The sequence below is a fragment of the Anabaena sp. UHCC 0451 genome (assembly GCF_034931405.1).
Taxonomy (GTDB): Bacteria; Cyanobacteriota; Cyanobacteriia; order Cyanobacteriales; family Nostocaceae; genus RDYJ01.
The window spans coordinates 72,503-120,370 of record NZ_JAYGHA010000018.1; the positions used below are offsets into that span (position 1 = coordinate 72,503).

The following is a 47,868-nucleotide window of genomic DNA, read 5'->3' on the forward strand; positions in this document are numbered from 1 at the left end:
ACTCCTGACTCCTAACTCCTGTTAAAACCAACCTTCTTGTTCTAGAGTTTCAATTAATTGTAAACCACGGGGATCACCGACTCCTAAAAGCGAGGCTTTGGCATCTTCTCTGACTCCCAAATCTTTATCTTCGGCAAAGGCTTGAATTAATGCGTCGATGGCTGTGGCATAAACTACATTAGAGGGTAATTCTTTACACAGTTGACCAATTGCCCAAGCGGAGTTACTACGAACTGCTGCGGTAGGGTCTTGAACTAGGGATTCAATTAATGGAGGTATTGCGCCAATAATAACTTCATAGGCGACTCCTGCCATTTGTGCTAGGGCGCTGGCAGACCAGAGACGGACGGCGGAAATGTCTGTTCTGAGGGCATTAGTGAGGGGGATTAAAGAACGGCGATCGCGACAGTTTCCTAAAGCCCAAACTACGCCTTTTCGCACATAGCCATTAAAATCACGGTTGAGTTGATTAATCAATGGCTCAACAGCATCTGCACTGGGGTTGCGACCAATGGCATAGGCGGCACTGACTCGCACTAGGGGACAATTATCAGTTAATAGGTGAATCAAATGGGGTATTGCCCGTTGATCTTGAATATCACAGAAGGCACGGGCAGCTAACATCCGTTGCTGGGACAGAGGATTTTCCAGGAGTTGCAGCATTAAGTCTGGATCAGGTTTGGCTACTTCTGATTCAGCGGTAATTGGTTCTATGTGGTCTAGGGGGCTTTCTAAATCCGCCTCAGTCTCAAGTAGTTTTATATCGTCTTCGTCGTACATAATATTTTTTTTATAAAGATGAATTATATGGCTGGAGTCAGGAGTCAGGAGTCAGGAGTCAGGAGTAAAAGCCGTTTTATACTTTGTTTGTGATGAAAATTTTGTACTGCATTTACCTGTAATCTGCTGTAACTCTAATAGAGTAATAGTTTATTGTTCTGGATGAAGTAATTTTATCATCCAGAGGGATTGTGTTTGATAACCCAGTTGTTGATAAAGATTTAATGCGGGTGTGTTAGACGCAAATACTTGTAATCCGAGTTGGCGATCGCCTCGTTGTTTTGCCCAATTTTCTATATATTGCATTAAAGCTGTACCGATTCCTCGACGGCGATGTGAAGGTACGACGTAAAGTAAAAAGATGTGAGCATGACGACAGCCTGTAACTTGATCGATGGCGTTACCTGCCCAGAGACAGGCTATGGGGTTTGGGGATTGGGTTTTTTCTTCCCTATTTCCTGTTCCCTGTTCCCCGTTCCCTGTTCCCTCAGTTTCATATACCCACCATAAAGGGGTATCAATGGAGAAGTATTGCTCAATTGTACGGGATAGGTGGGAAAAATCCTGATCAGGAAATAGTTCCTGGTAAGTTCGCTGGATGAACTTAACCAAGAGTGCTTTGTCTACGGTAGAGCCTCGGCGAATAGAATAGCCTGGCTGGGGAAAGTCAAAAGTCAAAAGTCAAAAGTCAAAATTAAGGACTGGGGCGGGGAAAAAGATTTTTCCCAATTAAGAATTAAGAATTACGAATTATGAATTACAGCAGATTGCAGATCACTGAGGTACAGAACAAAAATTGAAACCTATACACAAAGGCAGTTTCACTCCTGACTCCTGACTCCTGACTCCTGACTCCTGCTGTATCAAACCGATGGGTGCGGGTGCTGCCATGTCGGAAGGTAAGAAGATGCGGGCGCTGACTGCGACTAGGGCAATCAAAAATACTAAGACGACGAGTAGGGGGGCGATGTATTGACGAAAAATAGCCATATTCGGGATTGTAAATAACTAGGAAGTTGTGGGAAAAACCAGTTAATGTAAATTTTTCTTAATTTATTGTAGCGATTTTGCGGACCGGGAAAAACAAGGTTAACGATCATCCCGATCTAAATCATCAAGAACTCGTTCACAATACCAATTTTCTGGCATTCCGGGATAATTTTGCTTGGCTTGCTCAATTAACCGTTCAGCTGCGGCTACATCACCGGATAATCTGGCGATGAGTCGGTTTTTCAAGTAGTTTCCAGTTATTTCCTCGTCTACTTGGGTGGGTGGAGTGCGATTGACTGGCTGTAACTGCTCTCGTCGCAGTTGCCAAAATAAGACGTAGTAAAGGGTACCAAAAATTAAGACGAGACTGATTGTTCCCAGGAGGGTGAGGAGGTTAAACGCTAAAAATCCGAGAACTAATTGTGAGAGTACGTAGCCCAGTAATAACCCTGTGACAACGAGGACAAATGTACCGACAAGAATAACTACTTGGTTCCCCATAAATCCTCTTCTTCTTCAAGTCCTGGTCTGGTTGCTGTGACTGGTTTGGGATTCCACGGGGCAAATAATGGTAATAGGAGTAGTCCCGGTATAGCAGCAACGATGCTAATGACAAAAAATAAAGGCCAACCTGTGCTTTTTGCTAAAGAACCTGCTGGCGCAACTAGAATATCACGACTTACGGCCATAAAACTAGAAAGTAAAGCATATTGAGTGGCTGAATAACGTTGATTACACATATTCATTAAAAAGGCAACAAAAGCTGCTGTTCCTAAACCAGCACAAAAGTTTTCGATGTTAATTGTCAGGATGAGAACCTGATAATTTTTCCCTACTTGTGCAAGTAAAAGGTAAGCTAAGTTGCTGACGGCTTGCAATGCACCAAATACCCAAAGTGAACGATTCAGTCCAATTTTACTCAAAAATGCGCCTCCTGCCAGTGTACCAACAATTGTGGCTATCAGTCCCATTCCACCTTGAATTGCACCAATATCGGTTTGAGTGAAGCCAGTTTGTAGTAAAAACGGCGTGGACATATTATTGACAAAGGAATCGCCGAGTTTATAGAGGACGATAAACAGCAGAGTTAGTGAGGCGTAAACTATGCCTTGGCGTTGAAAAAATTCGCCAAAGGGCATGATCACGGCGGCGGTTAAGGATTCTGGGGGGGTGGTTTCTTTGGGTTCTGGTGCAAATAGGGTGGCGATTATGCCTATTGCCATACCAACTGCCATGAATAAGTATACTGATGACCAGGGTATTCTGTCGGCGAGGATTAGGGCTAAGGAGCCTGTGAGTAATAGGGCGATGCGATAACCTAAGACGAATACTGCTGCACCTGCGCCCATTTCTAGTTGTTCGAGAACGTCGGTACGGTAAGCATCTGCGGCGATGTCTTGGGTGGCGCTAAGGAAGGAGATGGCGACGGCGTTGATGGCTAATAGTTGTAGGGCTTGTTTGGGTTGTTGTAAGGCCATGCAGGCGATCGCTATTAATAATCCTATTTGCAGGACAATTAACCAACCCCTGCGTCTTCCCAAAAAAGGCAGCTTGAACCAGTCTAATAAGGGCGACCAGAGAAATTTTAAGGAGTAGGGCAGCCCGACCAGGCTAAATAAGCCGATAGCGGTTAAATCGACTTTTTCAACGGTCATCCAGGCTTGTAGGGTCTTGCTGGTCAAAAATAAGGGCAACCCGGAGGAAAAACCGAGTAATATCAGGGCTGCCATTTTACGGCTACCGAAGACTTGTATGAGCGAGCGCACTGGATTCATCGGTTCAAATTTCCTTCTCTGATGGGAGAGTTGCAGTTATCTTGCCATAGCAGGGGGAAACTGCAAAATCAAGATTTTACTTTCTTTGTGGCTAGTTCGATTAGATCTTCAATTCTCTTCATGTTGGGATCGCCGGCTAGATAACCAATACCCCGATGTAAGTGTAGGCGAAATTGGGTGATGAGGGTTTCTTTGTCTGTATCTAAGCCGTCGTTGTGACACCGTTGTTTTAAGGCTAAAAGCAAGATATCGGCCATTTCTCCACCAAAGACGCGCCAAGTTAGTTCTACGTTGCTATCTTGGGGTATGGGTACGGGGGTGGGTGCGGCGGGTTCTGCTAGGGAACGACAAAACGCCCAACGACATAGTATATTCCATTGTTCTATTTTTGTGTGGCGTTTGAGTTTGATCAGTTGTTCTTTGGCTGTTTGGGAGATTTTAATCCGTTCTATTGGTGATTCCATAATTTTTGATTAACTAACCGCAGAGGCGCAGAGTACACAGAGGAAAGAAGGAAGAGGTGGAAAAATTTGGCGTAGTTTTATGAAGAAATTGGATCTTCTGGAGGTGGATGGCGGTTAATAGTTTTATCGGCTGCACGAATATTAATGATTCTTTCTCTGTTTAAATCTAGTTTGTCTATGGTTGCTTTTCCTGTGGGTGTGATACCTATTATTTTTAGTCCATCTTTTGACCAAATAAAATGTTCACTCCATAAATTTGTTCGCTGGCGTACTTGTTGCTGAATTGAATTGTTAATTTTTCTACTGGACACTTTTATATTGTTTTAGTATTTTGATCTTGGGCAATATTGCGGACTATACGATTAAGGAAACTGAGATAATCATCTATTTCTTCGTAACTATCTAATTCTTGTTCTTCTTCTGTTGTGAGTTGAGAATCTTGTTGTTTTAAGAGTAATATTTCAATACGATTTTGTACGCTACTGGAAGCGCGAAAGATAGGTGTTCCTGTTCCTTCTTGTAGTTCAATTGTGATTGCACCTTCTAGGGGTAGAGTAGCAGGTAAGGTGTGCAGTGTTGGTAACAGTGGTATTGTCATAGTCAAGGTTATAAGGTGCTATTGATGATTTTATATTGACATGAAACTAATTACCAAAAATAACCGGGTTTGATGGTGGTTTCGCGTTTGCTGGAGTCATATTTAAGCAGATATTCGCGGGCGATCGCTTCGGTTTCTTGGAGGGTTTGATATTCTTTTTTAGCTATTTCGGTGTCTGTGGAAAGGAGAATTACTTGATGACTTGCTGAGGGAAAGTATCTTTCTACTAGGTTGTTTCTATGGGATGAGTCGAGTCTTCCCAGGGGGGTATCTATAGCAACTGGTAAGCGTTTTCCTGATACTTTTGCTAAACCCCAAAGGAAGGCGATCGCTAATAGTTGTTTTTCTCCGGCTGAAAGTCGATGTTTGGCTACTGGTTTACCGTTGAAATCGTATAATGATAAGCTGAATGTTTTAGCATCAATAGCAATACGATGGACTAAATCGGATTTATGTAATAAATAAAGAAAGCAATTTTTTACTTCTTCTTCTAATTTATTTAATTTCCGCAAAGTTAATCTTTCTCTAAAGATTTTTAATGTATTCTGTACTTGAGTAGCTGCATTAATCAAATGTTCATTACTTTGATATTTGAGATTGTCGCTCGTATAATTATTTAGCTCTTTTTTAGTTTGATTAATTACTGTTTCTAATTCTATTAAATTACGGCTGGTTATTTCTCTTTGAGTTTGTACTTTATTCAGTTCTGTTTGCGCTTTATGCAAATCATTTTTTAGTTTTGTATATTCTTCTGGTTCTGCGGCTGTTTGCATTTGTCTTTCTAGGGTGAGAATTTCCTCCTCATAATTATTCAACTCAATTAACTGCTTTTGGGCAGTATCTTGGTTAATTTGCAGACGATATATGAAGTTATCAAGTAGCGTTAAAGTTTCTTCATCAGCGTTTAACCAATTGATTTCTGTAAATGAATTAGCTGCATATAGTTTATTTATATCTTCAGCTAAGAAAGATTGAATATTATTCAGTTTATCTAATTCCATATTTAACTGATTTAACCAATTAATTAATCTTTGATCTCTAGCAATTAATATATCTTTAGCTAATTGAATTTGTTGAGTACGAAATTCTCTTTCACATTGGATTTGTACTTGAGATAATAAATTAGGAATTAAAGCCAAAGGTAAAACATCAGCCGCAATTTCACATAAAGATTGACGGATATTTTCTGTAATCTTGGTTTTATCTTGCGTTTGTGTTTCCAATTGACTACGTTCAGCAGCAATTTTACCACCTTCAGAAACAAACTTATTTAAAGCTTCTTCGTGCTTGGTTTCTAATTCTTCTAGCTTAATATTTAATGCTTCTAATTCTTTTTTCGTAGTTTCTTCATCTTGCAGTTTTTGACTAAGACGGTTTTCAATTTCTTCTAACTTAGCTAAATCTTGATTATCAGCAGTTTCCTTTTTTTTACGATTGACTAATATTTCTAAATCAACTGCTAATTTATCGGCTAATTCTAAACCTAAAAGTCCATTAATGGCATCAACTACAATAGGTGGTGGTGTTTCTTGTTCTGCTAATTCCTTGACTTGTTCACCGTCAAATAGAAATAAATTAGAAATACCTAATGGTAAAATATTTTCTATATATTCATCCCAGATATTCGCCAAAGATTGAACAGGCCAGGTTTCATCATCACCTAAAATACCTAAAGAGTCTTTACCATCTTTAGGATTTTTTTCCCAGGTTCTGACAACACGATATTTAACAGGTTTATCATCTTCAATATGTTCAAAAACTAACTCAATTCTGGTTTTATCAATGGGGTTAGCTTTGCTATTAACGCATTGATTTAAAAAATCACTATAACTGAGATTACCACGAGTTGAACATTGAGCGCGATGTCCATATAAAGCCAGACGAATAGCATCCATTAAGGTGGTTTTTCCACCTCCATTCATTCCACCTAAAAGAATGATAGGGCGGATATTATCATCATCTATTTTAGGGTTGAGGTTGATAACTTGTCTCCCGGCGTAGGGACCAAAATTTTGCAGTACGAGTTCGAGGAATATCATGATTATTTGGGGTTTATTACAGAATAAAGGGGCGAATGTAATAGAGCCTTCGGCACGCTTCGCGAACGCATCTACACAGGCAAAACCCACCTTCGTGGGTTTCATTTATTTGATTTTCCATTAGTCCACGCAGGTGGACTTTGTTTGTGTAGCCACGATTTCTAATCGTTGGGACTATTACAGAATAAAGGGGCGAATAGAATTCACGTCTACACAGGCAAAACCCACCTGCGTGGGTTTCATTTATTTGATTTTCCATTAGTCCACGCAGGTGGACTTTGTTTGTGTAGCCACGATTTCTAATCGTTGGGCATTCTTTGGCAAAATTATCATCACCCTTCCTTTTTCTTAAACTTCCTACCTGCAAAACTATCGGGTTTATTCTCTTCCTTTGCTGGCGTTTCACCTATATTTAATTGTTTGAATGTTTCCCGAATTGTCGCCACATCACCTTTACTAGCGGCTTCTCTTAAATCCCGTTTTAAATGGGCATTTTTAATAGCTTCCTCTTGAGAACGGGAACTTGTATCAAAGCATTTTTCTAAACTTTCATAAATTCCCACACGGCGCGTTTTTTTCCTAAATTGGCGTTCTGTATCTAACAGTTTGGACATTAGTTCTAATTGCATTCCATCACCATCACATATTTCTTCTAATACTTCCCATTCATCACTACCAAGTAGGCTATAATCTGAACCAGGACGGGGATCTTTAAATGCTTCTCCTGTGACTTCTTGATAGATACGGGGTAAACTATCATCAAATTCGTGTTTTTCTTCTAACCAGATGCGGCGAATTTCGCTGAGTTCTTCCATAGAAATTAAGGTAATGTCGCGCATATTTTCTGGGGCAGTTTGCCTCATTTGGGTTTGCGCGGTTAATAGTTTTCTTAACCAATACTCACGCCAATCTTTTGTGTATGGTCCGTGAATTGGTTCAATTGATTTTTCACCATCTACATTACGTTCAAATAATTGAACTTCTCCCCGTAAACGGCGAAAATCTCTTTTATTTCTGTCATCTCTAATATCTAGTTCATTACGCATATCTAATAGAGGCTGCATCCATTCTTTTTCTTCATCATTTTGAATCATTGCCTCCATTGATTTATCTTTACTAACAATTGTACAAACCCAGCAACCAAAACGGGAATCTCCACAACTAGGAGTAGAGGTATCAACCACTAAAGGACATTCATTATCTGCGGTTGCACCTCGGTACATATTAAATAAATCTTTGTTACTGTATCCCCAAGGATTTTCCCACTGATTTAAATAAATCCAAACTTCTTCAGTACGCCAATCTTCTATAGGACTGTAAATTAAAGCATTAGGCAAGCTGGAACTATAGTATAGTAATGAGTTAATTTGATTAGAATTGACATCATAATTAAGTCGATCTTTTGTACTACTTATGCGATGTTTTTCCATTGAGATAGCACGTTTAATACTTTCAGCTTTGCGTGTACCCAAAATAAGAATAACTTCTCCCTGGACTCTAAGTATATCACGTATAAAACGATTAGAAGGGTGAATTTTAAGACGATCTGTACACCATCGAAATTTTCCGCGTGGTGCTGGATAACCTTTACCAATTAAGCTTACCCAAAAAGTTTCTTTTATCTCTGGTTGTAGTAAATTAGGTTCAATTGGTATTCCTTGTTCTTTAGAAGCAACTTTCATCTGTTCTAGAGATTTACGTACCCAAGTTGCAACAATAGGATTTTCTACTAATGTATCTGTTGTAATGACATGAATAGTTTTAGTTCTTTTTTCTGGTGGTAATTGAGAAATTGCATTCCAAATAAGTTGTAAAGTTGCTGTACTGTCTTTTCCACCGGAATAACCGACAACCCAAGGGATAGCATCTAAACAATACAATTCTTGAATTTCTGTAGTGAGAACTTGAATATACTCTACTAATTCTGCTACAGTACGATTTTGCTGAGTTTTACTGTCTGGTTGTTGTGCTGTAGTCATGACTTTATACCTGTAAATATAGAGATGTAACCTGATTTTGCCCGTAGATGTAGATGCAAGCGAAGGAAACTAATTATACTAAGTTAGTTTACATTAATTTCCCAAAATAGTTTTCAAAAACTATAATCCTAGTATCCATTTTTTTGGAACAATAAGCTATCTACTCCGGGAATAAGTTTTTAAAAACTACTATGATTGATACCACATCTGAACCAAATCGTAATATTTCTCAACAATATCTAGAAAACGATAATCAGAACCAACAGACGTTATCTGTATTACTAGAGCAGTTTTTAGGTAAAAAAGACCAAATTCTTGTACAGCAAACCCAGATGGGTGGTATTGAAGCTTATGTAGGTTCTGTTACATTGGAATGGTTTGCAAACAGAGTTCAGTTTGCTTCAGCTTTACCTTTGTTGCAAAAAAAGTACAACCCGGAGACAGAGAATATTGAAATTGATGCGGATAGTATTGATGAAGTTCAACAACGTCCTCTCGATTGGTCACGTCAAGCACCGTTAGTACAATATTTAGCAGCGAGAAAAAATCATAAGTTCCCACCAGTATTAGTTGTAATTAATCAACCTTGGGTTGATAACCCTCAAGCGGATGAGTGGGATAGTCAGGGAATTGCTAAAAAAGCTACTACTGTTTTTACACCTTTAGATGAAAATGGCACAGTTGGTTTGTTGAATATTGCTGAAGAACATATCAGCATTTATGCGTTAGATGGTCAACATAGATTGATGGGAGTTAAGGGTTTATTAGAATTAATTAAAACTGGAAAATTGAGACGTTGTAAAAAGGATAAAACGCCTAATGATAGTTTTATTACTTTATCAGATTTACTAGAACATTATCAAGTAAATGAAGATTATTTACAAAAAATACCACAAGAAAAAATTGGTATTGAGTTTATTTGTGCGGTTAATGCTGGGGAAACTTACACAGAAGCAAAACGGCGGGTAAGGTCGATTTTTGTTCATGTAAATTTAATGGCTGCACCTTTAACTAAGGGTCAGTTAACACAATTAAATGAGGATGATGGTTTTGCTATTGTTGCGCGAAAAATTGCGGTAACACATCCACTTTTAGAAGATAAAGAGAATCGGAAAGAACGCATAAATTGGAATAGTGCAACAGTAGCAACTAATTCTACTGTGTTAACGACGCTGCAAGCTTTACAGGATATGTCTGAACGATATTTAGGGCAAAAATTTCCCCATTGGAAACCTTTGGAAAAAGGGCTAATTCCTATGCGTCCAGATGATGAAGAATTACAAGAGGGAATTGCAGATTTTAAGGAGTTATTTGATTATTTAGCGAGTCTTCCTAGTTATAAGATTTTAGAACACGAAGATACGCCAGTTTTGCGAAGATTTAGTTTTGAAAAAGGTGGTGGTGAAGGAAATATGTTATTTCGTCCAGTTGCTCAAGTTGCTTTAGCGCAAGCTTTGGGAATTTTAGTTTTTAAAAAAAGTTTTACTTTAGAAGCTATTTTTAAGAAGTTGCGAAAATTTGACCGTCAAGGTGGTTTTAGTGAGATGGAATTTCCCCATTCTTTATGGTATGGGGTTTTATATGACCCCAATAAAAAGCGGGTACAGGTAGCAGGAAAAGATTTAGCGGTGAAGTTATTAGTTTATATTGTGGGGGGAATGACTGAAAAGATGGAAGTTGCTGCTTTGCGTAAGGCTTTAGCTGATGCTAGAACTATGGAAGATAATACTATTGGTTTTGATGGGAAGTTGGTTGAACAGCAGGATGTAGGTTTACCAGCAGTTTTATAGTTAAAAACAGTTATTTGTTTGCTGACATACCCGCCCGGAAATTAATTTCCGGGCTAATAGCTAAAGTACGTTAAAACGTACTATATTTTGATATCTAATTAAACCAAAATACAATTAAAATTTATTTTTTCTATTTGAAAAATAAAGGTTAAATAGTCGGTTTTAACCGACTTTAGCTTTGAGACAGGGAATTTATTCCCTGGCTGATGTGTGAAGATACTTTAATAATTATGGTTGAAAAATGTTTTGACGATGCCATTCTAAAGCTTCAATATCTGGAAAATATTTCTCTATTATAGGAAGTATGATTTTTTCACCATGAAAATCTTTTATCGGTTTAGCGTGAGGAGATATTTCTTCTAATTCTTTACTAACTATAATTTTGTATTTATCATCAACAGCAAACCAACCTCTATCAAATGCCCAATGATGATTTTTACATAGGGCTATGCCGTTATCTATTCTACTGTCATAAAATTGGGCAAATGGTTTTATATGTGCGCCATCAACTATATTTTGAGTAATGGTTTTGTTAACTATTAAGCCACAAAAAGCACATTGACAACCATAGACAGAAACAACTGCTTTTCTAAAGAAAGCATTTCTAATTATTGTTTTTTTCAAAGTATACTTAGGTTTGCTTTCAGTATACTCAGCAAGTATTTTTTCATCTTCAAAATTCTGATTAATTTGTAAAATGCTATCTATTTGGTTATCTCTATCAGGAAAGAAAGCCGCTATCAGTGCATCTAGTAATTCTTGTCTAGAGAGTTCATTTTGCAACAATTCAAATAATGCACTATCTAAATAAGCATACTCAACTGCTTTTTTCAATGTATTAGTTGTTTTTGGTTGTAAGCCATTAAAATCTGGATTAAATTCTAAATGCCAAAAACCTTCACTTTGTAAATGGAAAAAAGGATAATGTAAACCTCCTGTATAAGAATGTGAACCTATTATCTGCCAATATTTTTCAAATGTTTCAATTAATTCATCTGATACTCTAATTTCATTATTTTCAATAATATCTCTACTAATTAAATCTATAACGGATAACACTAATATAGGTTTATGTAGAGCAGTACCACGTTTTTTACTGCTACTTACATTCAGTTTAGATAATTTCTGACAGTATAATGTTAAAGTGTCCATATTTTAGGAAATTGATTGAATGTAATTACATTGCAAATTTTTAATTTAGAAATTTTCTTAAATCAAACTCTCCAGTATCTTCATTTTTAGCCTCTTTATCGGAGATTAAAAATAATAAAATTGTGTCTGAATAATCAATTGAACCTCTAAGTTCACCTTGCAAAATTTCTAAACCACCATTAGCGTATTCTTCAAAAATTTCATGACGTTGGTTTTCGTATGCTTCCTCATTAGGGGATAAAATTTGAATATTTTGAGTTTCTGTAAATCCCAGCAATTTAATTAAAATATCATATCCCATTGATATAAAAGTTTCCAACCTAATTGGTGCTGGTTCACGTTTAGAAACCTCCTCAAAAGGAACACGCTTTTTATTCTTTATCCCCAAAGCAGCAGCAAAAACAATGACATCAGCGAAAGTCTGAAAAGGACCATATCCCCCATCAGAAGAAATTAAAGCCTTAACCAAATCAGCCTTATCTTTTGCAACCCTGATTCTACCAGATTCAGCCATAATATTAAAATCTAAACTCTTGCTATCTTACAGCAAATCGCATTAACTAAAACCAACCCTTTGCGTTCTTCTCTCTGCGACTCTGCGACTCTGCGTGAGAAAAAAATCTAAATTTACCCCTGAGTTTTCACCGTCAAAACCTGCGGAGGAGTAGAATCAGGAGGATACAAAAAATCTACCTGAACCTGTCTTTTTTCCCCTGGTGCTAACTTTAAATTTACCAAAGCATCTCCCGGTTGTCCACGACGCTGCACCAAATGAACATAGCGCGTTTGTTCACCTCCCCTATCATCGCGATAACGTACCCGCACCGTACCCCGGAAAAATACTTGTTCCACAGGTGGTTTTAAAAACAATAATCTATCTGTACCACCCTCATCCTTCACAGGTGTTTGCATAGACACCGTTACATTTCTAACTTGACTGCTAGAATTGAATAAAGGCAAAGTTAAATTATACTCAACACCGTAATTACTATGGGCAAAATACGCTGTATCCGCATAACGTTTTAACATTTTTGCACTCTGTATTTGTCCGGTGCTGAGAGTGATTAAATGTACAGTTCCCAAAGGATAAGAAAACGATCTTCCTGGTTGGGGCAAAGTTAAATTATTTACACTGGGATCATCTGTAATATTTGCTTCCCATCTTGTCCCTTCCGAAACCCCAGCAACGCGACTAAATACTGTGGGTTCTCTGGGAGGGTCTAAAGGTGTGGGGATAGGGTCACGCTTTCCTGCTAAACTGCCAGTATTGAGAAGCTTTTCCCATGCTGCGACAGTGGGGGGAGTTTGACTACTCATAGCTAAGTTTGCCATAAAAAGCGGGCGATCGCTATTCAACCGCATCATCACCGTGCGACCATTGGAAGCAGGTGCTTGGACAGAAATCGGTAAATTAGCTAAAATTTGTGTTTTTCCTGGTGCAATTACCAACCTTTCAGAAAATATCCCCTGTCTAATTCCGCGTAAAACATCACTCATAGTTCTACTTCCAGGACCAGCATAAACCGTTCCTTGGGAATTATCCACCATATTCGGTAAATTAATAAAAGGAGCTTCTCTAGTGAGATAACTAGCAGCGTTTAAAACTTGTAAAGTTGCAGGTTCATTACCAGGGTTATGAACAATTATACCTTGGTAAACTGTACGATTTTGAGATGAATTTTCTGCTCTGACGATATGATGAGAAAAGACATCAAAACGACCTTGAAAAAGATAATTTAAATGTGCATCCTTTACTTGTTTTCCATCTGGTGAAAAAGTAGAAAGTAAAATTCCATCAGTATTCACAAGTTCAGGACTATTACTATTAAAAGTAGGAATAGTATCTAGTTTTCCTGGTAAAGCGCGAACCTCTTGGGGTTGAACTTCCACACCAGCAATATATTGTGGAGGAACAGCATAAATATTTAAAGCTCGACACATTAAAGCTGCAACTTCTCCCCTAGTAGCTCGTTGCAGAGGTTTCAATTGTTTAACATTAGGATAATTAACAACAATACTATTAATAGTTCCCGCAGCTATAGAACTTTGAGCATAGTTAGGAATTTGTTGAGCATCATCAAAATAACGTTGTAATATTTGCGTGGGGTTAGCAACAGAATTATAATTTTTACCCCCAGCTATCACACCAATAATTTGCGCTCTAGGAATTTGTTGGTTAGGTTGAAAAATATTACCTGGATAACCAGAGAAAAATCCTTTTTGATAAGCGGTAGTAATAGCTTTATTTGCCCAAAAATTGCTAGGTACATCTTTAAATATTACCGCATTGCGTTTAATAGGAGCATCAGGAAAAGCATTCAACATTAAAACCGCAGCTTCTGCACGGGTAACAGTTGCATTGGGACGAAAACTACCATCAGGATAACCGGTTAATAATTTCCTTTCTCCTAATATTTTAATACAATCATTTCCCCAATGAGTTTGAGTGTCAGAAAACGCTAAAACTGGGGAAGGTAGGAGGGTTAAAAAGATGGTGAATGAGATTTTTTTGATTGACATTTTCACACCTGATAATAATTTTTATTTTTTTCTCTCAAAGATCCCCGACTTCTTTCATCAATTTTATCTATGAATCATAAATCTATCTCAGAAGTCGGGGATCTAGATTGATATAAATCATTTAAAAATTTCCAGCAACCAACGATTAACTTCACCATCATCTTGATTTTGACTACGTTGAATCGCTGCTTTTACAGTTTCTATTTGCAAACCTGGTAAAACCTTGGACTCCTCAATTCTTCTACTTCCTCCATCAATAATTTCAAAAGCAATTATATCATTATTATTCGCATCCATTACCCAATATTCCTTGACCCCCAATCTTTCATAAAGCAACCGCTTAAAACCCAAATCATCATTGACAGAAGAAGCTGCAATTTCTACAACTAAAGTAGGTGCTGCTAACTCATTAATATTCACGGGTGAATTATTCAAAGGTGGAAATTTCACCGCATCACCAATATAAAAAGCTAAATCGGGTTGACATTCACTTTCATTTGTTCTGCGGAAGCTGGTATTTACCCATCCTTTGATTTTAATGTTTTTCAATGTTGCAAATAAATTAATAACATTAGAAACAACATTGTTATTGCTACCATGAATTGAACCAACTGGAGACATTTCCACCCTCATGTAATTTTGATAATAGTAAAATCTTCCTTGCTGATAATCAGAACTATCAGCAACTTTCAGAAACTCATCCCAACTTATCTTTACCCAAGTATCTGTCATTAAATCTAAATCACAAACAACCATAACTCCTTACTCCTTTCTTTGCGTCTTTGCGTGAGTTCAAAAATTGAACGCAGATGAACACAGATAAACGCAGATAAATTTCTTCTCTTCCTCTGTGTCCTCTGCGTCTCTGCGGTTCGTTTCATCTTCTATCTTTCCACCTCCACAATTTCAGTATACTCAAAACCATTAGGACTTTGCCTAACTAAAGCGTATTTTTCCCCACCAACATCAATAAAATCCTGTTCACAGTCAGGTTTAGAAGAATAATAAGTCAGCACATATTCCTTACCAATTCTATTAATAATCTCCTCCTCAACTTCCACCCTCCATTGAGTTTTTGTCACCAAAACCACTAACTGATTTGCTAATTTAGGAATAGTTTGTGCAATGTGACGACGAGAATTAGCATCCAAACTGCCAAAAGGTGAATCCATGACAATAGGAAAAGTGCTACTATCAGGAACCATCATCATTTTCCGCTTTTCACTCCATTCTCGCACTTTATCAATAATACTAGCGATAAAAGACAAACTGAGAATTTGATTTTCTCCCGTAGAAGCTGCAACTGGTGCTTCTATTCCTGTGGTATTTTCGACTAAAGTTAGTTCATATTTTTCTGTAATCTTAGGAATATAGGGAGTTACAGAAATTTCTGAAAATATTTCTTGAACCCGCTTTTCTAACTGCAATCTAAATTGATTTTCTTGTCTATTTTTTACGTCAATTAATCTTTCAATTGCATCTTGAGCAGCATTCATCCGACGTTGTGCTAATACTTGTTTTTCTTCATTCTGCTTTTGTTTAGAAATTTGTTTCACCAAAACATCAATGTCTGCTTTGATGTGAGAAACCTCTTGTTGATTTGCACCTTGTTCTCGATTTAAATCATCAATTTTTGCTTCAATGTCATCTAACCGTTTTTGCAACCCACTAATATCTTCATTGGGATCTTTTCGTAAAATCTCCTGGATGTTATCTAATTCACGTTCAATTTGAGCAAGAGATTCTTTTAGCTGACTAATTCTTGCTTGTTCTCTATCGACATTTTCCCAAAATAAATTTGCTTGTTTATCAATATCATCAATTTGCGCTCCCATTCTAATTGCTGTTTCTTCCACTGAAGAAGAACCTGTTTTTTTCAGGAGAGATTTAACGTGAAAATGTCCATTTCCACCTTCTTTTAAATCTGCACCACAAATACAGCGTCCAGATTGAATTAAATCTGCGACAAATTCTTTAGAAATTCCCGATTTTAATTCTCCTCTTTGTTTTAAATCGGTGATTATTTCCCGAAAATTCTGGTTAGTTTCACCCAATAAAACTGTATAAGCTTGTTTAGAAATTATCTTCCTGAGTGCATCCTTAGTTTTTTTGAGTTCTTCCTGATGCGTGCGTTTTTGAGTTTCTAAATTTTGTCGTCTTTCTTGTAATTCTTTAACCGCAGTTAATTCTATCAATCGGTTACTAACATCTTTCTTAAATGTCTGTTGATTTTCCAACTCCTGTTTAATTTCAGCTTGTCTTTTGGTAATTCTTTCAATTTCTTGTTCTAGTTTATTTTGTTCTTTCAATAACTGTTTTGTTTCTGCATCACCAATAGCTGCTAAGTCATTATCTAAGGTTTTCTTGGCTTCTTTTAAATGTCTAATAGCTAAGTCAATGACTTTCACACCTAAAAATGTTTCTGTTGCTTCTGCAATTTCCGTTTTTTTATCAGAACGGACTATTTCTTCAATTCTTTCCCCATCAAAAAAGAAATATTGATGTAAACTTGCTGGTAAAATATTATTGATAATTTCTTCTGCTGGTTCTATGGGAAAACCCCATTTACCTTCCTCATTGGCATATTGAATTGTTAATTTTGTTTTCGTTGCTTCCAATGTGGTAGAATTTTTATAAACTCGACAAGTGCGTTTTGCACGGTAACGTATTCCTTCGTGTTCCCAACCAACTTCTACCCAACATTCTACGGCTTGATTTTCTTCTACTTCGGAAATTGCTCTTTTATTAACTAACTGTTCTGTCGCAGCAAAAGCAGCAGTAAATTTTTCATATAAAACCCAGGTAAAAGCATTTAATAAACTGGTTTTTCCCGCACCATTATTACCATGAATAATTGTCGTGTTACGAAAGTCTCCACTAGCAATGACAATTTCTGGTGTCTGACCATAAAAAGAGCGAAAATTGCAAAGTTTAATGGAAGTCAATTTCATTGTACTGCTTCCTTAACTATAGTTAAAATATCATCGTTAATTGCACCTTTGCTTTTCCGTGCTAATCTCGATTTTTCTAATTTACATACTCGTTCAATTATCTGCTTGACTTCCGGTGGTGCGCTGGTAATTGGTGCTTGTACGTCTTCAATGTTTAATTCTGTGGACATGACGGATTTTAAAATAGACTTTAACTCTATTTTAACCATCTCTCTTGCTGTAATTCCAAGTGTGAATTTACTGTTACTTTTAATTTTAAATGATGCAAACTAGCTAGAAAGGGTTGCGCTTTCTATTTATTGATGGTAGGATAAATATTGTCAAGCTTTATAATGGGGTGTTTGAATCCAAAAAATTTTACAAATGTTCCATTATATTATAATAGTAACGCACCCGCCGCGTCCAGTCAATCCGTTTCCCATTAGTTTTCGCCACGCCAAAACAAGAAATTTAAGAAATATATCTATATATAGATTAGACATCTCTGGTAATTAAATATCCAACAAGTCATAACGTTTTTGCAACGCTAACAACTGCATTCTGGCTTCTCCTGCATTATCAGCTAAATCTGCAAATTCTACAAACCTTCTTAACTCCTTTCTTAACAAATTGCGTTCCACTTCAATAGCTTCTCGATCTAAATCTGGAGGTAAAACAATCATATCAAAAATTGTCGCTCGCTCCTTACCGGGATGGGGACGTAACACTCTACCCCGACGCTGGATAAATTGACGGGGATTGCTGGAACTTGATAAAATCACCGCAGTTTGAATAGCGGGAATATCCACCCCTTCATCTAAACAACGAATAGCTACTAAACCTTGCAATTCACCGCTTTCAAATTGTTGTCTTAAAATCTCCCGTTCTGTTAAAGAAGTGTGTGCGGTGTAGGTGCTGACTTTATAACCCAATTCTGCACCCAAAATTTTTGCTACTGCTTTGAGTTGACGCAGAGATGAACGGTGTCCAGTTTCCTGCGAACCATCGCTACAATAAAATAGAGTATGGCTTGTATCTCGACGATTTTGCATTAACTCTTTTAAAGCCGTTAACTTATTTTCTGCTGCACCTATTAATCTAGCTCGTTTCATTAATAAAGATTTAATATCTTCATTGTCTTCAAAATCACCTTCTGCTTGTTCCCGATACTGAAGAGAGCGGCCAATTCTCTTGGTTAATTTTAAATAAGCAATACTTTCGATTTCCGTTAATTCCACGAGAACGGGATAATATAAATAATGTACTAAAGCCCCTTGATTAATAGCATCCTGCAAATTAAACTCCGGTTGCAGTACAGAACCAAAATAGTCAAATAAAGATTGCGTACCTTCATCATCAAAATATCTTTCTGGTGTCGCAGACAAAGCTAGACGCAAACCCACATTACGGGGTAAACTTTCTTCTAACCTGGGAGCGCCTAAATTATGTGCTTCATCACCGATAATTAAAGTTTTAGACGGAAAATATTTAAGTTGAGATTGTAACCCCTCACTAATTAAAGTCGAGTTAGTGGTGATCACCGTGACGAAACTTTGAGAACCGGAACGCAGATTATATAATTGCGTTGACAGTTGACTTTGCCAAGTCCGTAAATTCTCGAAAGCCAAAATCGGTTGTAAGTTAAATTTCTCACATTCTCTAGCCCATTGGCTGACGAGATGACGGTAAGGACACACCACCAACAAGACTTGTAAACCTATTTGTTGCTGTAATTCGCAAGCGATCGCCAATGCAGTAATAGTCTTGCCACTACCAGTAGCCATTTTTAGCGTCCCCCTGCCATGATTAGCAAACCAGCTAGTAATAGCTTGACGCTGATATCCCCGCAATTGCAGAGATAAAGGCATTTTTGGACATCCTGGTAATGACTGTTGAATATGATAACTACCCTTTTTTTCTCCCACAAAAGGTAACTTGAGAGAGAAAACAGGTTGTTTAGTTGGTTTTTTGATTGGCGATCGCGTTAAATACATTATGATGCTGGTGATTGGTAATTGGTAATTGGAAAAAAGGGAACAGGGAACAGGGAACAGGGAACAGGGAAGAATTTTGACTTTTGACTTTTGACTTTTGACTTAATTTGTCCCCAGTCCCCAGTCCCTAATTATAATTACGCCATACACCAACCAACGAACCTTGTACCTGCACTTGCATAGCGGGTACTTCGATGGGTTGATACTTAGGATTAGCTGGTTTGAGAGTCACCATATCTTCCTGAAGATAAAAACGTTTTAAAGTAGTCCCATGACCTTCCACCCTAGCAGCGACAATCGTACCATTTTTTAACTGATTGGGTTCGGCGACTGGACGCAAAAACACCACATCACCATCAGCAATCAAATCATCAATCATACTATCACCAGCAACCCGCAAAGCGTAACTTTGGGGAGGTAGGGATAAATTAGCCAAGTCTAAATGTTCAACCGCATCGGTAAAAGGTTCAATTAAACCACCAGCAGCAATAGTTCCTAAAATCGGTACACCTTGCTTAGTTTGTCGCAACACCCGAATCGTTCGTGCCTTACCTTCAATCCACTCAATATATCCCTTATTGCGTAAATGTTCCAGACGGCTTTGAATTGGTGCAGGTGACTTGAGATTCATCCCTTGCATCATTTGGCGAATAGAAGGCGAATGCTGATTGATTCGGATATATTCTATCAACCATTCGTATAATTCCTGTTGAACTTCTGTTAGTCTTTCCATGATTTTGTGGGGGAAGTAAATACAAATGTCCCTAGAGCATTTGTACTACAAAAATCCTTTCTTAACAAGATTCAGATGAATATTAATGGTAATTGGTAAGCGGTGATAGGTAATTCGTGATTTGGAAAAATAAAATTTACTACCAATTAGCAATTACCAATTACCCATGACCACAAAGGTTATTTTGCCCCTAAAATACTTGCTAGTAAGGCTTTTTGAGCGTGTAATCTGTTTTCTGCCTGGTCCCAAACTTTGGATTGAGAACCTTCGATTACTTCCTCGGTAATTTCTTCACCACGATGTGCTGGTAAACAGTGTAAAACAATTGCGTCTGAATCGGCAAGACCTAATAATTGTTGAGAAATTTGATAAGGTTGGAAAATGGGGAAGCGGTTATTAGTTTCGGCTTCTTGTCCCATACTTGCCCAAACATCAGTGTACAGAACTTGTGCGCCCTTAGCAGCTGCTTCTGGATCATGGGTGAGAATAACTTCAGTTTTACCACCAGCTATAATTCTAGCTTTTTCCACAATTTCCGCATCAGGTGCATATCCTGAAGGAAAAGCCACCCTAACATTCATTCCTGCTAAAGCACAACCCAACATCAGGGAATTAGCCACATTATTTCCATCACCGACGTAGGTAAGAGTTAAACCAGCCAAAGTGCCAAAACACTCTTGAATAGTTAATAAATCAGCCAATATCTGACAGGGATGTTCTAAATCTGTGAGGGCATTAATTACCGGAATTTTGGCATAATTAGCAAAAATTTCCAAGTCTCGCTGGGCAAAAGTGCGAATTGCTAATACATCCAAATAACGATCCAATACCCTAGCCGTATCCTGTATAGGTTCACCCCGACTGACTTGTGTAACATTAGGATTAAGGTCAATTACCTGTCCACCCAGTTGGTACATTGCTACGGTAAAACTAACTCGTGTGCGAGTAGAAGCCTTAGAGAACAACAAACCTAATACCTTGTCACAATGCAACTTTAGCTGTTTAGATTTCAGTAGAGTCGCCATTTCTAGAAGTTCTTGCAGTTCTGTGGAACTCAGATCCGCCAGACCTAATAAATCTCGTCCGATCAATGCTGCCATGCTGATGATTTGTAAATAATATGTAAATAATAATGTTTTTCTGTATCTTCACTTAGCCGCGTCAACAGGAATACAGTCTTAAAACTGTACCAAATATTGTTGCCTTGATCTAGGAGATTGTAGTTAGATTGTGGCTATGCTGGGGGGGAAAAATTTTTTTCTCCAAAACACTAGACAAATCTGTGGATTATGATATGATTAGTAATCGGTAGGTGCTTAAAGCACATTGCCAAAAACGCCAGCATAGCACAGTGGTAGTGCATCCGACTTGTAATCGGAAGGTCGCAGGTTCAAATCCAGCTGCTGGCCCTTTTATCTTCAATAAACAATGTTAGTCATTTCTGAATCTACCTAGAATAAGATGTTCAGAAAAATTAAACGCAGATAAACGCAGATAAACGCAGATAAAAAGCGATGAATTTATAGATTTGATGATTCTGTGCAAACTCATATTAAATTGGTAGAACATCATACTTTTTATAGGTAAGCAATATGCAAACTCAGCAAATATTATCTCTCCCTACTATGGGATGTGGAACTTGGGCTTGGGGTAATCAACTGCTTTGGGGATACAATGAAAGCATGGATGACCAATTACAACAGGTATTTAATCTCTGTGTAAATAATGGTGTCACCCTGTTTGATACTGGAGATTCCTATGGTACAGGAAGATTAAATGGACGCAGTGAGTCACTTTTAGGCAAGTTCACCAGAGAATATCAAGGATTAAATCAAAATAATATTTGTATTGCGACAAAATTAGCAGCTTATCCTTGGAGATGGACAAGAAAATCAATTATTTCTGCTTGTAATGCTTCTGCAAAAAGATTAGGTAAAAATGTTGATTTGGTGCAGATGCACTGGTCTACAGCAAATTATGCACCTTGGCAAGAAATCGGTTTATTAGATGGTTTAGCTGATTTATATGCACAAGGTTTAGTTAAAGGTGTAGGATTATCTAATTACGGTACAAAAAGACTTTTATGGGTACATAAAAGATTTCAGGAAAGGGGAATACCGATAAAAAGTTTACAGGTACAATATTCTTTATTATCTACCTATCCAGTGACAGAATTAGGTTTAAAAGAAGTATGTGATGAGTTGGGAATTAAACTCATTGCTTATAGTCCTTTAGCTTTGGGTTTATTAACAGGTAAGTTTGCAGAAAATGGCAAGTTTCCCAAAGGTGTAAGAGGGTTTTTATTTAAACAAATTTTACCAGGAATTCAAGGAGTTTTAGGAACTTTGCGAGAAATAGCACAGCAGAGAAATAAAACTATGTCTCAAGTTGCTATTAACTGGTGTATTTGTAAAGGTGCAATTCCTATTCCTGGTGCTAAGAATTTGGAACAAGCACAAGAAAATATAGGTGCTTTGGGTTGGTTTTTGAGTGATGCAGAAGTTGCAGAGTTGGATAATGCTGCTGCTAGGTCACAGAAGAAAATGGTGCAGAATATTTTTCAGACAAGATAACATACAAAAATCTAAAATTTAGCATTGCGATAAAAATATGAATTCAGTCTTACCTCTGAGTGTGATACATATTTGTATAAATTTAGAAGAATTTAGAATTGAAAAACAAAAAACAGTATTTACATTTCTGAGAAATGTATTTAAAAAGCGTCTTAATTATTCAACTAATTGGTCACTCCATCCAGATACTAAACGGTATGAAAGATATGGAACATTTTTAACTAGAAGACTTTTAGTTAATGGTTTTGCAATAGAAGTTTCTAGGGTTAATAAAGAAGTTTTAGAAAAAATTCAAGGTTATGAATTTACACAAATAGCAGAAACAGATATTAGAGTAGTTAATGAAAATACTCTCAATATTTTAAAAAATACTTGTAAAATTAATGATGCTGGAATTTGGCCATGTTCCAATCAAGATAATTCTGAATATGATATAATTTGCCGTCAAGCATTACAAAGATTAAATCCTTACAAAATGAATTTAGTTAAGCTATTATTTAATGAGGAGATAAATACAGCTAAACTACAAACATTACCAACAGAACCAAAACCTAAAGTAGATGATAATAATAGCTTATCTTCTCGACTTGTTAACCTCGCTGCGAAGAAAATATATCTTCAAAATTTATTAACAGAACGAGGAATTGATCTAAATTGTTATCAGGTTAACAAATATCTGGAAAGAATACCAACTGATAATAACTATGTTGATAATAATTCAGATAGAATTATGAAGGTTTACGTTAAATCCTTTTTACATCCTTTGTATCTAGAAGCAACCGTAGATAAGGCATTTTGGTTATTAGTGGAAGAGGATTTGTCAGATTTTACCAAACTTTCACTTAATCAAGATGAAGGATGTTTAAAAGGTAAGTTAGGAAAATCTTTACCATCTGGTAAAATCAGCATAACTTTAAATGGAAAATGGAAAACAGATATTCCATTTGGAACAAAAGATAATATGTCTTATACTGAGGTAGTCAATGTTATTACACAGCGTTTAAACTCCAGTGGAATACATAAACTTAAATTCTCATTTAGTATGAGTTAATTTAATCTTTAATTGATTCTAATGTATATTCTGGTTCATTATCTGCATAACATTCATTTAAGTTATTTAAAGAGAAATTTTCCCAATCTGCGCTTTCTTCTGTATTATTCTCTTCTGGTATAATAGGAATAATAAATACTTTTGTTCCTTCTGGAATAAATACAGGATCGAGTAATTCTATTTTTCCATCTTTAACAACTGCTAAATATCCAAATGTCATTATTTTATATCCTAGTTTGAAATTTACAAGTTTTCTTTTAATATTATTAAATCACCAATCTCTAAACTATGCTAGAAAAATCAAGATTATATTTCCCAAAACTTCCCAAATCTAATTATCAACCCCAAAGTCAAGATACAGCAATAGAAGCTGATGTTTATTTATTTAATAGATTAAAAAAACTAACATTAAAACAACGCCTAGAAATGTTTATTTCCCATGAAAAAGGCGTAAAAAAACTATGTCTTGTGGGAATTAAATCACGACATCGAAATTTCACTATCCAGGAAATAAGAAATCAATTTACTCGCGCTGTATTAGGAGAAAAATTTACTACTGAATTTCAACCAAAAGGTATTAATGAAAATATGTGGATTCAAGATTCAATTTCTTTAGCAGGTGAACTACATCAAATTTTTGCATCAATTAACATTTATTACTATGTAAGTCTTGGTGTTGCGAGTTCTATTCATGGAGAACCCCGTTCTACTCGTGATTTAGATTTAGTTATAGAAGTTAACCAAAGTCAAATAAATTTATTGGTAAAAACTTTAGAAGCATCTGGATATTATTGTCCAGCAGGTGCGGTAGAAGATTTGCAACGTGGATATGGTAATATGTTAAATATTACCCATACAGAAACTATTGCTAATGCTGATATTTATATTACTGATAATTCACCTTTTGCTATATCACAAATGAATCGGAGAGTGTTAGTAGAAGTAGAAGGAATACCTAATTTTTGGATAGCTTCAGCAGAAGATATTATTTTACAAAAACTGCGCTGGGGTAAGGGAAGTAAATCAGAAAAACAATGGCGTGATGTTTTGGGTATAATTAAGTTACAGGCAGATAATTTAGATTATGGTTATTTAGCAGAATGGGCAGAATATTTAGATTTGGTTGATGAATTTATGGAAGTATTAAATCAAGCTGGGATGTGAAAATTACTTTTAAACACCCAATAATCTCTTAACAGAAATACTCACATCAGGAAAAGCTAAAGATTGAATTTCACCATCTTTAAAAATTTCCCGACTTTGATAACCTGCATCAGTAGGAAATCGAAAAACAATCAATTCCATAGTCCGCAAATTAATTATCCAATATTCGGGAATACCTGCGGACGCATAAACTTTAGTTTTAACTTCCAAATCTTTAATTAAGCTAGAATTTGAATATTCAATTACCCAAAATATATTTTCTGGATAAGGATGATGTTCTCGATAATCTTTTCCTAAACGTTGAACAATAGCAATATCTGGTTCGGGTTCTGAATTAGTTTCCGGGATAGTAATTGGTTTAGCTTGACGAACTTTTGCTTTTTGTCCTAATAAATAAATTAAATATTCTCCCGCTTCATCACTGGAATAAGCGTGATATTCTCCCTCTGGGGACATTTCTACTATTTCTCCATTAATTAACTCAACATAACGATCTGCTAAAATACCCGTGGCAATGATTTGATGATAATCTTTAATAGTCCATTTGACAGTAGTTACATACATAGCAGTTCTCCATCTGTTTTATTCTCATCGTACCTGCATTTATGACAAAATTGAATTATTAGGTAAATATTTAGGTCTATTAGCTCCATAATTTGCTAAACTCCAAAATCGGGAAAGATCAAAATATTGGTTATTGGGAGCGATAGCGAAACGCTCCGTAGGAATCGCAAAGTGAGTCAAGGTGAAGGTACAATGAATATAGAAAACGTCAACCCCCAGGATTATACATGGAAGTTCTGGCCTGTTGTCCCCCTTTATCCCTACGGTAAACGTTGCACTATCCGCAAAGAGGTAGTAAAGGATACCATCTGGACATTTGACCAGATGCAGGGAGTTTTCTATGTGGTTGTGCCGATCCGCATGACGGTGGTAAAGTTAGAAAATGGCGGTTTACTGGTTTATGCACCTGTCGCACCAACTAACGAATGTATCCGGTTAGTAAATGAGTTGGTAGCAGATCACGGCGAAGTTAAGTATATTATTTTGCCCACCATCTCAGGAATAGAACATAAGGTTTTTGTTGGACCGTTTGCGCGATGTTTTCCCAATGCACAGGTATTTGTTGCACCGGAACAATGGAGTTTTCCCGTAAATTTACCTTTGAGTTGGTTGGGTTTACCAGGAAAACGCACGCAGGTATTACCCGCAGATAGTCAAAAAACACCGTTTGCAGATGAGTTTGATTATGCCATATTGGGAGCAATTGATTTAGGTCTGGGGAAGTTTGCAGAGGTGGCTTTTTTCCACAAGCGATCGCACACACTCCTACTTACAGATACCATAGTTTCAGTACCAGCAGAACCACCAGCAATTGTCCAACTTGACCCCTATCCGTTGCTTTATCATGCCAAAGATAAAGCATACAATATCGTAGCCGATACAGCAGAAAACCGTCGCAAAGGATGGAAACGCATTACTTTATTTGCATTTTACTTTCAGCCCAGTGTGGTAGATGTACCCAAACTAAAAGATGTATTTAGCGATGCCTGGAAAGCCCCAGAACGCAATCCAAAAACATATTTTGGCTTTTTCCCCTTCCAATGGCGACAAGACTGGGAAAGGTCTTATGAGGCGTTAAGGGGAAATGGACGGATATTTGTCGCACCGGTTTTACAGAGTTTAATATTAAATCGCGCACCCCAGGAAACAATAAATTGGGCTGATAAAGTGGCACAATGGGATTTTCAATGGATCATTCCCTGTCATTTTGACGCACCTATTAAAGCTGAACAGCAACAATTTAGAAAGGCGTTTTCTTTTTTGGAAAAATATCCCAGTGGGGGTTTAGTTAATAGTAATAGTTATCCTTTACCGGAGGATGATTTTCAGGTGTTGCGAGATATTGATCAGGGGTTGAATAGGTTTAAAATTGTGCCACCTGCGAGGGAGAGGGTGTAGAATTATAGTATTTTTTAAATAAAAAGTAGGACTCATAGTTTATGATATATTAGTTTACTTTGGCGATGGTGGCTGGTAACAGAGGTTTCTGGAGTGATTTTTGCCTTTGATACTTTTAATACTCAAAAAAACTTGTGAATTGATTGTGGATAGTGATCATGACTACATTGGTGCATGGAAAGGTAATTAATTACTGATAATTACCCTTTTCATTGGTGTCTAACGTGGTTAACAATGAGTAGGATGTATTAAAAATAATGTGATTTATGCCTAGAACTCCAAACGAATATGCGGTTTTCCTTCTTTTAGACAGTGGACACCGAGAAGAAGTACGTTTTTCTACCTTTCCAGACTTTCAGAAATGGTATACCAGCGTGCTGCTTCCGAAGCATGATTCACATGAATTTATTAACGTACCGATCAAGAATATTCAAGGCGAATATCTAGTGGTACGTCCGTCTAGAATTGCAGGAATTCGGGTAGAACCAATTTTTAACTCTAGTATTGAAAGATGATCATAAAAACCCTTGCTTTGTTCTCCTTGAGTCTGGGAATTGCTGTTGTAAATCCACTTTTATCTGTTGTCGCGCAAGTTATTATTCCCACCCCACCCACCCAACGCGCACCAGTACCAGTACCAGTACCGGTTACTCCTGAAGTCTTACCACCACTCCAACCCATTACCCCAGCTGCTTGTACTTCTCAAAATTGCTTAGGTTGGGATGAGCAACTTTGGGGTAGAAATGGCGATCGCCAAGCTTTGTTAACCTCTATTGATCACAGTTTGCGCTATCTGGGAACTAATAGAGCCGCCCAATTGTATGCAAACTACCCAATACGGGAAATTACCCTAGATCGAGTACGTCGGAGTTTGGTACGCTTCCGGCAACTGGTTGTTAGTTCTAAGTCAGCAGCAGAACTACAAGCATCTGTGCATCGGGAGTTTACCTTTTATCAGTCTGTAGGTAACGATGGCAAGGGTACTGTAAAATTTACCGCCTATTTCGTACCTGAGTATACTGCTAGTCGTGTGCGAACTTCAGTATACAAATATCCGTTGTATAGAATACCACCGAATTTTAAAGAATGGGCGAAACCCCATCCCAAAAGGGTTACGTTGGAAGGTAAAGATGGGTTACTGGGAAATAAGAGCAGGTTACGTGGGTTAGAACTGCTTTGGTTTCGCAATCGCATGGATGCTTACATGATCCATATCCAAGGTTCTGCCCAAATTAGATTAACCAATGGACAAAGAACTTCTGTAGGTTTCGCGGGAGCAACAGATTATCCTTGGACTAGCATTGGTGGAGAACTAGCAAAAGATGGTAAATTGCCATTAAGCGGTTTAACCATGCCCAGATTACTAAGTTATTTCCGGCAAAATCCCAGAGAGATGAATAATTATCTACCACGCTGGGAAAGATTTATTTTCTTTCAAGAAACAAATGGTGCGCCAGCTACAGGTAGTATTAACGTCCCTGTCACCGCAGAACGTTCCATTGCTACAGATAAATCTCTCATGCCTCCAGGCGCATTAGCACTGATTCAAAATTCATTTCCTTTTCCTGCGGGTAGAGGAAGATTAGAAAACCGCAGAGTTGATCGATTTGTATTAGATCAAGATACAGGTAGTGCTATTAGGGGACCAGGTAGAGTAGATTACTTTATGGGTACAGGTAAATTAGCAGGCGATCGCGCTGGCATTACAGGCGGCAACGGTTCACTGTATTATTTATTGTTGAAAGAATAGGTGATTGGTAATTGGTGATTGGTGATTGGTGATTGGTGATTGGTGATTGGTGATTGGTGATTGGGAGAATATGACCCATTACCCATTACCCATTACCCATTACCCATTACCCAGTCCCCAGTCCCCAGTCCCCAGTCCTTAATATGGTGGATAAGCAAAATCATCATCATCGGCATAAACATAAGAACTGGTAACACCAGGAACTTCCGCCTTAGAAACGTCTGGTTTAATAACTTCCTTGCCGAATTCCTTATATTCTTCAAAAGTCTTACAAATTATTTCCGACTCAGGGGAATCTGAGGCAATCATATAATCGGTTAAAGTTGAGACTGTGGGATGTTTGTAATCGACAGTTGAAGCTACCAAAGCAATATTAGGTTCAATGCCTCTTTCTTCACATTCAATAATCGGGCAAAAAATCCCGTGAGCATGAAATAAAGGACCTTTAGGAGTTACTGGTTTCTTCTGAAAACCAGCATAAGCTTTTTCTAATTCTCCAGCAAAACCGCCTGTAATTCTACCTTGTTGATATTCAACGTAACTCTTACCAAAACTAGCGCCAGCTGAACCACTCAGAGTTAATTGCAGAGGTGATTGATGTAAAAACTTTTTATCTTCACCCACTAAAAAAATCAGATGGCGAGTATAAATTTTAAATTTAAGTTTATCAGCTAAAAATTCATCCTTGTAATCTTTGAATGTACCTAGTCTGATTTTTGTTTCTCGGTCTTGAACAGATAATGGTCCCCGACGGACAATGACTAATCTGGGAGTAGTGCTAATAAATACAGTTTCCGAGCCAGAACTAAATTCATGTTCTACCTGTTGCCAATTATCATCTGGTTGAAAACCAACTGCTTGGGCGTTATCTTGGCTAATTGCTAAACCATAGCTTTGTAAACCATCTGTACCATAGCGGGGATTGATCATCAACCCCCAGGGTATGACTTGGGATGGTGGGGCGTTAAATTTTTCGTCTTCAAAGTCGAATTTAGCAGATGCTTTCATGATCTTAGAATATCAGCGTGTTTAATCTTACAACTTTATCTTGTGTACCATATTTTGTACCATCCATCGAGGATATCTGGTACTTTCTGAATTAGATTTTAACAATTTTAGTTTGGCTATTGTTGATTTTAGTTTGAGCGGATTTTTCTATTGCTTATGTGTAACACCGATACAACTACCCTAGAAGTTTAGAAAATCTTTTGACAATGATTGACAAAATAACAATATTTGTGACAATTGCGCTAGAATTATTAAAGGTTCGTTACAGAAATGGCAAAACATCCCCAATTCTGTTACAACAGCCAAAATTTAGCTTCTTAATCTAAAAACACTAAAGTTCACCTAAACTCTCTATGACGCTCCCAATTCGTAACGTCGCCATTATCGCTCACGTTGACCACGGCAAAACCACCTTGGTTGATGCTCTTCTCAAACAGTCCGGCATTTTCCGCGAAGGCGAAGACGTTCCGGATTGTGTCATGGACTCCAACGCTTTGGAGAGGGAACGAGGAATTACTATTCTTTCCAAAAATACAGCGGTTCGCTACAAAGAAACCCTAATTAATATTGTTGATACCCCTGGACACGCTGACTTTGGTGGGGAAGTAGAACGGGTACTAGGCATGGTAGACGGTTGTCTGCTGATTGTTGATGCCAATGAAGGACCAATGCCCCAAACCCGCTTTGTACTCAAAAAAGCTTTGGAAAAAGGTCTGCGTCCTATCGTAGTTATTAACAAAATCGACCGTGGACAAGCTGACCCCCACGTGGCTGTGGATAAGGTTTTGGATCTGTTCTTAGAATTAGGTGCAGATGAAGACCAGTGCGACTTTAAGTATCTATTTGCTTCCGGTATGGCTGGTTTTGCTAAAGAAACCTTAGAAGCAGAAGGGGTAGATATGCAGCCCCTATTTGATGCCATTCTCCGTCATGTTCCTGCACCAATAGGAGATCCTAATAAACCTCTGCAATTGCAAGTTACCACCCTAGATTACTCTGAATATTTAGGACGGATTATCATTGGTAAAATCCATAATGGTACTATTCGCACTGGACAACAAGCAGCTTTGGTAGTAGAAGATGGCAGCATTGTCAAGGGCAAAATCACCAAATTGATGGGATTTGAAGGCTTGAAACGTGTGGAAATGGAAGAAGCCACCGCAGGTTATATTGTGGCTGTAGCTGGGTTCGCTGATGCTTACATTGGTGAAACTATTACAGATCCTAATGAACCCCAAGCTTTACCGTTGATTAAGGTAGATGAACCAACATTACAAATGACCTTCTGGGTGAATGATTCACCTTTTGCAGGTCAAGAAGGTAAATTGGTAACATCTCGGCAAATACGCGATCGCTTATTCCGCGAATTAGAAACCAATGTGGCTTTACGAGTTGAAGAAACTGACTCACCAGATAAATTCCTGGTTTCTGGTCGGGGTGAATTACACTTAGGTATCTTAATCGAAACCATGCGTCGTGAAGGTTTTGAGTTTCAAGTATCTCAGCCTCAAGTAATTTACCGTACAGTTAACGGTCAACCTTGCGAACCTTATGAACTGCTGGCTTTAGACGTTCCTGGTGATGCAGTTGGTAGCTGTATTGAACGGTTGGGACAACGGAAAGCGGAAATGCAAGATATGCAGCCTGGTGGAGGCGATCGCACCCAACTAGAGTTTGTAGTTCCTGCCCGTGGTTTAATTGGTTTCCGTGGTGAATTCATGCGGATGACTCGCGGTGAAGGCATCATGAACCACAGTTTCCTAGAATACCGTCAGCTTTCTGGAGATATTGAAGCCCGCAATAAAGGCGTTCTCATCTCCTTTGAAGAAGGTGTTTCTACCTTCTATGCGATGAAAAATTCAGAAGATAGAGGCGCATTCTTTATCAGTCCAGGAACTAAGGTTTACAGAGGCATGATTATTGGTGAACATAATCGTCCTCAAGACTTAGAATTGAATGTTTGTAAAACTAAGCAGTTAACTAACCACCGTGCGGCTGGTGGTGATGAACTTGTCCAGTTGCAAACACCAATAGACATGAGTTTGGAACGTGCATTGGAATACATCGCTCAAGATGAATTGGTGGAAGTTACACCCCAATCTATTCGTCTCCGCAAAATGGCGAAGAAATTGGCGAAACGCTAATTTATATGGGTGGGTTTTTCCCACCCTAATTTCTCAAGCAACAAAACTAAAAATATTATTTAATTCAGAGTTACACTACAGCAAAAATGGTAAGATAGAAAAAATCTATTCTCATTAATTCTAAAATTCTCAAAAATATTTCTAATGAATAATTAAACTATCTCTAGTCATTTCTAAAAAATCATAATTCGTAAATAATTGGACTATTTGGGTAATATTTTGTAGAAAAAGTTGTTCAATTTGTTTATTACTAATATTACCTGTTGTGATTAATAGTAGTTTATAAGGCTCTTGTTTGATTAAAAAAGAATCTAAGAAATCTTTATCTTTAGTAATAACAATTCTCTGTTCTAGGATTGATAATTTGTTAATTTCCGAATCTGGAGTTGCATTTTGTAAAGGAAGATTTTTAGTATGTATAACATCATAACCTAAGCTCTCCAATAAATTTGCAATTCGCATTGGTAATTGAGCATCAATTAAGAATTTCATGAAACTAATTGGAGGATACTTTTAACTTGAGTGAGTCGAGTAGCAAAGCTTAGAACTGCTAAAATATCTTCGGATTCTAAATCATCATAATCTTCTAAAATATCATCAATAGTCATTCCTGAACTCAAAAGTTCTAAGATCATTTCCACCGGATAGCGTAATCCGCGAATACAGGGTTTACCATGACAAATATCATGGTTAATGGTTATTCTATTTAATAGAAGATTATTCATGATATTAGATGTTATGTTGATACTGAATTAATTATACCTGATTTTTTTGATTTCTATGAAAATAGAAACAAAGCGATGTAATTCAATCATTTATCAATCCCCAAAAATACTATCAAAAATTTCTCGCTTTACCCTAAAATTAACATTCCTGATTTGTTGGTACAATATATCTAAATCAGAAATATTAATTTTACCATCTAGCTGTAATTTACGAATCACTGCTAAAGTTCCTTTAACATTCAATCCTAATCTTATTGCTTCTTTTCTAGCCGCAAAGTCATCTAAAATAATATAATCTGGTTGTAATTCTACACCTAAAGTAATAGCTTCTGATTCTCCTATACCTAAACGCTCATTTAAGCGACTAGATAAAGAAAGTAATTGTACTTTTTGGATTAATAATTTATTCTCGCTGATTAGTGTATTAATATGTATGGATGATTTATCTTGTTTAGCACTGATTTCTTTTTGAACACTTTCTGGTAATAAGAATTGAGATTCTGTTGTCAGAAATAAATCAAGAAAATCTAACCGAGATAAGAAAATTAAAGGGGAAGAGTTAAATACTATTTTCATCATGCTTACCAGTTTTTTTCTATAGCGATATCTTCAACGGTAAGATATGAAAAATCTATTCCCATTAATTCTAAAACTTTCAAAAATATTTCTGTATCCATTTCCATTATTTCGGCTGCTTTATGTAAACTAATTAACCGCGATGTTAAAGCACCGAGTACAAATATAAATGTTTCTTTCTGTTCTATACTCTGGAATAATTGCACTTGAGAGGCAATTTCTTTAAAGGTAGTTTGGTGATTCATTTATTTGATATTGGTTGATGGATTAAGTCTATTTTTACCATTATATCAAATAGTAAAGCAATACTTTCGGTAAGCTATGCGATACCTTCGGTCAGCATTTCGCTATTGCTCTCAGAAGCTATACCAAATTTAACTGTTAATCTTTAAACAAGATGAGAAAACCCTCTTGTGTAAAATGTTTATCATGAGTTAATATTTCTATGATATTGAACTTTTTCATTGTCATCATAGAAATACAGTCTGTTAAACTATATCCTTTATCAAATCGTTGTTGAAATAACTCTAAACCTGCTATAAACGATTCATGGGTTTGAGGTATTACTTGAATATGATGATCTGCAATAATTTGAGTTATTAGTTGAGAAACTGCTGATCTCATTGGCGTGGGAAAAGCAGCAAAAAAATTTATGGTTTCTGTTAAAGTTTTCTCTGTGGTGATAATTTCAATATTTCCAAGATTACTGCTATAATTTCTGACACGCTCATGCCGTGAATCACTTTTATTAATTAGTGCTACCCAATAAAACGTATCTGCAAAAATGCTTTTCATTATTTATTGTTTATTTTTTTAGGGAATTTTGTTGATAAAGATAGTAATCATGTTTTTCTGCACCATCTGGAGGAAGTGTTTCTAAAACTTCTTGAGGAATATCTTTGATGATATCATCAGCTACTTCCCAAATAGGTTTATATTCAGTTGGTTGCGAGTTGCTTTTTTATTTGACAGCACGAATGTAATTAAGTATTTGGGTTAGTTCAATTTCTGGAATTTGCTGTAGTTCTTGTATAATTAATTCTTTGGTTTGCATATATTTATTGTAGTTTAATAGGTGGCTAATATTATTTTAGCAAGGGTTTGGCTTGTTTTTCAACTGTAAGGGTAATAACTGATCGCTCTTCATCATCCTACCTACATCAAAAAGCGATCGCTTGATCGTTCAAAGAAAAGAATAGAAGAATTAGGTCATAAATGATTACTACTGAATGATAATTACAACTTAACCAATAGCAAATTCGGTATGTTTTCTCAAATCTGGTGGATGAAAAGCAAGTACAATATCATGATTAGTTAAACCTTCTCTCATTAATTCTATAGCCATTCCTTCCTCTGTACAATCTTCTTCTATGTAAATTTTTTCGTTAACAATGCGAATATGAACATGAATATTTTTGGTTTGCTTACCATCTTTCCAACCCATAAACATCCAAAGATATTGATCATGAATTTCATCAAAAATCAGACAACTTTCTTCATCAAAATTACCTGCACCAGAAATCCATTCATGGTATTCTGTTAATACTTTTTTAATACATTGGCGATATTGTTCTAATTTATCGGTGGTAAATTGCTTTCTAATTACTGTTTTATTTTTTAATGATTCTAAATATTCTAATGCTTGTTTTTTGGAAATATTTGGATCATTTTCAGATTCTTCCATTAATTTGATTGCTTGATAATTTTCTAAAATTTCTTCTATTTTCTCAAATTCAGCAATAGGAATTTGAACAGCGATAGGTTTTTGATTTTGATCTAAAAGATAGTTTTTGTTGATTTCTAACATTTTAGTAACTCTGATGAAGATTTTATTAATGTTAAACTTTTTGAGTGTTTTTAAAAGGATTGAATAATTTAAAATTAGTAATCCAATGAAAATCATCAATATTTAATCACGATTTATAAGAGAGCGATCTTGACGAATTTCTTGTTGCCATTTTTGCGGATCAATTTTAGCAAAAATATGCTTTTTCGAGATTTTTCTTAATGCTTCTGCCATTTTTTGACCATTAGATTTTTTTGAGGTGCTGCTATTTCTTCTAATAAAGTAATATGCACCTTTACGGAGCTATTTAATTCTATTTCAGGGGTTTCATCAACCCATTGAATAGAATTGTTTTTCAAAATAGCGTTAAAAGTTTTTAACATGATTTTGTTCACCTATTAATAATTGACAACAATCAAGATTATAACATCTTTTTTACGTCAGCTAAAGATACAGAAAGACTATCTTTCTTTTCTTCCCTAGCATCCCGTAAATCTCTTAAATCTTCCAAATCTTCTAACAATTCCTTAATCTTTAAAAATTTCTCATAAGATAATACAGCAAATTACTTTTGACCATTTTTTGTGAAAAATTCAGGGTGTAATTCTATCATGTTTGAACCTCTTTCTATTCATAATATTTTATACACTAATCATCTGCTAAAGTTTCCAATTCATCAGAAATCAAATTTTGCCAATCTTCATCACAATGGGAATGTAAATGGATTGAAGCTACCAGTAATTCTGAGAGAATTTTACCCTTTTGGCGATCGCTTAATTCAGAAAGTTGTAATTGATTAACCAAAGAAATCACATTTTGGCATTCTTCCTGTAATTCCATTAGTAACTGATTAAGTGTTGAGTTTTCACTGCTAATTTTTTGATTTGCGAGTTTCATTAGTTTTTACCCAATCTTTTTAGTGCTTGTTTGATACCTTGTTCAAATGCTTTGATTTCTTTTTCCCAATGGTTAATTAAACCCTGGTCTGGAAAGTCTTTCTCTAATTCTAGCTTAATTTTTTCTTGGTGTTCAGCAATACGGGATTCTAAGGATGATATTGCTTTCTTGAAATGACTTTTACCCATATAAGATAACTGATGAAACTTACATTATACTAGGAGGACAGTGATCGCTCTCCCAAATCTCTACATCAAACAAGCGATCTTGACCTCTCCCCCAACCCCTCTCCTGCAAGGAGAGGGGAGCAAGATTTACTCCCCCTTCCCTCGTAGGGAAGGGGGCTGGGGGGTTAGGTCTTTTCACAACAAGTTTGATAAATTCGCATCAAAACTTGATCAATTTTCTCTGTTATTTCTTCATTTGTAAATCTCAATAAACGCAAACCTCTTGCTGATAAAATTTTATCTCTTTCTATATCATATTCTATTTGTTGTTCATGAATTCTTCCATCTACTTCTATGACTAAACTAGCAGCATGACAATAAAAATCTACTATAAAACCATCTATAACTTGTTGTCGGCGAAAATGTAAACCATGCAAGCGGTTGGCGCGAAGATGTTCCCACAGAATTTTTTCTGCTGGTGTCATTTGGCGACGCATTTCTTTGGCGAGTTCGAGTTTTACGGGTTCTATTTTTTGTCCAATGACTATGTTACGAAGCTCGTCTTTTTTCGGTGGTTGGTTGTTCATTTGTGGGGTGTGTTTTTATATCGTGTTTGACCTCTCCCCCAGCCCCTCTCCTACGAGGAGAGGGGAGCAATATTTCTCCCTCTTCCCTTGCAGGGAAGGGGGTTGGGGGGTTAGGTCTGTTTGGGATGTTGGAGGAATGCGATCATACTTAAAATTATAATAAATATATTGACATATAAATTATAGATGTGATATACCTGATTATATTTAATATAACAATGTCACTCTTACTAAATATCAATAATCATTATTTAAAAAGTAGAAAAATGAAAACACTAAAAGAATTAGTTAATCAATATCCAGAAGCAACAATAGAAAATGCTATAAGAATTTTTGTTAGATATTTCAGCCAACCAGACTTAGACCATTCTAAGAATCATTTTACAGAAGATGAGTATGTTGATCCACGTAATTATTTTAAGGGTAGCCCTGATCCAGAACGAGATAATAATTATATAGCTATGCAAATTATAGATAGGATTCATTGGTATTTAGCCAAAAAAAATAATTTAGGTATCATAAAAACCATTCCTCCAATGTATGAGAAAATTATAGAATTTAACGAAAATGAACTTTGCAAAATGTTAGGATTTAGCAAGGAAGAATATGATGGATTTATACACTTTCAATTAACAAAAGTACCATGTGGAGTAAGCAGATATGATGTATGTGGATTTGAGGATGATTTAGTTTAAAAATTCTATGACTGATTAAAACTTATTGCCACACCAAGTCCAGCTAGTCCAACTGTGATCACAATTCCTACAGGAAAACCAGAAATAACTGCAATAAATGTTATTACACCTATACCCACTAAAATACCTGTAATTATCTGTCCTTTGGTTGGTTCTGAGGATGATGTGCTAGGTTTTGAGGATGATGTAGGTTGAGGTAATGAAGTTGAGGATGGATAGGATAAACTAGGTGAATAGTTAGAGTTAACTGCATCTTCTGGGGTAAAAGTCGTATCACTATATTCTATACTAAAAACTGTAGGCCAACCACCAAGTTTATTATAATTCCACTGAGAAATCACCCTATCTTCATCAGGAGGATAGGCAAATTTGACATAGACGCACAATAAAATAGGAGATAAAGTTATGTGTGTTATGGTTCCGTAAGAAGATAATTTTGCCAAAACTTCAGATTTTGTTGGGCGAGGATTCTTGGGGTGAATGCAAATAGTCATTAATTTAAAAACTCTGTTAAAAATATGAACAATTATATATTAAATTTTACATCGGGGTCAGCCCGTCAGTCAGAAATATAGACTTAATTTATACTTAATAAATTTATAAATAAACCTTGTTTATATACCAATATTCCAGGTAAGTCCATCAATACTCACCCCAATTACATTATACCAAAGCCGCTTCTCCAGATTACTAATTACCCTCCCCTCATCCTCAAAACCAACAATTTGATCAAAAATACCCTTAATTTACCTTAACAAACTTTCAATCTCCTCATCTGTAAAACCAAACTGCCGAAAAATCCGTAAAATATAACCAGGAGACATTTCTCTAGCACCCATATCTATAGGAACTACTCTCCTTTTCCCTTCAACTTCACGAGTATATAAACAATGATCACCTTTTCCCTCTCTATGAAATGTACAACCTGCTTTTTCTAATAACTTAATTAATTCTTTGGGTTTTAAAGAAGGTATATTTTTAGGCATAAACCTTCCTCAATTCATAGATTTCTGATTGCTTTTCTTTTTCCTCAACTAATAAAAATTCATGTAATTCATCTATAGAAATAGGAGATTTATAAATATTATCTTCTGATTCATAAACATCTTCAAAAGATTCTATTGCTTCCTTTAATTTATTAACTGCATCTTCTTGAGTATCTCCTTGTCCAACAATACCATTTTCTAAACACAAACCTACCCAATAACCGAAACTTTGTCTGAGGACAACTGTGTAAAAGTTCATTTTTGTTTACCTATGGATAATAATATTGCTATCAAGTAACATCATTTAATCACGATTTGGAAGAGAACGATCTTGACGAATTTCTTGTTGCCATTTTTGTGGATCAATTTCCGCAAAAATATTCTTTTTGGAGATTTTTCTTAATGCTTCTGCCATTTTTTGTACATTAGATTTAGTTGCGGTGGTTGATGTTTGTTCTAAAAAAGTAACTTGCACTTGAAATTGCTTTTGAGCATTTTTAGTTAAAAAATCAGGATGTAATTCTATCATTTTTGCACCTTTTTATATTCATAAGATTTTCTCCACTAATCATCTGCTAAAGTTTCCAACTCATCGGAAATTAAATTTTGCCAATCTTCATCACAATGGGAATGTAAATGGATTGAAGCTACCAGTAATTCTGAGAGAATTTTACCCTTTTGGCGATCGCTTAATTCAGAAAGTTGTAATTGGTTAACCAAAGAAATCACATTTTGGCATTCTTCCTGTAATTCCATTAGTAACTGATTAAGAGTTGAGTTTTCACTGCTAATTTTGAGTTTTGCGAGTGTCATTAGTTTTTCCCCAATCTTTTTAACGCTTGTTTTATCCCTTGTTCAAAAGCTCTGATTTCCTTTTCCCAATGATTAATCAAACCTGGATCTGGAAATTCTTTCTCTAATTCTAATCTAATTTTTTCTTTGTGTTCAGCAATACGAGATTCCAAAGATGATATTGCTTTCTTAAAATGACTCTTCCCCATAAAATATAAATTATAACATTTAGGTGAGCCATCAAGACTCACCCCAATTACATTACACCAAAGCTGCCTGTTCTTCCTTACTAATCACCCTACCCTCATCTTGAAAACCAGCAATTTGATCAAAATTCAAATAACGATACAAATCATCAGCAAAAGGATGAATTCTTTCTGCCACAATATCCAAATATTCCTGCACATTAGGAAGTCTTCCCAACAACGCACAAACCGCTGCTAATTCCGCCGAACCTAAATAAACTTGAGCGCCTTTACCCATGCGATTATTGAAGTTACGAGTCGAAGTAGAAAACACAGTTGTATTATCATCAACTCGCGCCTGATTTCCCATACATAAACTGCATCCTGGAATCTCAGTTCTGGCCTTTGCAGCTACGAAAACATCATACACACCTTCAGCCTTTAATTGGTGTTCATCCATGCGAGTTGGGGGTGCAATCCATAACCGCGCTTTTACCTCACCAGCACCTTCTAAAACCTTCGCAGTTGCCCGATAATGTCCGATATTTGTCATACAAGAACCGACAAATACTTCTTGTACAGGATCATTAGCAACTTCCGATAATAACTTAACATTATCTGGGTCATTGGGAGCAGCTACAATTGGTTCTGTGATTTGGCTTAAATCAATTTCAATTACTTCTGCATATTCCGCATCAGCGTCAGCAGATAATAATACCGGATTGGCCAACCATTCCTCCATTTTTGCCACGCGACGCATGATAGTTCTGGCATCACTATAACCCCGTGCTACCATATTAGTTAAAAGAGCAATATTGGAACGCAAATATTCCGCAATTGTCTCTTCACTTAACTTAATTGTACAACCAGCACAAGAACGTTCTGCGGAAGCGTCGGTTAATTCAAAAGCTTGTTCAACTTTCAAATTTGGTAAACCTTCAATTTCCAAAATCTTGCCAGAGAAAACATTTTTCTTGTTCTGTTTCTCCACAGTTAATAATCCTTTTTGCATGGCTACATAAGGAATTGCATTGACAACATCCCTCAGCGTTATTCCTGGTTGCAATTCTCCTGTAAATCTGACCAAAACTGATTCTGGCATATCCAAAGGCATAACACCCAAAGCACCAGCAAACGCTACCAAACCCGAACCCGCAGGAAAGGATATACCCAAGGGGAAGCGAGTATGGGAATCTCCCCCTGTACCCACGGTGTCGGGTAATAACATCCGGTTTAACCAGGAGTGAATGATACCATCACCAGGACGTAAAGCTACGCCACCACGGGAGGAGATAAAGTCGGGGAGTTCTTGGTGGGTTTTAATATCCACAGGTTTGGGATATGCGGCTGTGTGACAGAAACTTTGCATTACTAAGTCTGCACTGAACCCTAAACAAGCAAGTTCTTTTAATTCGTCTCTGGTCATGGGTCCTGTAGTGTCCTGAGAACCCACTGTAGTCATGATTGGTTCGCAAGATGTCCCCGGACGTACTCCTGGTAAACCAGCGGCTTTACCGACCATTTTCTGCGCTAATGTGTAGCCTTTTCCGCTGTCGGCTGGGGCTTGAGGACGAATAAATAAAGTGCTGGGTGCTAAACCCAATGCTTGACGGGTTTTATCGGTGAGGGTACGCCCAATTAATAGGGGAATGCGTCCACCTGCGCGAACTTCGTCTAAAATGGTGTCAGGTTTGAGGCTGAAGGTGGAAATGACTTCTCCTGCGGCGTTGAGAACAGTTCCTTTGTAGGGATAAATGGTGATTACGTCACCGGTTTCCATTTTGCTGACATCGCATTGAATGGGTAATGCACCGGCATCTTCGGCTGTGTTAAAAAAGATAGGAGCGATCGCACTTCCTAATATATAACCTCCCGCCCGTTTGTTGGGAACAAAGGGAATATCATTGCCCAAATGCCATAATACAGAATTGATTGCAGACTTGCGAGAAGAACCTGTACCCACGACATCACCGACGTAAGCAACGGGAAATCCTTTTTTCTTCAACTCTGCAATGGTTTCTAAACTTCCCGGTTGACGAGTTTCCAACATCGCCAAAGCGTGTAAAGGAATATCTGGTCTGGTTGTGGCGTGGGTTGCGGGTGATAAGTCGTCGGTGTTAGTTTCTCCGGGAACTTTGAAAACCGTAACGTTGATAAATTCTGGTAATGTGGGACGGGAAGTAAACCATTCTGCTTCTGCCCAAGAGTCTACCACTCTTTTAGCGTAGGGGTTGGTTTTTGATAATTCCAAAACATCATGGAAAGCATCATATACCAACAGAATTTTGCTGAGTGCGTTGGCTGCATAAGCGGCGATTTGTTCCTTTCCTTGTCCCCCCATAACTAGCGGTGTTTCTGAAGAGTCGGATACAGATACAGTGGGGAGTTGCAGTAAATCAATTAAAGATTGAACATTGTAACCACCAATCATTGTTCCCAGTAATTCTACTGCGTCAACTGGTGAAATTAAGGGACTACTAACTTCTCTTTTCGCAATAGCAGTAAGAAATCCAGCTTTTACATAAGCTGCTTGGTCTACTCCGGGGGGAATGCGATCGCGTAATAAATTTAATAATACCTCTTCTTCACCTTTAGGTGGATTTTTCAGTAGTTCACATAATGCTGATGTTTGTTGTGCGTCCAATGGTAAGGGGGGAATACCTAATTGTGCGCGTTCTTGAGTGTGTTGTTGATATTCTGCTAACATGATTTAGCTTTTCTCCTGTAATGTCTTGTTTTCTTTATTTTATTGTAAGGGAATTGTTACAGGAGTTACTAATGGACGGAATTGGTTATAAAGAACAGTTTGTGGTTTATAATCTGAACAGTAAAGTTTACATTAGTTAAGTTACTATGATTATGATTACAAAACAAATTATTCAGGAACAATTAGAAAGTTTAACAGCAGAAGAACTTAATCAAGTTTATGAATTAATTCAAAATTTAAGTAGTGCAGAAAAGCTAGTTAAAAAGCCTAGTATAATGTCTAAATTACGGAAGATTTCTATTGATGCTTCTGAAGATTTTTCTGTGCAAGTTGCGATTAGTTTAGGGAGAGATGTTAGTGAAGGGTAAAATTAAGGATGGGAAGTTTTTCGGATGAGTAACTGGGAAATGCGTAAACACGAATTAATTCCTGATATCTTAGATGATTTGAAACATTTTATTGGGTTTTGAGAAATTTTTTTAATCCAGACAATTTTAGAAATGATAATGAAATAGTGAATTAAGAGAGCGTTAGTTTAAAATTTCAGCATCCAAAAATAACCCCACGCTGTAAATCTTCAAATACTGGACATCCTGATTCTAACAAAATAAATCAAGGATATCATATACAATATAAATAAACAAAAAACCCTCTACACCTATCTTACCAATGACTGCAAAAATCAAACCAGACTGGGCTGGAGAAACCTTACTTTCCCAATTTGTCAACCTACTAATTAATACCAAACCCATCTACATCTTGATGAAACAACAAGCAAGACAGGTACTCATTAAAACAGCCGAAAAAAACGGTGTTGCTTGGCGCAAAAACTGCGAAAAACTAGAAGCTTCAGGAGTCAAAAACAAACTCCAAGAAAATACAAATCCCAAAGTAGTTTATCCTGATTATTACCAAGTTCCTTTCCATGCTTATGATGAAGGAAATATGTGCTGGAAAGCAGCTTTTGAAGCCCCCAGTGCTACCTATTCTATGGGATTACGAGTATGGCCAAAAGAGAAAATTACTTGGCAAACTGCACACCACAGATTAAGGTCAAGTTTTCACGAAGTTCTCGGTAATTATGTCACTCAAGATGTGCAGGATATTCTAGATATTGGCTGTTCAGTTGGTATTTCTACTTTAGAAACACATCGCTATTATCAACAAAAACAAAATCATCCAGTTAACACAGTGGGTTTAGATTTATCTCCCTATATGTTGAGTGTAGCTAAACAATTGGATATTGATAATGAGATATCCCAATGGTTACACGCGCAAGCAGAAAATACACAATTACCAAGTGAGTCTTTTGACTTAGTAACTCTGCAATTTGTCACTCACGAACTTCCTGGTTTTGCTAGTAAAGCTATTTTCCAAGAAGCATTACGTTTGCTGCGTCCTGGTGGGTGTATAGCACTAGTAGATAATAATCCAAAATCACCTGTAATTCAAAACTTACCACCTGTACTATTTACACTGATGAAAAGTACAGAACCTTGGAGTGATGACTATTATATGTTTGACATAGAAGGGAATTTAACTACTTTAGGTTTTGAGAATGTAAAAACCTTTTCTACTGATCCGCGTCACCGCGCTATTGTTGCTAAAAAACCGACTTTGTAAAAGTCTATTTTGTAGGGGAAAATTTTTGTTTATCCCTACTTTTTGCTTAAATAATTATTAAAAATTTAGCGATATTTTTACACCTGTAATTCCTTAAATTTTGTCAATCCTAATTCAGACAATTAAACATCCATTAATTAATTTTAAATTTATCTGAATAAATACTTATTTTTTAGTTTACGTCTGAAAACCCAAAGTTGTCATCAATTCTATCAAAGAAACTCCATGCAAATGCGCCAAGTCTGCTAAATATTCAAAGCGATGTGCTTGCAGTTGGTCTATCTGTTCACTTAGACGTAATAACTCTCTATACTCTTCATCTGTCAGATTTTCTTCGTCTGCTTTAGCTCTTAATTTGTTGTAATAAATCTGAGCATCATAAGCAATATCTGGATTATTTTTGAGAAATAATTCTGCTTCTTCTTTGATCAATTTAGCGGCTTTTCTTTGGGTATGCAAAATAATGACTTGAGATACAAATGTATCGAATTCTGGCTCGTGTAACTGCTCAACAATCTTGAGCAATTCTTCTGAAGATAATTGGACTTCAAGTTTCACTGTTGACATTGTTAACGTCTCGCCAGCTAATTTTGCAAAAATCTACTAATAGGCTGATGTAAATTAGTATATATGGCAATAGTAATATATGCAAGTAATCTTTGTAAATAAAAACCAATCAACTAATCAACAGGCATTACTACTAACGGTAAATATTAAGTTATATAAAGTTTAAATAATAATTTATAATTAACTTATTCTGCCACACTCCTATTTAATTTGTGAAAATCAGTGTCAATCATCCCCAACTCCTTGAAAAAGTCGGGGATATGAGAGGAATCAACCAAACCAGTGAGAAGATTGACAACCTGGTTGAACTGTTTCACAAAGCTGATTACTAATCAAATCTGCTTTGGCTTGAATAATTGCAAAAATCCCTTGATGAATCAAATTTTGCAGATATAATTTTTGTTCCAAGGGATTACGGGATATTTTGCGATCTAAAGTGTGATTTAAAAAGCTATCTTTGTGATTTTCACCTAACAACATCTGATTATCAGCACGCTGACTAGAAAAGCCAGGAAGATGATTAATCACAAAAGAAATTAGCTCTTGGCGTAAATCAGGAATGGCAAAAGCTTGTTGATAAGGTTGATATGGATATGTATCTAAAACACTTTCAATTTCGCCAATAACTGATTTTTCTGTTAACTTAACTATGGTTTTCATGATTTATAATCTCCTTTTTAATGGGAAATTTTCAAAATTAAATCTCACCTACATAATTAACACCTATTTGACAATTTAATCTCGCCAAAATACCAGATATTTATTTATAATAATTTTAAATTTAATTTATACCTGATTTATGGTATAAATTAAATGGTGTGAGATGTTTTAATTGGTAGTGAAGCTATTGGTTAAAAATCCTTTTAAAAGGTCTAAAAAATCTAAATTTTGTGGGATGATATGACGTAGTTGATTATCAATTTCATCAGCAGCAGCCAATCCCGAAACCATTGCCCCTGCTACTAAATTACCACCACACCAATCGCCACAACAAACTAAAGGTAAGGAAGTATTCGCAGATAAACAAGCAATATCTAAAGGTGTACGAGGAAAAGCATAACGCCAGCGATGTATTTGCATCCATTCGGGATTTTCTAACCAGGGAAGTGCTAAATCTTCTGCGGCTTTTTGTAACATATAATTGCCAACTGGTTGTAAGTCTGGGGTTTCTAAATGTTGTTCAGCTAATCCCGCACTACTTTGTAACACAAAATGCGGTTGTTGTGATTGGGGACGCTTGCTACTATCGAATCCAATCCATGCTAAATCTGTATGATCATTAAAAGTCAAAGCTTGCCAATAAGGTAGAGGTTGAGAGTTTGCAGAAAATCCCGCCATCACACTAATACAAGGGTTAAATTCAACAGAATGCAGGTTTTTGAGAAATTCAGCACCCAATAAATTTGCACCTAAAGGCGTTAATAAATCTCCAGCTTGAGGGGCAGGAATAGCTACAACTAAAGCTTTGGCGGTTAAGTGTTCATTACTTTCTAGAATCAGACACCAAGTATTTTCTTTTGTAGGATTAATTGTGATCACGCGCTGATTAAATAAAATCTCTAAACCTGGAGTGAAAAATTTAGCAATACTACTCATCCCCTCTGGTGCAATATAACGCGGACTGCGGTTTGCTGGTTCAGCTATACCCCCACTGGCTGAAAATTCATAAACTATATCTGTCCAAACTTTGATAACTTGGAGATTTTGCCATAAATCCACAAATTTACTGAATAATTCACCTTTCGGCTGTAAATAACAAGCACCATGATCGGCACAAGTTCCCTGTAAACGCCGTGTAGCAACTCTTCCTCCCACACCGCGAGACTTTTCTACAACTACCACCGAATAACCAGCTTGACGTAACCGCTGGGCGCAAACTAAGCCAGATATACCAGCACCAATAACCGCAATATCAGTAATATGAGAATTTGACATATTTCACACTTCAAGCTTGACAATAACTTTTAAAAGCTAATAGTAGAATAGGGTACAGACAAGCTGCATGGAAGGGAGGATGGGAAATTGGATGAACTAAGGGCAGTGCTAGAATTAGCCACCGAAGAAGAACTACAGGACTTAACAGCTATTCTGTTTAGTCGCAAATTTAATCCCCTGGATTATGTTCACACACCTGAACCCATTGAAGTGCAAAGCCAAGACCGTCAAGCTTGGTTAAATGCACTAGAAGGACGGTTTCGCTTTTTAGCAGCTGATGGCATCACGGTATTACGTGGACATACTGAACAAGTAACTTACCGTCAAGCTTTAATTCAAGTATGTAAATATTTGAAAATTCCTTATTATGATGATTTAGCAACTGTTGATTTAGAAGCAGAGGTATTTTTGCATCTTTTAGGAAAAGTTTGGAAAAAACTCCCAAAACAAGAACAACAAAAAATCACCACCAAAGTCCAGCATCAGTTGTTAACATCAGATATTAAACAACCTTTACCTCTATCGTTACAACAAGATCCTTTAGGATTGATTTTTAAAGGTGGTAGTGCTTTAGCTGTAACTTCCGTAATTCAACCTTATGTACTCAAACAAATTGCCCGTCAATTTGCCATTCATTTAGCCACCTATCAAGTTGCTAAAGAAGCCGCAATTACAGGCACACAAATAGCCAGCAAACAGTTTCAAAGTTATGTCACAGTCCAGATGGCGCGACGGGGAATGACTGTGAATGCAGCCCGTTATGGTGCAGTGCGGACAGTGTTTGCTGTTGTCGGACCAATGATGTGGGCTTGGTTTTTTGCTGATTTGGGTTGGAGAGCAATTTCTACTAATTATGGTCGCATTATTCCCACTATTTTCACCTTAGCTCAAATTCGTCTTACTCGTGCAGAAGAATGTTGGGAACTAGCTTGAAAAAGACTTTTTATCATCCTGACTCCGGTTTGCAATTCCCTTGGCAAAGCCTTCAATTTGGGTTATTTGTTTTCCCAATTAATCCCTTTTTGGGGGCTGTAGCCATATCTTTAGCATCATTAATAACTTGGGCAAAAAAATACCGCACAATTAGCCGCAAACCCCTGCATCAAGGATTGGCAATTTTAAGTTTTTTGTTGTTGATAACTACCGGGTTTGCTATTCATAAACTAGAGGCTTTTCTGGGTTTATTCAACTTATTTCCTTATTTTTTCGTATTTGCCGGATTAACGTCCTTAATTCAAACACCTGCCCAATTAAGGCAAATTGCTTGGATTATGGTATGTGGTTCTTTACCTGTAGTAATTATCGGTTTTGGGCAATTATTTCTGGGTTGGAATTTTAAATTACAATTCTTGTGGGTGTTGATAGATTGGAACATTGCTCCTGGAGGAGAACCACCAGGACGTATGGCTTCTGTATTCATGCACGCAAATACTTTAGCCGCTTATTTGGTGACAGTTTTTATTTTGGGTTTGGGTTTATGGCTAGAAAATTATCAACAACTTCAACAAAAAATTAAACTCAAAAATTCTTCTTCAAAACTTTCCTACCGTCCAATTATCTTTTTAACAATAGCGGTTTTTGCTAACTTCATTGCTTTGATTTTAACCAACTCCCGCAATGGTTGGGTAATATCTCTTATCACTTGTTTAGCCTATGCTATTTATCAAGGTTGGCGGCTAATTGTGGCAGTTTTTATGAGTATTGCCACTAGCATTATTTTAGCTGCTTTTGCACCAGGAGCGATCGCTCAATTTTTCCGTCGCTTCGTTCCCTATTTTATCTGGGCGCGGTTAAATGATGATATGTATCCCGATAGACCAGTGGCATTAATGCGAAAAACCCAGTGGGAATTTGCCTGGAATTTAACTCAACAACATCCCTTTACTGGTTGGGGTTTACGCAGTTTTAGCGGACTCTACAAAGCTAAAATGGAAACTGACTTAGGTCATCCCCACAACTTGTTTTTAATGCTATCTGCGGAAACAGGTTTAGTTACCACTTTGTTATTTTGTGGTTTACTCGCCGGGATTATAATTACCGCCAGTCAACTTCTATGGAAATCAAAATCTTTAGAACCAGAAAACAGAATCATCTTTTTTAGTTATCTACTGGCTTTTATCGGTTGGATACTTTTTAATACTGTTGATGTTACTACTTTTGATATTCGGTTAAGTACATTATTTTGGGTGTTTTTAGCTGCTTTGTGTGGCGTAATCTATCAATATAAATCAAGTAGTCATCAGT

Annotated in this window: 55 protein-coding genes, 1 tRNA gene and 1 pseudogene; 14 read left to right on the plus strand and 43 right to left on the minus strand. The window is 36.7% G+C overall.

The genetic code is table 11. From position 1 onward, the window contains the following. Positions 1–21 precede the first annotated feature (21 nt). The 10 genes from VB694_RS14155 to dndC form a co-directional block, all read right to left on the minus strand. Entirely contained in the window at positions 22–780 is a 759-nt protein-coding gene (locus tag VB694_RS14155; RefSeq protein ID WP_323360959.1) for a HEAT repeat domain-containing protein, read from the minus strand. 150 nt (positions 781–930) lie between these two features. Next, positions 931–1,458 (minus strand): GNAT family N-acetyltransferase, encoded by a 528-nt coding sequence (locus tag VB694_RS14160; RefSeq protein ID WP_323360960.1) that lies wholly within the window; start codon positions 1,456–1,458, stop codon positions 931–933. Positions 1,459–1,554: 96 nt separating this feature from the next. Continuing rightward, a complete protein-coding gene (locus tag VB694_RS14165; protein WP_323360961.1) occupies positions 1,555–1,770 on the minus strand; it encodes a hypothetical protein in 216 nt (71 codons plus the stop codon). Between the two features lie 99 nt (positions 1,771–1,869). Continuing rightward, positions 1,870–2,271, minus strand: a complete 402-nt coding sequence (locus VB694_RS14170; protein WP_323360962.1) for an ABC transporter permease — start codon at positions 2,269–2,271, stop codon at positions 1,870–1,872. Beyond that, positions 2,256–3,545: an AmpG family muropeptide MFS transporter gene (locus VB694_RS14175; protein WP_323360963.1), complete on the minus strand. Its 1,290-nt coding sequence runs from the start codon at positions 3,543–3,545 to the stop codon at positions 2,256–2,258. The genes VB694_RS14170 and VB694_RS14175 overlap by 16 nt, the downstream gene beginning before the upstream one ends. Before the next feature lie 68 nt (positions 3,546–3,613). Beyond that, positions 3,614–4,009 (minus strand): DNA sulfur modification protein DndE, encoded by a 396-nt coding sequence (dndE, locus tag VB694_RS14180; protein WP_323360964.1) that lies wholly within the window; start codon positions 4,007–4,009, stop codon positions 3,614–3,616. Between the two features lie 77 nt (positions 4,010–4,086). Next, positions 4,087–4,320 carry a hypothetical protein gene (locus tag VB694_RS14185; protein ID WP_416233484.1) on the minus strand — a complete coding sequence of 78 codons (234 nt, stop codon included), beginning with the start codon at positions 4,318–4,320 and terminating at the stop codon, positions 4,087–4,089. A gap of 2 nt (positions 4,321–4,322) precedes the next feature. Continuing rightward, complete coding sequence (locus VB694_RS14190; RefSeq protein WP_323360965.1) at positions 4,323–4,607, minus strand: hypothetical protein; 285 nt, start codon at positions 4,605–4,607, stop codon at positions 4,323–4,325. A 50-nt stretch (positions 4,608–4,657) separates the two neighbouring features. Further along, positions 4,658–6,646 (minus strand): DNA sulfur modification protein DndD, encoded by a 1,989-nt coding sequence (gene dndD, locus VB694_RS14195; protein ID WP_323361009.1) that lies wholly within the window; start codon positions 6,644–6,646, stop codon positions 4,658–4,660. 332 nt (positions 6,647–6,978) lie between these two features. Then, a complete protein-coding gene (gene dndC, locus VB694_RS14200; RefSeq protein ID WP_323360966.1) occupies positions 6,979–8,625 on the minus strand; it encodes a DNA phosphorothioation system sulfurtransferase DndC in 1,647 nt (548 codons plus the stop codon). A gap of 191 nt (positions 8,626–8,816) precedes the next feature. Here dndC and VB694_RS14205 point away from each other — a divergent pair, with 191 nt between their 5' ends. Further along, positions 8,817–10,415 carry a DGQHR domain-containing protein gene (locus VB694_RS14205; protein WP_323360967.1) on the plus strand — a complete coding sequence of 533 codons (1,599 nt, stop codon included), beginning with the start codon at positions 8,817–8,819 and terminating at the stop codon, positions 10,413–10,415. A 228-nt stretch (positions 10,416–10,643) separates the two neighbouring features. On the opposite strand, the gene VB694_RS14210 is transcribed toward VB694_RS14205, so the two are convergent. The 9 genes from VB694_RS14210 to argF form a co-directional block, all read right to left on the minus strand. Then, positions 10,644–11,567 (minus strand): HNH endonuclease, encoded by a 924-nt coding sequence (locus VB694_RS14210; protein ID WP_323360968.1) that lies wholly within the window; start codon positions 11,565–11,567, stop codon positions 10,644–10,646. A gap of 40 nt (positions 11,568–11,607) precedes the next feature. Further along, positions 11,608–12,081, minus strand: coding sequence for a DNA phosphorothioation-associated protein 4 (locus tag VB694_RS14215; RefSeq protein WP_323360969.1), 474 nt, complete (start codon positions 12,079–12,081; stop codon positions 11,608–11,610). 113 nt (positions 12,082–12,194) lie between these two features. After that, positions 12,195–14,087, minus strand: a complete 1,893-nt coding sequence (locus VB694_RS14220; protein WP_323360970.1) for a DUF3370 family protein — start codon at positions 14,085–14,087, stop codon at positions 12,195–12,197. 117 nt (positions 14,088–14,204) lie between these two features. Continuing rightward, positions 14,205–14,843: a Uma2 family endonuclease gene (locus VB694_RS14225; RefSeq protein WP_323360971.1), complete on the minus strand. Its 639-nt coding sequence runs from the start codon at positions 14,841–14,843 to the stop codon at positions 14,205–14,207. Between the two features lie 128 nt (positions 14,844–14,971). Then, on the minus strand, positions 14,972–17,038 hold the full coding sequence (locus VB694_RS14230) for an AAA family ATPase (protein WP_323360972.1): 2,067 nt from the start codon (positions 17,036–17,038) through the stop codon (positions 14,972–14,974). Further along, on the minus strand, positions 17,035–17,247 hold the full coding sequence (locus VB694_RS14235) for a hypothetical protein (RefSeq protein ID WP_323361014.1): 213 nt from the start codon (positions 17,245–17,247) through the stop codon (positions 17,035–17,037). Before VB694_RS14235 ends, VB694_RS14230 begins: the two co-directional genes overlap by 4 nt. Positions 17,248–17,529: 282 nt before the next feature. Next, positions 17,530–19,011: a DNA phosphorothioation system restriction enzyme gene (locus VB694_RS14240; protein ID WP_323360973.1), complete on the minus strand. Its 1,482-nt coding sequence runs from the start codon at positions 19,009–19,011 to the stop codon at positions 17,530–17,532. Positions 19,012–19,138: 127 nt separating this feature from the next. After that, positions 19,139–19,744: a transcriptional repressor LexA gene (gene lexA / locus VB694_RS14245; RefSeq protein ID WP_323360974.1), complete on the minus strand. Its 606-nt coding sequence runs from the start codon at positions 19,742–19,744 to the stop codon at positions 19,139–19,141. 179 nt (positions 19,745–19,923) lie between these two features. After that, positions 19,924–20,844: an ornithine carbamoyltransferase gene (argF, locus tag VB694_RS14250; protein WP_323360975.1), complete on the minus strand. Its 921-nt coding sequence runs from the start codon at positions 20,842–20,844 to the stop codon at positions 19,924–19,926. A 237-nt stretch (positions 20,845–21,081) separates the two neighbouring features. Here argF and VB694_RS14255 point away from each other — a divergent pair. From VB694_RS14255 to VB694_RS14265, 3 genes are all read left to right on the plus strand, one after another. Beyond that, positions 21,082–21,153 (plus strand) — tRNA-Thr (locus VB694_RS14255). 183 nt (positions 21,154–21,336) lie between these two features. Beyond that, positions 21,337–22,317, plus strand: a complete 981-nt coding sequence (locus VB694_RS14260) for an aldo/keto reductase (protein ID WP_323360976.1) — start codon at positions 21,337–21,339, stop codon at positions 22,315–22,317. A gap of 37 nt (positions 22,318–22,354) precedes the next feature. Next, complete coding sequence (locus VB694_RS14265; RefSeq protein WP_323360977.1) at positions 22,355–23,368, plus strand: hypothetical protein; 1,014 nt, start codon at positions 22,355–22,357, stop codon at positions 23,366–23,368. Position 23,369: 1 nt separating this feature from the next. Here VB694_RS14265 and VB694_RS14270 read toward each other — a convergent pair whose 3' ends face one another. Next, positions 23,370–23,588, minus strand: a complete 219-nt coding sequence (locus tag VB694_RS14270) for a glycosyl hydrolase family 31 (RefSeq protein ID WP_323360978.1) — start codon at positions 23,586–23,588, stop codon at positions 23,370–23,372. A gap of 68 nt (positions 23,589–23,656) precedes the next feature. Here VB694_RS14270 and VB694_RS14275 point away from each other — a divergent pair, with 68 nt between their 5' ends. After that, entirely contained in the window at positions 23,657–24,532 is an 876-nt protein-coding gene (locus VB694_RS14275; RefSeq protein WP_323360979.1) for a hypothetical protein, read from the plus strand. Positions 24,533–24,541: 9 nt separating this feature from the next. Here the strand turns inward: VB694_RS14275 and VB694_RS14280 are convergent, their stop codons facing one another. After that, entirely contained in the window at positions 24,542–25,096 is a 555-nt protein-coding gene (locus VB694_RS14280; protein ID WP_323360980.1) for a Uma2 family endonuclease, read from the minus strand. A 192-nt stretch (positions 25,097–25,288) separates the two neighbouring features. Between VB694_RS14280 and VB694_RS14285 the strand changes: the two genes are divergently transcribed. From VB694_RS14285 to VB694_RS14295, 3 genes are all read left to right on the plus strand, one after another. After that, positions 25,289–26,494 carry a DUF4336 domain-containing protein gene (locus tag VB694_RS14285; RefSeq protein WP_323361010.1) on the plus strand — a complete coding sequence of 402 codons (1,206 nt, stop codon included), beginning with the start codon at positions 25,289–25,291 and terminating at the stop codon, positions 26,492–26,494. 266 nt (positions 26,495–26,760) lie between these two features. After that, the gene (locus VB694_RS14290; protein ID WP_323360981.1) at positions 26,761–27,009 is read left to right on the plus strand and encodes a hypothetical protein; all 249 of its coding nucleotides are present in this window, start codon (positions 26,761–26,763) and stop codon (positions 27,007–27,009) included. Further along, positions 27,006–28,244 (plus strand): murein transglycosylase A, encoded by a 1,239-nt coding sequence (locus VB694_RS14295; RefSeq protein WP_323360982.1) that lies wholly within the window; start codon positions 27,006–27,008, stop codon positions 28,242–28,244. The genes VB694_RS14290 and VB694_RS14295 overlap by 4 nt, the downstream gene beginning before the upstream one ends. Before the next feature lie 138 nt (positions 28,245–28,382). On the opposite strand, the gene VB694_RS14300 is transcribed toward VB694_RS14295, so the two are convergent. Continuing rightward, positions 28,383–29,252 (minus strand): DUF5895 domain-containing protein, encoded by an 870-nt coding sequence (locus VB694_RS14300; protein ID WP_323360983.1) that lies wholly within the window; start codon positions 29,250–29,252, stop codon positions 28,383–28,385. A 353-nt stretch (positions 29,253–29,605) separates the two neighbouring features. Here VB694_RS14300 and typA point away from each other — a divergent pair, with 353 nt between their 5' ends. After that, positions 29,606–31,396, plus strand: a complete 1,791-nt coding sequence (gene typA / locus VB694_RS14305; protein ID WP_323360984.1) for a translational GTPase TypA — start codon at positions 29,606–29,608, stop codon at positions 31,394–31,396. 141 nt (positions 31,397–31,537) lie between these two features. On the opposite strand, the gene VB694_RS14310 is transcribed toward typA, so the two are convergent. The 11 genes and pseudogenes from VB694_RS14310 to VB694_RS14360 all read right to left on the minus strand — a co-directional run bounded on the left by VB694_RS14310 (position 31,538) and on the right by VB694_RS14360 (position 36,134). Beyond that, entirely contained in the window at positions 31,538–31,888 is a 351-nt protein-coding gene (locus tag VB694_RS14310) for a DUF5615 family PIN-like protein (RefSeq protein WP_323360985.1), read from the minus strand. Continuing rightward, entirely contained in the window at positions 31,885–32,121 is a 237-nt protein-coding gene (locus VB694_RS14315) for a DUF433 domain-containing protein (protein ID WP_323360986.1), read from the minus strand. The genes VB694_RS14310 and VB694_RS14315 overlap by 4 nt, the downstream gene beginning before the upstream one ends. Before the next feature lie 93 nt (positions 32,122–32,214). Further along, the gene (locus VB694_RS14320) at positions 32,215–32,700 is read right to left on the minus strand and encodes a DUF3368 domain-containing protein (RefSeq protein ID WP_323360987.1); all 486 of its coding nucleotides are present in this window, start codon (positions 32,698–32,700) and stop codon (positions 32,215–32,217) included. A 2-nt stretch (positions 32,701–32,702) separates the two neighbouring features. Beyond that, complete coding sequence (locus VB694_RS14325; RefSeq protein WP_323360988.1) at positions 32,703–32,942, minus strand: hypothetical protein; 240 nt, start codon at positions 32,940–32,942, stop codon at positions 32,703–32,705. A gap of 136 nt (positions 32,943–33,078) precedes the next feature. Then, positions 33,079–33,492 carry a nucleic acid-binding protein gene (locus VB694_RS14330; RefSeq protein WP_323360989.1) on the minus strand — a complete coding sequence of 138 codons (414 nt, stop codon included), beginning with the start codon at positions 33,490–33,492 and terminating at the stop codon, positions 33,079–33,081. A gap of 448 nt (positions 33,493–33,940) precedes the next feature. Further along, on the minus strand, positions 33,941–34,300 hold the full coding sequence (locus VB694_RS14335) for a XisI protein (protein WP_323361011.1): 360 nt from the start codon (positions 34,298–34,300) through the stop codon (positions 33,941–33,943). Positions 34,301–34,327: 27 nt separating this feature from the next. After that, a pseudogene (locus VB694_RS14340) lies at positions 34,328–34,600 on the minus strand (hypothetical protein); the annotation flags it as partial. Positions 34,601–34,701: 101 nt separating this feature from the next. Further along, positions 34,702–34,866, minus strand: a complete 165-nt coding sequence (locus tag VB694_RS14345) for a hypothetical protein (RefSeq protein WP_323360990.1) — start codon at positions 34,864–34,866, stop codon at positions 34,702–34,704. A gap of 265 nt (positions 34,867–35,131) precedes the next feature. After that, on the minus strand, positions 35,132–35,380 hold the full coding sequence (locus VB694_RS14350) for a hypothetical protein (RefSeq protein WP_323360991.1): 249 nt from the start codon (positions 35,378–35,380) through the stop codon (positions 35,132–35,134). After that, positions 35,380–35,568 carry a hypothetical protein gene (locus VB694_RS14355; RefSeq protein ID WP_323360992.1) on the minus strand — a complete coding sequence of 63 codons (189 nt, stop codon included), beginning with the start codon at positions 35,566–35,568 and terminating at the stop codon, positions 35,380–35,382. Before VB694_RS14355 ends, VB694_RS14350 begins: the two co-directional genes overlap by 1 nt. A gap of 164 nt (positions 35,569–35,732) precedes the next feature. Continuing rightward, a complete protein-coding gene (locus tag VB694_RS14360) occupies positions 35,733–36,134 on the minus strand; it encodes an endonuclease domain-containing protein (RefSeq protein ID WP_323360993.1) in 402 nt (133 codons plus the stop codon). 266 nt (positions 36,135–36,400) lie between these two features. On the opposite strand from VB694_RS14360, the gene VB694_RS14365 reads away from it, so the two are divergent. Further along, the gene (locus VB694_RS14365; protein ID WP_323360994.1) at positions 36,401–36,829 is read left to right on the plus strand and encodes a hypothetical protein; all 429 of its coding nucleotides are present in this window, start codon (positions 36,401–36,403) and stop codon (positions 36,827–36,829) included. A gap of 5 nt (positions 36,830–36,834) precedes the next feature. Here the strand turns inward: VB694_RS14365 and VB694_RS14370 are convergent, their stop codons facing one another. The 7 genes from VB694_RS14370 to acnB all read right to left on the minus strand — a co-directional run bounded on the left by VB694_RS14370 (position 36,835) and on the right by acnB (position 41,499). Beyond that, on the minus strand, positions 36,835–37,323 hold the full coding sequence (locus VB694_RS14370) for a hypothetical protein (protein ID WP_323360995.1): 489 nt from the start codon (positions 37,321–37,323) through the stop codon (positions 36,835–36,837). 252 nt (positions 37,324–37,575) lie between these two features. After that, complete coding sequence (locus tag VB694_RS14375; RefSeq protein ID WP_323360996.1) at positions 37,576–37,815, minus strand: type II toxin-antitoxin system HicA family toxin; 240 nt, start codon at positions 37,813–37,815, stop codon at positions 37,576–37,578. Then, entirely contained in the window at positions 37,808–38,074 is a 267-nt protein-coding gene (locus tag VB694_RS14380; protein WP_323360997.1) for a type II toxin-antitoxin system HicB family antitoxin, read from the minus strand. Before VB694_RS14380 ends, VB694_RS14375 begins: the two co-directional genes overlap by 8 nt. Before the next feature lie 45 nt (positions 38,075–38,119). Then, a complete protein-coding gene (locus VB694_RS14385) occupies positions 38,120–38,344 on the minus strand; it encodes a hypothetical protein (protein WP_323360998.1) in 225 nt (74 codons plus the stop codon). 35 nt (positions 38,345–38,379) lie between these two features. Next, entirely contained in the window at positions 38,380–38,628 is a 249-nt protein-coding gene (locus tag VB694_RS14390; RefSeq protein ID WP_213713193.1) for a hypothetical protein, read from the minus strand. Continuing rightward, positions 38,628–38,858 carry a hypothetical protein gene (locus VB694_RS14395; protein ID WP_323360999.1) on the minus strand — a complete coding sequence of 77 codons (231 nt, stop codon included), beginning with the start codon at positions 38,856–38,858 and terminating at the stop codon, positions 38,628–38,630. Before VB694_RS14395 ends, VB694_RS14390 begins: the two co-directional genes overlap by 1 nt. Before the next feature lie 10 nt (positions 38,859–38,868). After that, entirely contained in the window at positions 38,869–41,499 is a 2,631-nt protein-coding gene (acnB, locus tag VB694_RS14400) for a bifunctional aconitate hydratase 2/2-methylisocitrate dehydratase (protein WP_323361000.1), read from the minus strand. Between the two features lie 152 nt (positions 41,500–41,651). Between acnB and VB694_RS14405 the strand changes: the two genes are divergently transcribed. Both VB694_RS14405 and VB694_RS14410 read left to right on the plus strand, forming a co-directional pair. Further along, the gene (locus tag VB694_RS14405) at positions 41,652–41,867 is read left to right on the plus strand and encodes a hypothetical protein (RefSeq protein ID WP_323361001.1); all 216 of its coding nucleotides are present in this window, start codon (positions 41,652–41,654) and stop codon (positions 41,865–41,867) included. Positions 41,868–42,168: 301 nt separating this feature from the next. After that, entirely contained in the window at positions 42,169–43,122 is a 954-nt protein-coding gene (locus VB694_RS14410) for a class I SAM-dependent methyltransferase (RefSeq protein WP_323361002.1), read from the plus strand. 177 nt (positions 43,123–43,299) lie between these two features. Here VB694_RS14410 and VB694_RS14415 read toward each other — a convergent pair whose 3' ends face one another. The 3 genes from VB694_RS14415 to VB694_RS14425 all read right to left on the minus strand — a co-directional run bounded on the left by VB694_RS14415 (position 43,300) and on the right by VB694_RS14425 (position 45,609). Next, positions 43,300–43,689 (minus strand): STAS/SEC14 domain-containing protein, encoded by a 390-nt coding sequence (locus tag VB694_RS14415; protein WP_323361003.1) that lies wholly within the window; start codon positions 43,687–43,689, stop codon positions 43,300–43,302. Between the two features lie 270 nt (positions 43,690–43,959). Then, positions 43,960–44,349, minus strand: a complete 390-nt coding sequence (locus VB694_RS14420; protein ID WP_323361004.1) for a hypothetical protein — start codon at positions 44,347–44,349, stop codon at positions 43,960–43,962. Positions 44,350–44,517: 168 nt separating this feature from the next. Beyond that, positions 44,518–45,609 carry an NAD(P)/FAD-dependent oxidoreductase gene (locus tag VB694_RS14425; protein WP_323361012.1) on the minus strand — a complete coding sequence of 364 codons (1,092 nt, stop codon included), beginning with the start codon at positions 45,607–45,609 and terminating at the stop codon, positions 44,518–44,520. A gap of 102 nt (positions 45,610–45,711) precedes the next feature. Here VB694_RS14425 and VB694_RS14430 point away from each other — a divergent pair, with 102 nt between their 5' ends. Together VB694_RS14430 and VB694_RS14435 are read left to right on the plus strand one after the other, a co-directional pair. Next, positions 45,712–46,557, plus strand: coding sequence for a YaaW family protein (locus VB694_RS14430; RefSeq protein WP_323361005.1), 846 nt, complete (start codon positions 45,712–45,714; stop codon positions 46,555–46,557). Beyond that, positions 46,539–47,868 (plus strand): O-antigen ligase family protein (locus VB694_RS14435; protein WP_323361006.1); only part of this gene is annotated, 1,330 nt, incomplete at its 3' end. The genes VB694_RS14430 and VB694_RS14435, both read left to right, overlap by 19 nt.

What these genes read in the sequence shown, in the direction of transcription:
- VB694_RS14155 (WP_323360959.1), bottom strand. Translation starts at nt 780, where the DNA reads ATGTACGACGAAGACGATATAAAACTACTTGAGACTGAGGCGGATTTA.
- VB694_RS14165 (WP_323360961.1), bottom strand. Translation starts at nt 1,770, where the DNA reads ATGGCTATTTTTCGTCAATACATCGCCCCCCTACTCGTCGTCTTAGTA.
- VB694_RS14170 (WP_323360962.1), bottom strand. Translation starts at nt 2,271, where the DNA reads ATGGGGAACCAAGTAGTTATTCTTGTCGGTACATTTGTCCTCGTTGTC.
- VB694_RS14175 (WP_323360963.1), bottom strand. Translation starts at nt 3,545, where the DNA reads ATGAATCCAGTGCGCTCGCTCATACAAGTCTTCGGTAGCCGTAAAATG.
- dndE (WP_323360964.1), bottom strand. Translation starts at nt 4,009, where the DNA reads ATGGAATCACCAATAGAACGGATTAAAATCTCCCAAACAGCCAAAGAA.
- VB694_RS14190 (WP_323360965.1), bottom strand. Translation starts at nt 4,607, where the DNA reads ATGACAATACCACTGTTACCAACACTGCACACCTTACCTGCTACTCTA.
- dndD (WP_323361009.1), bottom strand. Translation starts at nt 6,646, where the DNA reads ATGATATTCCTCGAACTCGTACTGCAAAATTTTGGTCCCTACGCCGGG.
- dndC (WP_323360966.1), bottom strand. Translation starts at nt 8,625, where the DNA reads ATGACTACAGCACAACAACCAGACAGTAAAACTCAGCAAAATCGTACT.
- VB694_RS14205 (WP_323360967.1), top strand. Translation starts at nt 8,817, where the DNA reads ATGATTGATACCACATCTGAACCAAATCGTAATATTTCTCAACAATAT.
- VB694_RS14210 (WP_323360968.1), bottom strand. Translation starts at nt 11,567, where the DNA reads ATGGACACTTTAACATTATACTGTCAGAAATTATCTAAACTGAATGTA.
- VB694_RS14215 (WP_323360969.1), bottom strand. Translation starts at nt 12,081, where the DNA reads ATGGCTGAATCTGGTAGAATCAGGGTTGCAAAAGATAAGGCTGATTTG.
- VB694_RS14220 (WP_323360970.1), bottom strand. Translation starts at nt 14,087, where the DNA reads ATGTCAATCAAAAAAATCTCATTCACCATCTTTTTAACCCTCCTACCT.
- VB694_RS14225 (WP_323360971.1), bottom strand. Translation starts at nt 14,843, where the DNA reads ATGGTTGTTTGTGATTTAGATTTAATGACAGATACTTGGGTAAAGATA.
- VB694_RS14230 (WP_323360972.1), bottom strand. Translation starts at nt 17,038, where the DNA reads ATGAAATTGACTTCCATTAAACTTTGCAATTTTCGCTCTTTTTATGGT.
- VB694_RS14235 (WP_323361014.1), bottom strand. Translation starts at nt 17,247, where the DNA reads ATGGTTAAAATAGAGTTAAAGTCTATTTTAAAATCCGTCATGTCCACA.
- VB694_RS14240 (WP_323360973.1), bottom strand. Translation starts at nt 19,011, where the DNA reads ATGTATTTAACGCGATCGCCAATCAAAAAACCAACTAAACAACCTGTT.
- lexA (WP_323360974.1), bottom strand. Translation starts at nt 19,744, where the DNA reads ATGGAAAGACTAACAGAAGTTCAACAGGAATTATACGAATGGTTGATA.
- argF (WP_323360975.1), bottom strand. Translation starts at nt 20,844, where the DNA reads ATGGCAGCATTGATCGGACGAGATTTATTAGGTCTGGCGGATCTGAGT.
- VB694_RS14260 (WP_323360976.1), top strand. Translation starts at nt 21,337, where the DNA reads ATGCAAACTCAGCAAATATTATCTCTCCCTACTATGGGATGTGGAACT.
- VB694_RS14265 (WP_323360977.1), top strand. Translation starts at nt 22,355, where the DNA reads ATGAATTCAGTCTTACCTCTGAGTGTGATACATATTTGTATAAATTTA.
- VB694_RS14270 (WP_323360978.1), bottom strand. Translation starts at nt 23,588, where the DNA reads ATGACATTTGGATATTTAGCAGTTGTTAAAGATGGAAAAATAGAATTA.
- VB694_RS14275 (WP_323360979.1), top strand. Translation starts at nt 23,657, where the DNA reads ATGCTAGAAAAATCAAGATTATATTTCCCAAAACTTCCCAAATCTAAT.
- VB694_RS14280 (WP_323360980.1), bottom strand. Translation starts at nt 25,096, where the DNA reads ATGTATGTAACTACTGTCAAATGGACTATTAAAGATTATCATCAAATC.
- VB694_RS14285 (WP_323361010.1), top strand. Translation starts at nt 25,289, where the DNA reads ATGAATATAGAAAACGTCAACCCCCAGGATTATACATGGAAGTTCTGG.
- VB694_RS14290 (WP_323360981.1), top strand. Translation starts at nt 26,761, where the DNA reads ATGCCTAGAACTCCAAACGAATATGCGGTTTTCCTTCTTTTAGACAGT.
- VB694_RS14295 (WP_323360982.1), top strand. Translation starts at nt 27,006, where the DNA reads ATGATCATAAAAACCCTTGCTTTGTTCTCCTTGAGTCTGGGAATTGCT.
- VB694_RS14300 (WP_323360983.1), bottom strand. Translation starts at nt 29,252, where the DNA reads ATGAAAGCATCTGCTAAATTCGACTTTGAAGACGAAAAATTTAACGCC.
- typA (WP_323360984.1), top strand. Translation starts at nt 29,606, where the DNA reads ATGACGCTCCCAATTCGTAACGTCGCCATTATCGCTCACGTTGACCAC.
- VB694_RS14310 (WP_323360985.1), bottom strand. Translation starts at nt 31,888, where the DNA reads ATGAAATTCTTAATTGATGCTCAATTACCAATGCGAATTGCAAATTTA.
- VB694_RS14315 (WP_323360986.1), bottom strand. Translation starts at nt 32,121, where the DNA reads ATGAATAATCTTCTATTAAATAGAATAACCATTAACCATGATATTTGT.
- VB694_RS14320 (WP_323360987.1), bottom strand. Translation starts at nt 32,700, where the DNA reads ATGATGAAAATAGTATTTAACTCTTCCCCTTTAATTTTCTTATCTCGG.
- VB694_RS14325 (WP_323360988.1), bottom strand. Translation starts at nt 32,942, where the DNA reads ATGAATCACCAAACTACCTTTAAAGAAATTGCCTCTCAAGTGCAATTA.
- VB694_RS14330 (WP_323360989.1), bottom strand. Translation starts at nt 33,492, where the DNA reads ATGAAAAGCATTTTTGCAGATACGTTTTATTGGGTAGCACTAATTAAT.
- VB694_RS14345 (WP_323360990.1), bottom strand. Translation starts at nt 34,866, where the DNA reads ATGTTAAAAACTTTTAACGCTATTTTGAAAAACAATTCTATTCAATGG.
- VB694_RS14350 (WP_323360991.1), bottom strand. Translation starts at nt 35,380, where the DNA reads ATGAAACTCGCAAATCAAAAAATTAGCAGTGAAAACTCAACACTTAAT.
- VB694_RS14355 (WP_323360992.1), bottom strand. Translation starts at nt 35,568, where the DNA reads ATGGGTAAAAGTCATTTCAAGAAAGCAATATCATCCTTAGAATCCCGT.
- VB694_RS14360 (WP_323360993.1), bottom strand. Translation starts at nt 36,134, where the DNA reads ATGAACAACCAACCACCGAAAAAAGACGAGCTTCGTAACATAGTCATT.
- VB694_RS14365 (WP_323360994.1), top strand. Translation starts at nt 36,401, where the DNA reads ATGAAAACACTAAAAGAATTAGTTAATCAATATCCAGAAGCAACAATA.
- VB694_RS14370 (WP_323360995.1), bottom strand. Translation starts at nt 37,323, where the DNA reads ATGACTATTTGCATTCACCCCAAGAATCCTCGCCCAACAAAATCTGAA.
- VB694_RS14375 (WP_323360996.1), bottom strand. Translation starts at nt 37,815, where the DNA reads ATGCCTAAAAATATACCTTCTTTAAAACCCAAAGAATTAATTAAGTTA.
- VB694_RS14380 (WP_323360997.1), bottom strand. Translation starts at nt 38,074, where the DNA reads ATGAACTTTTACACAGTTGTCCTCAGACAAAGTTTCGGTTATTGGGTA.
- VB694_RS14385 (WP_323360998.1), bottom strand. Translation starts at nt 38,344, where the DNA reads ATGATAGAATTACATCCTGATTTTTTAACTAAAAATGCTCAAAAGCAA.
- VB694_RS14390 (WP_213713193.1), bottom strand. Translation starts at nt 38,628, where the DNA reads ATGACACTCGCAAAACTCAAAATTAGCAGTGAAAACTCAACTCTTAAT.
- acnB (WP_323361000.1), bottom strand. Translation starts at nt 41,499, where the DNA reads ATGTTAGCAGAATATCAACAACACACTCAAGAACGCGCACAATTAGGT.
- VB694_RS14405 (WP_323361001.1), top strand. Translation starts at nt 41,652, where the DNA reads ATGATTACAAAACAAATTATTCAGGAACAATTAGAAAGTTTAACAGCA.
- VB694_RS14410 (WP_323361002.1), top strand. Translation starts at nt 42,169, where the DNA reads ATGACTGCAAAAATCAAACCAGACTGGGCTGGAGAAACCTTACTTTCC.
- VB694_RS14415 (WP_323361003.1), bottom strand. Translation starts at nt 43,689, where the DNA reads ATGTCAACAGTGAAACTTGAAGTCCAATTATCTTCAGAAGAATTGCTC.
- VB694_RS14420 (WP_323361004.1), bottom strand. Translation starts at nt 44,349, where the DNA reads ATGAAAACCATAGTTAAGTTAACAGAAAAATCAGTTATTGGCGAAATT.